Here is a 57,671-nt window from a genome sequence, read left to right as displayed (position 1 = left end):
AAACTATCCGGCAAGCCATCATTGTCTGAATCAGTACTGTTGATGTCTGTTCCAAACAGAGCTTCCTCAAGATTACTCAAACCATCACCATCAAGGTCTCCTTCGGCGTCTGAAGCATCATTAATATTCAGACCATTTTCTGTTTCGAAACTATCGGACATACCGTCGCCATCAGTATCGATACTGGTGGCCTCAACGATTGCGATGGATTGCTCGGACAGGGTGAAAAATACATTGTTTGCACAATTTAATTTAAAGCGTAAATTGCCAGTTTCGGAAGGCGCTGTAATCACAGCTACGCCGTCATTTTCAATGCTCTGTTCAATCGTACTAAACGAGACACCATTATCACTTGTGGCCTCAAGGTTAATGCTGTCACAACTGATAGGAGCATTCTGTGAGCCCCCCGTATTCCAATATAACAGTGATGGCCTGCCTGCCTCCCAGTCAGTGTTAGCATCGGGAGTGATCAGGCTGAACCCGCTACCAGATGTCACGGTAGTTACTACCATCGCATCCGTCGCCACACCACCATTACTGTCCCGCACAGTCAGGCGAAAGTTGAGGTCTCTTGAGGTAGTGGGATAGGTTTCCCCGATAGTTGTTGTGCCCGCCAATACATCGGACAGCTGCGGAAAGGTGCGGCTAGCATCCGTCTGTGGTGTGAAGGAACGAAATAGCGGACGATTACCATTATCCACCATAGTGTCCAGGCTGGAAGAAGAAGATCCTGTATCCAACTGTTCCCAGATATAAGTCAAGGTATCGCCATCCGGGTCGCTACCCGAACCCGTTAGTGTAAATGGCGTATTTGCCGGGATAGTGTAATCGCTACCGGCATCAACAAGCGGTTGGGTATTATCCAGGTTAGATGTAGTGCCACAGGTGCCACCGGAACCCGTATCAATGAAATCACGGATTTCCTCAATCGAACCAATGTGGAAAATGGCATCAGAAGCTTCTTGTATGTCTTGCCCAGAGCAAATATTGGCATATCCCATTATGGTACTGCCGCTACCTGGCTCCCATGCCGTGCTACTATTTCGGTTGCCACCACATGAACCAGCTGTGCCGTTAAAGGTATGATTTCCCCCAAATTGATGACCAATTTCATGGGCTACGTAATCGATATAGAAAGCATCATTAGTGGGAAAAGGGCTACCTGTAACACCTGATGCCTTGCCACTGGTACAGACGACTCCCAAACCCGCCAATCCACCTCCGGCGGTATTGACGATGTGGCCAATATCATAGTTTTCTGCACCTATTGCGCCATCAATTACATCACCGTTTAAATCAATGTCATCTGTATCGTTATTAAATGGGTCCGCTTCAGCGTCGGTAAAAATTAACGCATCATTGCCATCCACCAATTCAAATTGCACAGCCAGGTCTACCAGGTAAACCTGGTTAACTCTGTTTACCATGGCATTAACAGCTGCGAGACCAGTCTCCACCGTACCACCATGGAACTCCGTGTATTCAGCTGCAGCTGACACAGCTAACCTGTAGGTACGCAAGGTATCTCCTGTGGCATTCATAGCCCTCTGGAGTTCACTGTCCTCGTGCTCTCTTTTTCTCAGCTTAGAAAAGTCCTCTTTAAAACCTGCTTCCAGCAAAGGTTGCGCATTTTTTCGCAAGTAACTGATATACAGAGATTTCTGATTGGTTTGATAAGGATCTAAAAATGCCCAATCGCCCTTGTAACGATACATTCCATGAATGCCCTGGGGGCCATAACTAAATCGGCCAATTTGTTCACCTTTTGAATCTAACGCTTTGTAGGACTTTATACTCGGATATTTAGCCGCTAATCCCGCAGCCATAACACTATCTTCTTGCAGTGTTAGTTTCAGATTTTTACCATCCGGCGCAGGCACAGTAAGTTCAAACGACGCCGCAGCACGCATTAAGTACTTACGCATATCTTCATCCTGGAAGCGCAGATAACGCGCATCCGAGGCACGAGCATTGACCTTATCGTCTGTCACTTGCAATTTAGCGGTTGCATCTTGCCAAAACTGGCTGGCATGAGCTCCTGATACCGCCACTAAAGACGCCATACATAGCATTTTCAAAGCAAAGGTTTTCATAAAATCCATTCCGATATTGAGTAGTAAGAATAAGGATAGTTTAAATTCACAAAAACTCGGCCCGACGAGTATTTGAATCACTCAAAATTAGTCGTGGGCAATCCCCTCTGCAGAATTAAACGTTTGTTTTGAAGAAAGTATTCCCGACATGACAATTGCAAAAGTTATGGGAAGACTTAACAATACCCACCAAACTGATGTGTATGAAACTGTAGATGAACATAGCGATATTTGGTTCTGCCTTTAATCCGCCAACCCTTGGGCATCTGGATGCGATAGAATTTGTACTGCAACAAGACATAGATGAAGTGTGGCTGGTACCTTCATTCTCTCATGCTTTTGGCAAAGTCATGTTGGATTATGATGTGCGCACGGCCATGCTAAATTGCTTCGTAACTGATATTGCTGAAATGCCGGTAAAGATACAGGCGATTGAGCAAACCATTGCCACAGAGGGACGCCCGGTTTACACCTGGGATCTAATATCCCATTTACAAAATCAGCACCCGGAACATCAATTTAGTTTTGTTATCGGTCCGGATAATCAAGCCAACTGGCATAAGTTTTATAAAGCACAAGAGATTCAGGACCGTTGGCAGCTCTTGGTGGTGCCTGAACGCAAGCCCATGCGTTCTACCCTAGTAAGAGAAGCCTGCGAGCAAGGTAAGCCCATAACCGGAATGGTCACCTCTTCGGTAGAAGCATTTATCAAACAAAAAGGGCTCTACCGGACCGCGGATTAATCGAATAACTCTGACAACCCAGCAATCTGTTTGCATTTCTCATAAAGTGGGCTTAACTAAAAATAGCATCCAGCCTCACCGGAGTTGTCAACTTGCCAGTTATCAGGAACTTAATTCGACTAGTAGTAGCGTCGACTATACTGATTGGTAATGTATCTAAAGCTGAATTCCTGGTGGTAATGGAGCCTTCACCGCCCTTTCAATTTTTTGCGGATAATCAGGTTCGTGGCTCGGTTGCTTCTCACGTTCAGCAGGTTTTCCAGCAAGCGCAAATCCCCGCTCAGTTTGAAATCTTCCCTTGGACCCGTGCTGTCAGCCTGGCAAAGTCACAGAGCAACGTTTTTATCAGTGGTATAGCACGCACTCAGGAACGTGAAAAGCAATTTAAATGGATAGCTATCGTACAGTCCTTTGACTTTGCGCTGATCACTACTAACGAGCTGATTTATGCAGAAAACCTCGATGACGCCAGACAGTTCACCATTGCCGTTCAGCGCAATGACATTTCTCATATTTACCTCAAAGAGATGGGGTTTTCTGAGCAGGAAAACTTGTTCTTGACCAGTGATATCACTGAATCTTGGCGATTATTAAACAAACAAAAAGTGGATTTTTTGGTGGAGGATGTTGCCGTAATTGAAGATATGGCCCGTGACTATCTCACCAATGGTCAAACTGTTACACAAGTGGTGCCACTACCAGACCTGCATATCGACGCCTGGCTGGCTGCCAATCCAGCAATCAGTGATGAAGTTGTTGCCCGGTTAAAACAGGCTTTTATTCGCTAATTTGGCAGTGGTAATTTTTCATTTTGTAAATAAAACTTAACAATTGTGTTCGTTGTCAAAGCGTCGCCAACTATTGTTGAAGGCGCTAAATTTCTCTATTTTTGTGGCCCCAAATTGCCTGTCAGAACTATTATTGATAAGACGCCGCAGTAAAATACAACGGTGTTCCAGTTCTCAGCAGACGGTAACAGACACTAAGTTATTTCGAGGAACTTCCGGTGTATTCACAGCAACAAATTATTGATAGTTTGCCCTCTCATTTGCGCCCCTTTATCGCGCATCAGGATTACAACTTTTACACGCCTAGAGACCAGGCTGTATGGCGCTTTTTAATGCACCAACTGGTGGAAAACCTGAGCGAGTCAGCCCACCCAATCTATCTGGAAGGATTGCGCCGTACTGGCATCAATATCGAAGAAATTCCCAAAATTGAAGTAATGAATGACCACCTCAATGAAATTGGTTGGCGAGCAGCCGTGGTAGACGGTTTCATTCCACCAGCAATTTTTATCGAGTTTCTGGCCCACCGGGTACTGGTGGTAGCGGTGAATATACGCTCTTATGCTCACATGTTGTATACGCCTGCACCGGACATCATTCACGAGTCAGCAGGTCATGCGCCATTTATCATCGATATTGATTACGCTGAATACTTGCAACGCATGGGCGAACTTGGACGTCGTGTGATCACCAATAAAGGGGATATCGAGGTTTATGAGGCAATTCGTTCACTTTCCATCGTGAAGGAAAGCCCCAATGCCACTCAACAAGAAATTGACGCTGCGGAAGCTCACTTAAAAGACGCCATAGGACGCAAGAAAGAAGATCCGATTTCAGAAGCGGCCTTGATGTCCAGATTACAATGGTGGACCACTGAATACGGTCTGGTGGGCACAGTCGACGACTACAAAATCTTTGGTGCTGGTCTGCTTTCTTCACTGGGCGAAAGCTTAAACTGCCTTGACGATCAAAAAGTCAAAAAGCTGCCATTAACCTTACAAGCTATTGCCACCGATTACGATATTACTCGCGAGCAGCCACAACTGTTTGTTGCCCGCAGTTGCCGTCATCTCAGTCAGGTAGCTGAAGAATTCGCTCGCAATCTGGCCTGCAACAAGGGGGGTAAATATGGTCTGGACATGGCTATCGCCGCTGAAACGGTTAATACAGCCGTATACAACTCAGGTCTGGAAGTCAGTGGCTTGTTAACCCATGCCATGTACGACCCTATGGGCAACCCAACTTATATTAAGACCACTGGCCCTACCCAGTTATCCTATAACGAGCGTCAATTGAGTGGCCATGGTATTGAATATCACGAGCACGGCTTCGGCAGCCCGGTCGGCAAGTTAGTGGCCATTCCCAACTGTTTATCCACTTACCATATCGATGATCTTAGAGACTTAGGCATTGAGATGGGCAAACAGGTTACACTTAACTTTTTATCCGGCGTGAAGGTAGATGGTCTTTTGAAAAACATCACCCGCCGTGATGGTAAGAACCTGTTATTCACATTCGAAAATTGTACTGTTACTGATCTGGACGGCACTGTTTTGTTTGACCCAGAATGGGGCGTCTTCGATATGGCAGTAGGTTACAGAATCGATTCTGTTTATGGGGGGTCCGCGGATCCGGCTGAATATCCGCTGTATAACAATCCATCTGACACAGCAACGGTGGCTGGTGATTACGACGCAACCACACTGGAGCTGTTCTCCCTTTACGGTCAGACCCGTGGACTGAGAGAAAATCAGGCAACCAGCGCGGCACAAGTTGAAGATTTGATCCGCTCCTGTGAAAATAAGGTACAGGAAGAGTGGTTATTGATATTTGAATTGCTGGAGCTGGCCATTAAAACCAAAGCCGATTCTGCATTGGTTTCTGCTTTGGAAGCCAGACTGGAAAGTTTATTAGCCACTGAATCACAGGAAAATCAGATTCTGATCCGTTATGGAATCAACAGAATTGCAACACAAAAGGCAAGTTTATGAATAAAATCACCATCATCTCTGGCAGTCATCGCAAAGGCTCAGAAAGCCTGAAAATGTCCAAAGTTTTGCAGGCAAGATTAGAAGCGCACTCCAGTTGTGACAAGGCTGATATCATCGATCTGGCAGAGGTCAATTTGCCCTTCTGGAGCGAGTCTTATTCTGATTCAGAACAAGCATTAATCGACAAGGTTGGTGCGCAGTTGGAAGCATCAGATGGTTTTGTGGTTGTTAGCCCCGAATGGCACGGCATGGTAACTTCAGCGCTGAAGAATCTGTTCTTGTTGTATTCCAGCAATCAGTTTGGTCACAAGCCTGGTCTCATTGTGGCGGTTTCCGCCGGTGTTGGTGGTGCCTACCCCATCAATGAGCTACGTACCAGCAGCTACAAGAACAACCGTTTGTGTTACTTACCTGAGCATCTGATTGTGCGTCATGTGGGTAGCATATTTAACGGCAAAGATGACGATGATAAGAAAACCGAAGCCTACATCGATAAACGTGCCACCGCATGTGCAGGTATGCTTCTGGCTTATGCCGATGCTTTAAAAACAGCGCGGGAAATGATGCCGGATATGAGCGAATTTCCCAACGGCATGTAATGCCCTAAGAGCATAATTTCAAATCCATAAAAAAGCACCATCCGGTGCTTTTTTATTGCTTTTCAGAAAAATCAAAATGTACGGGGTGTGGGGCATTTTGCACTAAACGCTCTTTTTCTTTTTTGGACAAACGCTTAATTTGATATTCATATTTTGATGCCAGTGAACGCCCTTCCAGCGCCATGAACCAGGCCAGTTCAAAGGGTTTATTGCGCAAGTACTTGGCTCCAGTGCCCTTTCGGTGACTGGCCATTCTGGCTTCCAGATCATTGCTGATCCCGCAATAAAGCGCCTGAGTTTGCTTTACACGCAACAGATAAACAAACCACATTATCGTTTTAGCCACCACAAAAAGCCCGCCCCTGATAACCACAATAAAGCAAACCACCAAGCTGGCACAGGTTTATAACTCGTGCTTTGGATTTGCTCAATCGAACTCTTTTGCCCATTGTAATGATCAATAGCAGCGTGCAAGGCATGCGCTCTAACCTCTTCAAAGGCATGGGACTCGTAGACATAGATGGCCGCTTCAGCGAGGCTGTCAATATTATCGTCCATCAGTCTGAGCTGGTGCCAACCGCCATGAGTTGGCCAGAAATACCCACATTTTAATGTATCTCGGTGTGGCGTAGAGGTCATGGGGATTTTAAAGTGCTCTGTTCCCCCTTGCTCACCGGCATGCAAAATAGCGGTTTGCACCCTTGGCGCGGCACTTAAACTACACACTTTTATTCTCTGTCCGATATAGGCAACATTGTCAGGTGTTTGTGGTATGAACCGGGAGCGAGATGTTAGCGGTTTTGCCGCAGATAACAGTGTTTGCCAATACACCCCATAGTCAGTCTCTTGCTGTTGTCGATTCAAAACAAAGCTGTCTGGTATCAAGGTAATGACCACACTGCCCTTGCCAAAGTTTTGCTGTATTGCCACAGCGCGACCATCAGCATCGCGAAGTAAAGTTTTGCCGTCGGTCGTTTCAGTAAAGCGCATAGACCGTAAACTAACATCAGCATCAAATTGGTATTTATCCAGCACCAATGTCTGCATGCTTTTCTTTGGGACATCATAAGAATTAAGGGTTATGCCCAACTCCCTTAACAAAGTGGTATCTTGCAGACTATCATCTGCAATCAGAATCAAGCCGGTACCCGATTCAATCCCTTCTTGTAATCGGGTCAGCTCTTTTTGACTCAATCGGGTGAGTTTCCGTCCATCCATTACAATCACATCAGAGTTATCTCGCGCTAAAGACGTTGCTGACTTTTGTACAAGCGTTTTACCCTTACTGATATCGTATTCGGATATCACGCCCTGTTGCTGCGCTAACAACCATTTTTTTAAACCGTTAAATTCAGCATTTGGAGAAGAAGCCCATAATAAGGTCTGTTGCTCAATGCCTTTTTCCACGTAAAAGTGTAAATCAGCAACCGTCTGTTCATGTTCATCAATAATTTTGTACTGCACCGGGCCGGGGGCTTTGGCTATCAAGGTAAATTCAAAGGCCTCACCGGGTTTTAGCACCACAGCAGCAAGCGTTTCACCGGTAATATCTTGCAAGCGCAATTCAGCAAGGGGGGCTCCAGTAAAATGATACTCACCGGATATACTCACTCGCTGTCCATGTGTAACCTGTTTGTCCCAGCGAAGCTGACTGATACCAACCTCAGGTTTTGCTTGCATGGCTTTAATAGTATCGACGGATAGCCCGGCAAATCCCGCTTCAGGCAAATAAGTGCCATTGATATCTAAGCGTGCAATTTGTGGGTAGCGGCTGTGTAGCGCCTGTAAGGTCATCACACTTTCCAGCTCTGGAAAATCAGGGTGATAACCCAGTGTCAATTGCGGGCCTTTAGCCGTCGTGAGAGAGCTATCTGCGTCAGGTAAATGCACTGTTACCACCGGCTCTTTAGCAGCGCGATATTCGGGTTTTATTATCAACCCCACTAGCGCCAGCAGTACGATGCATGCCGCCGATACAGCAAGTGTATTATGTCGGGTTTTATATTTGTGCCGGCTTTGAAATATCTGCCTTAAACTCAATGCACTAATCGCTGTTGTTAATAGCAAAAGTAGCCATTGCCAGGAAGAAAGTTCAGGCAGGTTAATATAACTCATTAGATCTTCATGCACGTTTAACGCACCTCCCCTGTAGCTGCTCTGTCACGCAATTCATCAAGCAGGAACGGCTGGCCGTGTGTAAAGGCCTTTGGAACAGGAGCGGAGAGTAATTGCCAGACTTTTTGTTGCACTTTTTGTCGACAATCAAAACAGACCTCTGGTTGCCAGGATTGGTTGGCCAATAGGGTTTCCAGTTGTACCTGGGTTTGGATCAGAGCAGGTCGCTCTTCTACTTGATTAGATACCCAAACTCGCAGCTCATTGAGTTTTGCTATATCCCCAGCCCCCATACTCCCCCAACCGGAGGCTAATACTTGATAGCTATTTTGCAATAACTTTTGGCTGCTATCGTCTAAAACAAAATCCAGACTTTTCTCCGCACTGAGTATGTCATCCAACTCCCCGGTTAAGCGTTTATCTTCTGATACTGGTGGTGGCTCAAAGCCCAAGCGCTTCACGTAAATACGGTCAGCCTGACGAGCGAGTTTCAGATACTTCAGGGCCTCTTCTTCAAAGGGCAATGCGCGTTCCGGCTCTCCTAACATCAGATGCAGCTCTGCACTCCACATCTGCTCCACGGAACGTTTCATGTAGGCCTTGGGATTAAACTTCAAGACAGGCCCAATATCTGCCTCACCATGGTTGTGTCCAAACTGATTTATCAGTGCCATCCTGCCACTGAGATCCGTATCAGTATGGCTATTATCTCCGCCGTGATGGTCGTGGGCACTGCCGGGAATAAAGGGCTCTGGCGCATGGTGTTCACCTTGGTGATGTCCGTGTTCATCGGCATCATGTTCTTCCTCATCTCGCTCCTCGTCAGCGTGTTCATGCTCACCATCACTATGAGCATGCATTACCGCTCCCTCAAACTCATCCCCCAGGTATTGGCCATAGCGCTGTTTTAAATCCGACTGAGCGAGCCCCAGCTGCCTTGAGGTTTCATTAAACTCTGCCAGCTCCAGCTGTTTTTTGTCCTGGATCAGCTGTTTCGTCTCAATAATGATTTGACGCTGGCTTTTAAAGTATTCCAGCTCCAGGTCCATCACAATCCCTGCCGCAGTTACCTGCTCAACTTCTTCATCCAACCATTTAACAATAATGGTGGAAGACTTACCCTCTTGCGCAATGTCAGGCTTGTTATCCCATGCGACAACGGCAAGATATAGTTCATCTCCCGGCTCCATACCCAATTGGGTTAGATCCCAATCGAGATTGACGGTTTGCTCACGCGTGTTAGCAGTAAATTCGCTTAGTGGTCGTTCGATATCCCTGAATTTAACAGCCTCGCCTGTACCTCGAGCAAGGGACATGCGCACTTTGGCATCACTTAATGCAAAGTCATCGCGCATTTGCACCGTTAAATCCAATATAGGTGTGTGTTGCCTGGCGAAGCTCATGGAAGAGGCAGTATCTGTAGTAAAGCGCACATCAGGTTTTTGGTCCGCCTTAACTAAAATGCTGTAGAAACCCTGCTGAAAAATCTCATCCGCCAAACGCAAATGATAGCTCTGACTTTGCTGCACCTGGGTATTAAAGATAGCAATATTGCCTTGCCACTCAGGTACCAAAGACTCGCCCCCAGATAACCTTAAGGTCAACAGCGCTTCCGGGCGGTTAAAAGTCAGCCGCCACTCAATTTCAGCGCCTTGCCAAGATTCAATATTTAGACTTTGTACAGTGTCTATCGGCAACTGCATGTAATCGGGTGCGCGATTGACAACTTCAATACTCTCGAGAGCCAAGAGTACTTCAGACTTTTCCGGCTGCGCTGCGATATCAGAGGACTTTATTTGCGGTGACCACAACCACCCTGATAAAAACACGCTGAAAGAAAGGGAACCCATGACAAGGATGGGCTTGTAATTAAGCGGCGACAGGGATTTAGTGAAGTCCTTTTCAGATATGTCAACCAACTCCTGGGCGACCTTTTGCCGTTGCAATGCTTCCAGTTTACTGTCAGAACGGTCTTTTGCTAACAACTGGGCACTGTATTCCAGTTGTGGGAAGTGATGATTAAGATGTCTGGCCAGCGATACAGCTGTTACCCTTTTGAATGCCCCTGTAACTGCCATGCAAAGTAAAGAAATTGCACATAACAATGCCACTTCCAGCCAGGCAAAAGAAAAAGCTAAGAGCGAAAGCACGGGCCAGTATTTCAGCGCAACAAAAAAGGCGCATAAGGACAGCCAAAGTAAAAAGGCCTCTGCCCTCAATCGCCGCTGCACAATCGCCTGAAAGCGCTGCAAATTGCTCATTCAACCACAGCCTCTTGTGCAACTCTGGCAGCTAGCATTCGCTCCAAAAACCACAACAACATAAACAGCATTGACAGCGCCCAATGCCATTCACTGGTTCTACTGGCCAGCGGTTGTGAACTGTTAAGCTGTGCCGCCACTATTTCACCAGCGACAGCTCCTTGAACCCTGTTTTGATGCATCAGACTCACCATTGACAGTGCAAACCAAGGTTGCTGCAACCAAGACTCAAATTCAGCGACAATAGCAGCGTTGTATAGCAGATGCTGTACCCCATGCCAAAGCTCATGGGAGGTAAATGGACTGTTATCTGCTTGAAAGGCCGCTTCCGGCTCTTTTGAAAACACTGACTGATAATGGGTAAAAACCTGGCCGGCATGTTGCAAGCTGGCATAATGATGCTGCCCAAGTGGCTCACCACTCAAATTTATGATGGCAGTAAATTTTTCTTCGGTTTTCAGGGCCGAGTTGATATCGCGGATGCTTAGCGTTAAGTCTGGCAAGACCTTCAACTTCTCAGTCATTTGTTGTGCCAGCAACCGCGTATCCATTGAAAACAGTATTAACCACCGTGTTTGTGGACTGATTTGAGCAGCGTTTTCGGCAACATACCAAACGGTATGACCATCACTTGCAGGCAACTGCAGCGGTAAACTAGTAACATCATTCGCCAGGAACACAGACTTTGTGGCATTTTTTGGTAGTCCTGCCAAGGCTTCCGCCACAGTCTCAAAGCCTCCGCCAATAGCCATAACTTCTGCCCCCTGAGATTGTAGCCGTTCAAATTCTGCTTGCTGCAGCTCAGAGAAATTAGCCGGCCAGTCTTGAGGTACCAGCGCATAAGATGCGTTGCTAAGATTCATAGGAAGCGTCAACCTGGCTAACAATAACGCCAGCAACACAATCAATAGACAACGCAGCAACAATAACAACCAGTGTTTAATACGATAACTGGGTTGTTGCGTGGGTTTTACTTTTTCCAGGAATTGGATACTGCCCAACAATACGCGTTTGCCTTTGTCTGGGTTTAACAGGTGAATGATGACAGGAACCGCAAGCGCCAGTAAAAACAACAACCCCAAAGGTGCCAACAAGCTCATCTTCCATGCCTCGCTCGTTGTTGCAAAAATTGTGAAATGGCCTGACTAAAGTCTTCATCCACCGCGAGGCGTTGTAAATTGATAGCGCGTTGATCACAAAGTGTGGTTAATTCTTTCAGCCAGTTTTTTTGAGCCTGCAAAAAAATCGGTTTGGCAACTTTAGCGCTGACCTTTTTAAGCTGACCGGTTTCCAGATCTTCAAATTGTACAACGCCGCTAAAGTCAAAATCCCGCTCTTGTTGTGAATGCAGGTTAAAGAACAGCACATCATTTTTCTGGTGTTTCAGCTGAGAAAGGCAATCGACAATCTCGGTGTTTTTCTGATAGCCATCACTGATAAACACCACCATACAGGCTTTGCTCACCAAGCTATTCAAGTGCTTTTGCCAGTGGCTATGAGGAAAGCTCCCTCGCCCCTCTTTTTGTTGCAAACAGTTGAGCAAGCGATACCAATGAGAACGACCTGAACCCGTTGCAATCCTTTCCAGGCCCTTGTCACTCATCAGCGTTAAGGAAAAGGGATCCCCTTGTTTTTGAGCCAGATAGGCCAAGGCTCCAGTTAGGTATTGGCCATAGGCCAGTTTGCTCAACTCCACTTCACCATCGGGAACAAAACTCATGGAGGCACTGCAATCCAGTATAAAATGAATGGCGCGTTCACTCTCGCGCTCTGCTTCTCGCACGAAGTATTTGTCACTGCGCGCAAACAACTTCCAGTCTATTTTCGAAGCCTCATCGCCCTGTTGATAAACCTTATACTGGTTAAAATCCGTGCCTACGCCTTTGCGTACACTGGGATGATGACCACTGAGGTAGCACTCGGCTATAGTGCGAGAGATAAACTCAAGATCATCGTATTGCAGCAGCGCTAGCAGGGCTTCAGGTAACAAGATTCAGCTATCCATGTTATAAAAAAGACTGAGTTTTGAGACAGCCGGTCCACAGCTGAGCAATGATCATATCGGCGTTTTGCTGATCGGCTTCAGCGTGGAAATTCAATAAAATGCGGTGGCGTAATACCCCCGCAGCCACAGCCTGTAAATCATCCAGGGTAACGGCAAAACGCCCAGCAATCAGTGCTTTCGCTTTAGCACACAAAACCAGCGCCTGCCCCGCCCGAGGGCCAGCTCCCCAAATGACATACTTTTTAATCAACTCATTGGTACTTTCAACAGGCCGGGTATTCCGCACCAAGGTTACGGCAAATTCCAGCAGCTCAGGGGCAATCACCACTTCTTTTACAAGCTGTTGCAATTCGATAATTTGGTCAGAGTTTAACAGGGTATTGAGTTGTGCTGAGTAGTTACCCGTGGTTCGCTCTAACACTTGCAACTCTTCATTAGCACTGGGGTAATCCACCTTCACTAACATCAAAAAGCGATCAAGTTGGGCTTCTGGCAGCGGATAGGTGCCCGATTGCTCCACGGGGTTTTGAGTGGCCAAAACGAAGAATGGGTCTGGTAAGGGATAGCGTTTACCCGCATACGTCACCTGTTTCTCTTGCATGGCTTCTAATAAAGCGGCCTGCGTTTTTGGTGGTGTACGGTTGATTTCATCAGCCAATAAAAAGTGGGTAAACACTGGTCCTTTAATAAAATTAAATTCCCGTTTACCAGTGGCGTGAATTTCTTCTAATAATTCGGTCCCTACGATGTCACTGGGCATCAAATCCGGCGTAAACTGCAAACGGTGAAAACTCTGCTCCAGGGTTTCCGCCAGCGAAGAAGCCAGCAGTGTTTTAGCGAGGCCAGGTGCACCTTCCAGCAAACAATGACCCCGTGCCAGTAAACAGATCAAAACCTGCTCAATGACCTCTTTCTGGCCGACAATGCGTTTACCAATTTCCTCTACCACTAATTGCAGGCTTTCCAGCGCTTTATTTTCGAGCGCATTATTATTGTTCATGTTAATTGTTCCTTATGCGGTCAGTGCGTACATCACCACGTTGACGGCAAAGCGAGTGTTGTCCACCCGCAACCAGCGTTTATTGCGAAAATCGTAATCCCATTCACAGCCATAATCTTTGTTGCTATACAACACGGCTATTTTGCCGTTGATTACGATGGCTTTCAGATATTCATGCACCAGGTCGTCGCCCCAACCATTGAGTTCGTATGAGGTTCGAGGCGGGCCATCAAACTCAAAAAAACTGGAATACAAGGCATGATCATTGGGGATTTTTTGCAGCGCTTGCTCACCAAAAATATCCGCCATTTGTTGTTCAAAACTACGGGCAAACAGGCCATCAATATCGTGATTGCAGTCATCCACAAACACAAAGCCACCGCTTTTGACGTACTGCTCAAAGTTATTGCGCTCTTCCAAATTAAACTGCACCAGTTTATGGCCTGCCATGTAACAAAACGGGCTGTTAAGCATACGCGGGTCGGCAAGCGGTAATACCCGTTCAGTAAGATCTACCCGCAAGTGTGTATACTCAATCAAAGAGTTTAATATATTGGCTGGCGTACGCTCGTCTACGTCCCAATTGCCCGATTCGTAACTGAGTCGGGTAAAATAGAAATCGTAATCGTCAGCGAAACTCATACCGCTCAAAGCAGAAGCGGCCGGTATGGCCGCTAACTGTTGCAAAAAGCGTCGTCGCTTAAAGTGCATAATGCCCTTATACAGCGTCTGACAAGCTACTGAAGGTAAAGTCGCGGATCTTCATAGGCGGTATTAAACCACCATTGATACGTACGGGTTTACCCATGGCTTCGATGTTGTTCAACATGATGATGGGACTTTCGTTGAAGCGGAAGTTTTTCACCGGATATTTAATTTCGCCGTTCTCCACATAGAAAGTTCCGTCACGGGTTAAACCTGTGTACATCAGGGATTGTGGATCCAACTGGCGGATATACCACAAACGCGTCACTAAAATCCCTTTACGGGTGTTTTTGATCATCTCTTCCAGTGACTCATTGCCGCCTTCCATAATGATTTGCGTATTGCCACCAAAAATACCGCCGCCTGTGTAATGGGTAGGTTTGTACTGGGTACCCGTTTTCTGCGCCCAGTAACGTGAATTAGGCATGTTTTTCACTACCCCTTTCTCAATCCACATGGTTTTTTCGCAGGCATGTCCATCACCAGCAAATGGTGCGGTTGGCACTTCCGGATGTTGCGGATCGCTGTATAAGGTTACACGCTCGTCAAACATCTTTTCACCCAGTTTATTGAGTGGTCCATCTTCCTTTCGATCCTGCGGTTTAATACTCAAAAAGCTACGGCCTTCGTCGGCGCTGCGCTGATCCATGGAATTAAACATGTTAGTGATCAACTGCACGGTAGCAGCAGGCTCCAGGATCACGGTGTACTTACCAGGCTCCATTTCTTTAGCATCCACCGAGCCTTTGGCCTTTTTGATGGCAATGCTGGTAGCTGACTTGGTATCTAGTTTGGATGAATCGGTAAAATCACGCGTTACCCAGCCAGAACCTTTGCCGTCTTCGGTACGCAGTGTCGCGGTAAAGTCGATGTTGGTATTGGTATCATAGGCAAATAAACCTTTGTTGTTCATGATGGCGATGAAAGATTCGCTATCATTAATGAACCCCGATACCACCAGCTTGTCTTTTTTGGACAAAGAAATACTGTCGTTGGCCATGCTGGCGCGATTGTCAGGTGTAATGGCCGCCGTGGTGGCGGAATGACCATTCACTTTCTTGTATTTCTGTGCCTCTAAAACTGGCATATATTCTGGATTTTCCGGAGCCAGTTTAGCCAGTTCCTCGGAGCGACGAACCACCTTTTTTAACGATGCGTCATCAAATTCGTTAATGGTTGCCACGCCACTTTTCTTGCCAAAGGATGACTGTACTACCAATGTTACGTCACTGACTTCACCGGAAGTACTCACGGTATTTCTGGCATAACGGATGTTACCTTCCAGACTGCCAGACAAGTTGCATTCGCACTCATCGGCTTTGGAGAAGGACAGTACTTTGACCAATAATTCTTTTGCTTCTTTTTCGCTGATAATAGCCATTTTAATAAATTCCTCTTTTCCTGTTGCCAGTGCTTACACTTTACGCGCCGTATTAATAACGTTGACATTGTTGAAACGGGTGGTGGGACAGCCGTGGGATACAGCGCTCACCTGAGAGGGTTGACCTTTACCGTCGAAGAAAGAACCACCCAGGCGATAATCTGAAACGCCAGCCATTTGGGTACAGCTATTCCAGAACTCCTGAGTGTTAGATTGATAGGCAACATCTTCAATTTGGTCGGTGATCTTGCCATCTTTGATTTCATAAAACAGCTGACCGCCAAACTGGAAGTTGTAACGCTGCTGGTCGATGGAAAACGAACCACGGCCAGCGATATAAATACCATCTTCCACATCCTTGATAACGTCTTCCGCAGACATATCCTCTTTGTTAGGACGCAGTGAAACATTGGGCATGCGCTGAAATTGCACGTCAGCCCAGCTTTGGGAATAACAGCAACCGTGAGACTCTTTTTGATCTATCATGTGTACCTGGTCACGAGTTGCCTGGTAGTTAACCAGAATGCCGTCTTTCACCAGATCCCATTCTTTGGTTTTAACCCCTTCATCGTCATAACCCACATAACCTAATGAGCCGGGCTGAGTTTTATCAGCAAACAAATTGACGATGTCTGAGCCGTATTGGAACTTGCCTGAACGCCACTTATCCAGAGTAGCAAAACTGGTGCCCGCATAGTTGGCTTCATAGCCCAAGACCCTGTCTAGTTCTAGTGGGTGACCCACCGACTCATGAATGGTCAACATCAGGTGGGCAGGATCTAATACCAGGTCATATTTACCCGGCTCCACGGATTTCGCCTTAAGCTTGGCCTTAAGTTGTTTACCCGCCTCGGCAGCATCCTCCAACATGTCGTAGGAATTTTTGTAACCGATATTCGCACCTTGAATGCGAATTTTATCTTCTTCTTTTCCATCCAGGTATTCAAAGCCCATACCTACAGGGTTGCCCAGGCTGTTACGGGTTTTAAAGCCGCCCTCGCCTACAGCTGTGGCAAAAAACGGTGCCCACAAACGATGCACATCCTGATCGATGTAGGAGCCATCACTGGAAGCAAAATACTTTTGTTCATTTACAAGGAACAAAATGGAGGTGATGTAGTTGGCGCCGTTGGCCATAGCAGCATCGTTAACAGACAACAACAAGTCGACTTTGTCTTTGATGGGAATTTCAATGGCGTTTTTCTTAATAGGTGTTTGCCATGAGACTTCACCTACGCCTTTAACTGGTGCCAGTTTTACCGGCTCATCCTGGAATTTCGAGTTAGCTTTGGCCACGGCACAGGCTTGCTCGGCCGTTTTAGCGACTGAATCGGGATCCATTCTGGAACTGGCTGCAAATCCCCAGGTGCCGTTCACGATAACGCGAATTCCCACACCTGCTGATTCAGTGTTGACGATATTGTCCACGTTCTTCTCACGTGTCGTCACAAACTGATTTAAGTAGCGACCAATACGCACATCACAATAGCTGGCGCCTTTGGCTTTGGCAGCATTAAGTGCGATATCGGCAAGACGCTTTTTAAATTGCACGTCCATCGGTTTATCCAGCAGTTGCTCTTCGGCCACCACATTACCCATTACAGGTAACATCAGGGCGCCAGTACCCACACCGGCGATTTTTACAAATTCCCGTCTGTCCATCTCCAACCTCGTTGTCGTTAAGTGTTATTTTTTTAGTGTTTTTCTAGCAGTTTGCCAGACTGTCAGGATTACCCCTTGCCGTCAACTACACGCCTTTCAAACAGCAAAGGTTAATATTTTCAAAATGTTTCGGGCTGAAATGAACTGCGCCTGAACAAGCAAGGTAACGTTGTAATTTGTTACATTTTGCAGGCCGGAGTGCGATAAACCAGGTACATCAAGTACAGGCCGAGAATGCCGTCCACTAGCCCACAAAAAAGCGGCCACCAGTCAGGCATCCCCTGATTAATGAAGAGATTGTCATGGGACAGGTCGTATCCGGCATGCAACAAATAGCCTAAAGCAAGTGTCATCGTAGCCAAAATAGGCTTCACTCTCAAAGCCAATACGACAAGCAGAAAGAACAAGATGCTCCCCCCTGCTTCCTTTGCCAATACCGAAACATTCGGAACAAAAAGCGCAAAAGCGAAGTAGTACAAAGGAAACGTTGCCAACAACCAGGCGTAATAACGCATTTGTCGTTGGCCTCGCAAGCGCTTAAATCGCCAAATAACGAAGGCTGAAATAATCAAAGCCACCACAACAGCAATTATATTGGTGATCATATCTCACTCAATCCTTTCACTAAAACCACATGATACCCTATCAAAACAATACTCTAATGCCACAAATTAAAGGGTTTGCAACACCATACTTATTCTGGGTGCCCACATCATTAAACCTGCAGACACAACCCCAATCAGGGTGATCAGTGCACCAACAAACATAATGCTAGTTGCCCACCAGATGGGTTTGCTTTGCTTTTGTTTTTTGCTCCAGAAATACAGCTCTGCCAATGCCATAGGCAGCAAATAACACGCAAAAGACAGCATGATATCAGCAGGACCATCAAGGGTTGAATTGTTGCCATAGGGTCCTTGATTCACCATATACCAGCCCATCAGATAGAGGCGGAATGTCCAAACCGCATTCACCAATAAAAAACTGTGCACAGCCCAACGCAAATGTAAATCAAAGCGTTTATTAATGGCGTGCTTCCAGGCAAAAAATATAGCAACTGGGATCAGAATACCGTTTAATGTAATCCCCAGTGAGCCAATATCGCTTAACCTGAATCCTGCTCCCCATTGCAGATACAAACCGGTAAGTGCGCCGGAAATTCCCAAGGTGAAAAATATACGACCGTTGCAACGATGAAAAGCGCGATATTTATTGCGAATAGCTGGCACCAACTGGGTACATCCCAAAAGAGATAAATAAGCAGCTGGAACAACATGTAAAAAAGCAAAAGCGAGATCCACACCATCTGCTTTTTTAAAACTTTGCGCCGGGACAACGTCGCCAAGCTCAATACCAACAAATTGCGAGACGACATAAACCAGCAAGATGTAAAAGGCAAAGGCCCATTGTCCGGTTAGCGCAATAACAAACCAACTTTTAACACTAAAATCTAAAGCAGTTTTGGCTTTATTTGCGCTTTTAAATGCGGTTTGCATCTGTGTGTCTGATAGCTGTTGCGTTGAATTCATTTTCACTTACCCCTGTTCTGAATAGAGAGGTTATTTTGCTTTTTTGGAGAGGCAGTTCTCGCCGATTTTAAAATCTGGAGCACAAAACAAGACTTAATTTGTTGCAAACTGCCATTTGCCCGAAATTTAAGCTACCGTTATCATAGCCCCTTCGGAACAAGGGTATTACGGCATTATGGGTTCACTGACCATCATTCAGCTAATATTGCTAGGCATAACATTAAGTTTATTGCTGGCACAAACCACAGTTAAGCAAAAACAAACAATGCATTTACTATTTGCTCTGTTTTGTGGCTCTGTAGCCATGGCGACGGCGCAAAAACTGTCTGTGGGTGCGATTGGTAGTTATGGTTATTTGTTGGGCATGGGTGCTTGTGCTACCTGTAACGCCTATTGGTTACTAGCTCGCTCACTATTCCGAAAACAAAATGCACTGGCTGCGCATCACATCATTTTCGCGGTGGCACTTGGCTCGCTGATCATGCTTAAACAAGGCTATTTGTTTGCCGATGGTATCTGGCAGTTTAATAACGCCGTTGAGCCTTTTGCGGTGGGTATCTTAGGAGAGCTTACCCTGATGTTCTCATCCTGTGTTTTGCTGCTCACCATCTGGGAGGGTTTGAACGGCTTTCAGCAAGCCAATAAAACCGAAAAACGGCAGCGCATGTTATTCCTTTTTACTATTATTAGCGCAATCGTCATTTGCAAAACGGTGCTGTCTTCCGCCAGCTTCAGTGCCCAAACCAACCAGATAGTGGTGGCATGTGTCAGCATCTGGGTGATCTTAACCACACAAGGTCTGATTTATTGGATTCATCAATCTCGTAATAGAGCCAGCGAAGCCAACCATCAAGAAGACGAGCACTCTGCTAACCAACGGGTGCTTGATAAAATCGCGGTCCAGTTACAGGCCCTGGTTATCGATGAGCAACAATACTTAAAGTCCGGACTTAAAGTTGCCGATCTGGCCAGACAGCTTAATGTCTCGGAATATTTGGTTGGTAGAGCCATCAGAGCTAAATTTCCGGATAAAAATTTTAATCAATATATCAATCAATTACGCGTGGAGCATGCCAAAGAGTTGTTGCGAGCCACAGACAAACAACACTGGCCAGTGTTAGTTGTGGGCCTGGAAAGTGGCTTTGCTTCAGTAGGTCCTTTCAATCGTGCTTTCAAAACTCAAACTGGCTTAACCCCCAATCAATACCGACAACAAGGTGACGTTCAGGCTCCCCTGAAGTGTGGTTAAAGGAAAGCCAGTTTCACAACCCTTTCACGCCATAAAGCGCAAACTGGTGCCTCGAAAAAAACACAAAGAGGCATTCCATGTATTTAAAACCATCCAAACTGGTAGTGCTGGCACTGATATGCAGTGTGCAAAGTACCGCAGCACTTTCCAATACCACTGAGTTTAAAGACAGTTCACAGCATTCGGGTTTGCAACAAAGCGCTGAGTCGAGTCAGGATTTTAGCAACCCGGAGGTTCTAAAGCACACTGTTGAGCAAGCCATCACGCAGTTCAGTGCAAGCAATCGCGCTAACTGGAGTTACACTCTAAGTAAATATGAAGACGAAGAAGGCGATATTTCCAGTAGTATCGAGCAACACAATGCGCTGGCGGCAAAAGGACAACGTTGGACCTTGGTGCAAATTGATGGCGACAAGCCAAGTGCCAGAGAGCAAGAGCGTTATCAGAAGAAAAGAGCCAAAAAAGACAAACAAAAACAGGAACAGAGCTATTCGTTTCGTTTGGCAGAAATTATCAAGATGGAAACCTTACAACTCATCTCTGCCTCGCCTGAACAACTGCAAATGAGTTTTAAGGTAAATCTCAGCCAATTTGGAGAAGAGGCTTCCAGTAAGCTGCAAGGTATTTTGCATTACGATTTACCAGAAAATTTCATCGAAAGCATTGAGATCAGCAATACTGACAGCTTCTCCCCGATGTTTAGTGCCGATATTACCAGGCTGTTATTGGAAATGAACTTTATCAAAATCCACGATAGCGTTTTACCCGCCCAAAATCGTATGGTGCTGCAAGGAACCTGGGCATTTTTTACTGAAATCAACGAAGTATCAGAGGCTACTTACAGTAACTATGAGGTGCCAGAGGAATTGGCGAAGAACATAGCCCAAGGTATTAGTGATGAAGTTGTCACCTCAAGCCACAACTGATCAGGAAAACACCACGGTTACCGTGGTGCCTTTCTGGCTTTCGACCGCTAAGCTCCATCCCTGATGGTCACACAGCCGCTTGACGATAGATAGGCCAAAACCAAAACCGGTGCTTTGCGCGCCTTTTACCCCAACCTCCATGATCTTATCTGATATCTCGGCTTCAATACCCGGCCCTGAATCCTGAATATGTAAACTGCCCTTTTGCCACCAGAGTCGCACCATTCCCTTACTTGTATATTGAAAGGCATTGCTGAGCAAATTGTCCAACAACACTTTTAACATTTCTGGCGTGGCCAACACCTCGACAGCGCAGCTTTCACTCACCTCAACCTCTACGTCCTTCCCTTCTAACAAAAGGCAGTTGTCCAGGATTGCGGTTTCCAATAAGGGCATGAGTTTAACCTGCTGCTTAAGTGCGCTGTTGTGTTCATCTCTTGCCAAAACCAGCAATGCTTGTACGGTTTTTTGCATTTGTGTGGCCGCATCGTATATACGGTCTAATATCGCATTGTTGTGCTCGTCTTTTGTGTTTTTGCTGCGATACAATTCAACCGCGTTCTTAATTACCGCAAGCGGTGTGCGCAGCTCATGACTGGCGTCACGAGTAAAGCACCTTTCTCGCTCCAAAGCCTCACCGATTCGTCCTAGCGTGTGCTCCAGGGTGCTGGCTAATAAGCCCACTTCGTCATTGGGAAATTGGGCTGCGAATTTGTCGGGTATTTGCTCAGGAGCGACACCATCTACGAGTTGGGCCAACTCCTGCAGGGGTTTGGTGGTTTTGCGAGCCAACAACCAGGCAATAAAACAAGCGACAAGTGTCACAATTAAGGTGGCAATAACCAAGAATATAATCACACCATTTTTGATTTTTCGCACCTGAAGCTCTGCACTCACCTCCGCTAACAGGTAAACCCCCGGATAAGCTTCAAGTTCATAGGCGTGATAGTGTTTGCCCTGCTCACCATAAAACTCGCTGCGCTCGGGTTCTTGCAAAGCAATATCTCGGATATCATCGGGAAAGCTCTGTTTTGAGTAATGTAAAGACATGGTGCTGGCTCTGGGCTCAGGCCAACTGCCGGAAGCCTGGTATTCGGCTTCCAGATAACGTGCCTCACGGGCGATATTTTTCACAATAAAGCCGTCTTCCACCACGTAGAGGAACAGAAATGACAACATGCCAAAAAACAGTGACAGGGCCACCGTCATCAAACAAAACTGCACAACAATACGCTGACTTAAACTGCGGTATTTGGGCGTTTTTGATTTCATATCAGCTCTGTTCTTTATCATCGATATCCAGGGTAAAGCCAACGCCAAATACGGTTTTCAACAGCGGGGTCTCAAAGGGCTTGTCCATAACGTTACGCAATTGATAAATGTGAGAACGCAACGCATCGGATTCGGTAGGCTCATCCCCCCAGAGTTTATGGCTCAACTCGGTGCGACTTACCACTTGCGGAAACGCGTCCATCAAAATCGTTAAGATGCGATAGCCCATGCTACTCAAATTCAGTTCAGTACCCTCCCTGGTGACCGTTTTGCGTTTGCGATTGAGCTGCAATGGCCCAAGGTTAACGCAATCCTGAACATGCAGTTGATGACGTCGTGTTAATGCCAAACAGCGCACCTCCAGTTCTTCCAGTGAGAAGGGTTTAGTGAGGTAGTCATCCGTGCCACTGTGAAAGCCAGACACCTTGTCGTCAATACTGTCTCGTGCAGTAAGCATCAAAACAGGAATGTGACGCTCGGCATTGCTCCTGATTTGCTGACAAACATCCAGCCCGTCCATTCCAGGTAAGTTTAAGTCCAGAATGATCACGTCATAATAATTTTCCAGAGCCAACTGTAGCCCTTGATCCCCGGTTGCTGCAAAATCAAAGACGTAACCTTTTGCTTCCATATATTCGGCAATATTGGACGCAATAGACAGTTGGTCTTCCACTAACAAAATATGCATGGCCGGGGATGATGTCATGGGTTCCTTCACTTATTAACTGCTGGTTTTCAAATTGCTCAACATCTTTTCAGCGGGCTCAAAATCAGGGTGCTGAACCAGGATGGCATTCAATGTGGCAACCGCTTTTTCATGCTCACCCAGTTTATGTTGAGTTTCGGCTATCTGCATATCGAGTCTTGGATTGTTAATACTTTGCTGTGCAAATTGCATCAAAGCCAGAGCTTGCTGTAACTGCTGTTCCGATTGTGCGACATTGAGGTAATAATAACCATACATACCTGCAAGTGGAATATGATAGTACTCACTATCTGCAGCCATTCTATCTAATGCAGTAGTTTCTCCGGAGAGAAATGCAGCGATTTGCGCCATGGTTCGGTCATCGCGAAACGATACCGCATTGACCTTATTCACCCCAAGCGCCTTCACCATCTCCAGCGCTACATCGACAGTGGACGAAGGATTTTGACCAGTGATCAAACGCGCATCATTCGCCACATGACTCAGCATGATATCCGAAGATTGAAAACGACCACCGCGTTCTATCAACTTATCTTGTAACAAGAAATCAAATTCAGGCAGCCATTTTTTGCCAAATAACTGTTCCTCATGGTTGGTGAATCCGTTCACCGCTTTACCTGCTACCAGGTAACTTCCATCAGCAAGCTTTACATCCACCAGCGCAGCAGGACCGTGACAAACCGCAGCGACAACCCCCTGGCGCTGGTAAATATCAGCTATCAAAGATTGTAATTTTTGGTCTTTTGGCAAGTCGAACATGGCGCCTTTACCACCAACCACGAATACGCCATGGTAATTATCCACGTCAACAGAAGCGGTGGAGAGGGTATTTGCCAGCTTGGCCATAATGGCCTTGTCTGCCAGTACGCGAGCATTAAAGGTTTTCTCTGGATCGTATTTATCTGCCTGCAACGCACCGCCTTGGGGACTGGCGATATCCACCGCGATACCGTTTTCTTTGAATACCAGATAAGCTTTTGAAAATTCGTCAAATTCATAGCCCGGACGCTCTTTTTGACCTTGTTCATCCCCTATCTGACCATAGCCACTCAACACCATCAAAACCTGTTTTTGATTTTCTACGGCTGTGGCTAGCGTGTTTGTACTCAAGGTTAAACAACACAAAAGTAATCGAAAACTGTTTTTAAGTAGTCTCATTTCCACTCTCCTTTTATTTGAGAGTGCAAGATAATAAATAGGACGTGAAACAGATGTGAAAGCAGCTAGATCACATCCGGCAATCAACTACTGACGATTAAATTCAACCTTCATAACACCACCTTTGTAAAGCCCAAGATAGAGTGTATCTGCTGTCTGAGAGCGGTGCGCTGTCAAACTATATACCCCACCTAAAAGCTCGGCATCGTCATACTCAAATGACTGCCATGTCTGTCCTGAGTCTCGACTCACTTCCACAATCAGTGGCTGTGGGCTTTCATAATTCTTATCCCAGCCCGCAGTGTAAAAGGTTTCCTCGTTTTCAGAAAAAAGTGCGAAATCAAAATAAAAGCGATAGTTATCGTTAACGTGCAAGGGCAGCCAGTTTTCTCCAGCATCGTCGCTGTAGACGATGCCTCCTTCACCACTCACATAGACTCTGTCTTGGAATAATTCAGAAAACGCAAAGCCATAAACACTGCTGGGCACCGGCAGTACATCATCAATATTGGATACTTCAAACAATGACAAATCGGTCTCTGAGTAACGTCTCAATACCGGATTTTCGAATGCGCCTTGGCCTCCATACCAAACTATCTCGTCAGTTATATTTTTTGCCAGCAATGAAGTACCTCGGGCAAAACCGTTCCAACTGCCCACGAGTTTTTGCCAGGTCTGTCCCAAATCATCCGACACAGCCAAAGCATCATAACCACTCCCGTAGAGTTTTCCCTCTTGATAAAGTAATCTAAATGCGGGCTCAACACTCTCATCCTTTGGTTCTTCATTGTACGGGCTAAAACCTCCCGGTAACGCTACCCAAGTGGCCCCACCATCAATGCTCTCACTGATATGGTTACCGCCCCGGCTTTGGTAGCTCAGAATAAAATGAAGATCATCAACAATCGCAAGGTCATAGATATCCCAATCCGTACTGCTCAATAATTGCCATTGTTGCTGCTCATCCAAAAGATATAACCCCTGTTCAGTGGCCGCAATCAACTCTTCATTGTATAAAACTAATCTCTTTATGACGTGTTCGTTTAAGCCCAGATGAGTAAATTCAGGGGTTGGGTCAACAGGAGTCGGGTCAACAGGTAGGAGCTCTGTATTAACGCTTTTGTCACTTCCGCAAGCACTGAGCATAAGCGCTGCGCATAAAAGTGAGATAGTACCCTTCAGGCGGGCTCTTGGAAGATTTTGCTGAGCATTGGAAAATTGATATATAGAGCGCATTGTTTAAATTCCCTTTTAGTTTTTTTGTTGGGAGGGCTTCACATTCAAGGTAAATATTTTACACCAGATATGATAATAAAATCCAATGGCTCTAACTGTAAAAAAGTGTACAACATTGTATTCGGTGATTTCCGTATCACCTTTCCTAAGGTCTTTAACCTGGCCAAAAGTAGTTCTGTGGCGGTTTAATCCGACATTAATTCCCTGACAGAGCTGGATAAACTGCGTTTACTGGCCATCAGCCCAAGGCCCACTACAAAAGCAACCATGGCCATAAGAGTTAGCAGTAACCAACCTATATCTGGCTGCCAGGGCATTGAGAACTGCGACTGATAAATCAAACTTCCCGCAAGCCAGGTACCCAGTATTGCGCCGCAGGCCGCAATACTGCCCGTCACAACCCACTCAATTAATGTTAGTTTTAAACAGGTATCGCGGGCAAAACCAAAGCTCAGTATCACCCCATTTTTCTTGCGCTCGTCGGCTTCCAGGGCATGAATGGTGGCCAGAATAACAATGGCAGACAACAGCAATATCAGTGAGGCGAAGGTAGCGACCACTTGTGTCACCATCTTTAAAATTGAATCAAAGCGCTCAGTCAATTCCTGCAGGGAAACCATGCGTAACGAAGGGTGTAATTGCCACAATTCAGATAACTGTTCGAACTGCGCCTGCTGAAGCTCCAGGCTGGCCATGTGGTATTGCGGTGCGGCAATATGAGCCAAGGCGGTCTCAGGCATCTGTACCCAAAAGGTAATGGAGCCGGCTCCGGGTTTAAAAGCGTGACTGGCCACAATGGTAAAATCATAAGCGTTGTCAGCGACGACTAAGCGTAAACGATCGCCGATATTTAAACCTAAGTCAGTCAGCACTTCATCTTCTACCGAAACCTGTTGCCAATTAGCGCTATCAGCTGACCACCACTGCCCTGCCACAATCCGATTGTTCTCGGGTATAGACCCGGTCCAGTGCAAACGGATAGATTGTTTTAACACCGCCAGGCTTTCACTGGGTGTTTGGGTAAACTCGTCGAGATCCAGGCCATTAATTTCAATGAGCTTGGCATGCAGGTATGGCTTGTTTTGTCGAACCTGAATGTTTTGCGCTTGCGCCCACTGCAACACATCCTGCATCTGCGCTTCACTCGCTTGCGACACCAACAAATTGCCATCATGCTGGCGTTGATAGGATGACAAGCTGCTGCCGAAATCACGCAATAACATCAAAGTAAATAACAACAGAAACGCACACAAACCGACACCTAAAATCTGGGTACATTTACTCAGCAAGCGCTGTTTCATCATATAAAGGGCAAACGGCATCAAACCTGAGACATTTCGGGTCAAAGCTTCTCCCGAGGTAAGCAACAACCAGCTTAGCGCTAAAATCAACACAATACTCACCGCCATACTGCCCAGTACCATGAAGGTTAAGAGCATATTGTCGGAATAATAAATTGCCACTGCAGATAATACCAACAGCGCGCAAAGCCATATGGTGCCTTGATGTAGCCTTTTAGTTTTGTTATGGATCAGGTTCATAATGGCGGACTGTTTCAAGGCCAACCAGACAGGCAGCTGAAACACCAAGAATACTGCCGTCACAGCAATAAGGCTGGTGAACGACAACATGATATTCAGCTGCCATTGCAATTGCGGAAAGGTCTCGTTTAACAGATTAATAGCCAGCCAATGACACAAGGTAGACAGCAATAGCACCATCGGAAAAATCGCCAAACATTGCAGGCCCCACTTCAACATCGATATCCCCAAAGACATGGCGCGATTTGCTCCAAAACTTTGGCATACCGCACTGAAAAACAGCTCCTTGCGCATTTGCACACGGGTTAGCTGTTGCATGGCAATAGCCGCCATGAAAAACAAAATAATGGAGGCCAGGCCAATAAAGTTTTCCGTGCGTTTCCAGAATAGCGCCAGCGGATGCGCCCCCTGCTTATGGTGCACACCGGCAGCTGGTATAGCCGATTTTTGCCAGGCCAAAATGGCGTCTATCTGGGATTTATCGGCCGCCACGAGATAGCGATGTTCAATAATATCAACAGCAAAGCCCATGGCGTTAAAATCCATTGGGTTAACCATGGCCCGCATCTGCACATTATGCCCCTCCATTAACCTGTCGGGTTCGTGAACCAATATCTGAGTTACCTGCAGTACTTTGTTGGCAATGCGAATCCGGTCTCCGATTTTCACAGCCAAACCCGCCAACAAGCGGGAATCCAGCCAGATTTCGCCCTGTTTCGGGACACCACTATGAGCATAAACTTTTGATTTTAAATCATCAGCCAACAAAAGCTCACCTTGCAGTGGATAACCTTGAGCAGCTGTTTTAAGCTTAACGCTTTGCCACTGATTGTTATGGGTGAGCGTGGTAGACAAACTCCGGGTTAATACTATCTGTTGTGACATTGCCGTCAGACTTTGTAATTCATCGGCATTTAGCTCCCGCCTTTCCTGCAACACCAGATCTGCGCCCAACAGATTATTGAGATTATCTGCCAGAAAACCCTGAATGGAGTTACTCACCAGGCTCAGGGTGACGATTAATGTCATCAATAACACCTGAATCAAACGCATAAACTTTTGCTGATTTTGACGCTTTTCCTCGCGATAAACCTGCCACGCGAGACTTGCTACCTGACTAAGCATAGTGTCTCTCCCCCTGCTGGCTGGTTTTGTTCTGGCTTTCCTTATGCAGGTTTTGCTCCCCAGGACTTTTCACAACCTCAGGTGATTGCCACTCAATGGGTTTGACAGACAAGATCAGACTGAATTCAGCCTGCGCTGCTAATGCTTCGCTGTGGGTAACGATCACCAAACCAGCACCGTTTTCACTGCAGCTTGATAACAATAACTGACTGATGTCGGCGGCAGACTCTGGATCCAGGTTGCCGGTGGGTTCATCGGCAAAAATAAACTCGGGATTGAACACCAACGCTCTGGCAATGGCGACTCTCTGCTGTTCACCGCCGCTCAGTTGTGCGGGTTTATGCTGCATCCGATCTGCAAGGCCAACCTTTTCTAGCCAATGCTGGGCTTTTTCCAAAGCACCTTTATGACCTCGCAGTTTTAAGGGCAAGGCCACATTATTGAGCGCATTTAGCTCCGGTAACAAATGGAACTGCTGAAAGATAAAGCCAATTTTGTCGCGGATTTGAGGCAAAGGAATGGGACCATTTTCGCCGTGATACTCACAATTGCCTGTTGTGGGCTCACACAGTCCCGACATTAAGGTCAACAAACTGGATTTACCCGAACCCGATGGGCCCGTGATAGCGTATGAGTGGCCTTTCAGGATACTCAAATCAACATCACTAAATAGTGTGATTTTTTTATCGTTACTTAAAAAAGATTGACTAACATTAGTTAATTCAATGCGATTAGACAGGATTTTTGCAACAGACATAATGGCTACTCCATGGTGAAGATAGCAGCAACATTAACAAGCAGTCTGTGAAACGGATGTGAAAGACAGTATCAGTTGCGCGCCAAAGTATGGCGTGCAACTGGAAATAAGATTAATGGCCTTTTAGTGCAGTAATAAGCGTAGTGGCATGTTCTTGCAAATCATGCCCAAGGTGAGTGAGATAACCGCCATCGGCTTGGGTAATAATGCCTTTTTGAAACAAGCGGCCCGCCGCATCCACCATAGCCGGGTCGGCGTCATGATGAATTTTCAGTCCCTGATCCAGGCTCTGGTTTGGAAATTTGAGCAACAACTCCAGTTCGTCTTTCATTTCAGGTGTTATTTGATTCATTCACACTCTCATTGGCTTTTGTAGGGTTCAAATTCAGTGTAGTGCAAATTGCTATTGAAACGCCACAAAAAATATACATTACCGGACAGCTAAGCAAAGAAAAATAAAGATAATACTGGATTGAGAAGATTAACTACCCACTACAAAAAATAACAATTTGATTACGATTTTTTGACATTTCTAAAACCTGCTACACGCGTCAAGCTTTCCTGGCCCTACACAGAAAAGAATGTTATGAAAATCCGAGTTTTATTATTGACAACTTTAGTTTGTATCACTTCCTCCTCGCTAAGTGCGACATCACTTAAAATTCCGGGTTCGTCCAGTGTATCGACCCTACCCACTGAACTATTGCACGAAGTGGTAGAACGTTCAGATAGATATACAAGGGTGGAATACGTTTATGGCGATCAAGGCGATGCCTCCTTTTCCAGGACTCAAGAAGATGTCAATCAAGGCAAGTTAGACTTAATGTGGACGGCCACGTCGAAGACTTACGAAGAACAGTTTACTGCGGTGTATTTTCCCATATACAAAGGCAGTCTGGGGATCAGAATTGGCATCATCAAGCAAGAAAATCGTCATTTATTCGAAAATATCAGGACTGAGTCAGAGTTAAAATCGTTAACTGCCTGTCAGGGCAAGCTCTGGGCAGATACGCCGATTTTGCAAGCCAACGGCGTTGATGTTGCAGCAAGTCACAAGTATTTCAACTTATTTCCTATGTTGGAGGGTGAGCGCTGCCATTACTTTCCCAGGGCTTTTTTCGAGCCTTGGGGCGAGATTGAAAGAGAGAAAGAATACAAGCTGATTGTCGATGAGCATATGCTTATCCGCTACAAACTGGCTAATTTGTTTTTCGTTAAAAAAGGCAATCACGAATTGGCGCAACACCTTTACCAAATCCTTCTAGAAATGCATGGCGATGGCCAGTTTGAGGCTATGTTTAAAGCCGATCCAGACGTACAACGCGGCTTGTCTTATGCAAAACTTAGCAATCGCAGAGTGTTTGAATTTAACAACCCTTACATTACTGAAGAAGTCCGCAACATCCCAGAAGAACTTTGGTTAGATCTGGAAGACAGAACCCTGTCTGTTGCGAACTAGTGCTTCGCCCCCTCATATTTCAATGGAGTATACTTATGCATGACAAACAACAACTGGCGCAAGAGTTCTGGCAACAGGGCTATCTGGTAATTGAGAACTTCTTTGATGAAGATTTGATGATGGCGATGCAAAACGAAATTCTATTGCATTTTGGCCAGTCTCCTGAGTTTCAACACAATGATGAGTTCATTCAAAAATCCGCCACCGAAGTGATCCCTTGGTTTCCACAGCGAGAGGGCAATACCACCTTTGACAACGTGGAATACAACAACGAGTTTCGACAACTGACCAGTGCCATCTTGGGTGAATGGCAATCTCAATACTCTATGGTCATGTTTTCCAAAGGAGGCACCAAAGGGCAAGCCTGGCATCAGGATTGTCCTCCTGAGAACAAAGAACAATTCAATTTAAATCGCCTGGTGTACACCATGGATATCAACGATGATATTGGCGGTCAGGTGGTAATTCGCCCCGGTACACATAAGCAAGGCCCTCTAACAACCGGCCCTGTGGATGAAGACTTCTCCGATCAACTGGTACTCAATCCTAAACGTGGCACCCTGGTATTACTTCATGGCCATTGTTGGCATCGCATTACCCCAATAAAAGGCAACTATCGCGTCTCTACCAACTACCGCTGTGCACCCAGTGGTGTACCAGAGGACATCACCGACATCTGCGTGTACCGCAATATGCGCTACCAATTCTCTAGCAATCTGGTGTTGGAAGAGCGCGTTTAATGGCTGCTCCAGTATGACTTTACTGGAGCTGCAACTTTTAGCTCTTGTTTCAATTCCAATTATCTGTTCAAGCCATTAATTAACTTGCTTCTAAGCTTGCGGGCCAGGCCAGGCGAAAGCTTACTAAGAATACCCAATGCGGCTTCCGGAATATGTGATAGCTTATTTTCTTCATCAGAAAAAATGTAATACTCAAAAATGCTCCGCCAGGCCTTACGTTTTTCTGGAGACAAATCCCTGATGCTTAACAAAGCATGCTCCAGGGCATCAAAAGGGTGTGTCGAATAAGGCTTGGCATCAGTCCACCAATAGTTAACCAATACGTTCAGCGGACCCGTAGACTCTACATGATGCCACCAAAGTCCAGGAAGATACAACGCATCTCCCGGTTCAAGATCAGCCACAAATGCATGTTCAAGCGCCGTTTTAAACTTTGGAAATCGTTGCAAATCCGGGTTGTGAAAATCAACCAGACTGAGAGATTGGCCGGCAGGTGTAAAATCTAAAGGGCCGACATATAGATTTTCTATTTGTTCAGTGGGAAAAAGCGTAAATCGACGTTTGCCGCTAACAACACAAGCAATATTGTCAGGAATATCATAGTGAGCAGCGATACGAGAGCGATTTCCCAACCAAATTTTTGCCGCAATTGACTCATCCAGCAAAGAAAGTCGGTTGGCTTTTTCAAATCCGGGAAGACATTGTTTGATATAAGTAGAACCCAAATAAGAGAACAGCTCTGGATGTTCAGTATTGGTATTGAGTAATGTCTGCAGTAACACATCTAAACGACTCTCGTGCTGTTTGTAATTAAAACCATTGAGGTCATCGTTATAGAAGTAACGCCCCTGCGTTTCTGCATTGGCAGTAAATGCGAAAACAGGGGTATTGTGATAAAAACCCAAAAGATAATTTACCAGCTCTTGAGGCCCTCTTTTTGCCGCAGAAACTGAAGGCCAATCAGAAACTAAACCTTTTAATATAACCGGTTTTTGGGCTGGAAAAATATCCTCATAGAATTCTTCCTTAGAGACATTTTCTCTAATCGCTACAAAGTTAGTCACGCTCAAATCATGAATCCAATTTTTTGTTCATGCGGGCCACCAAACCAGTTAACTGGGAGAGCGAGGCCAATTGCAAAAACACACACTCCAGCAAACCAACAGAATGAAAACTTGCCAATTGCTCTGCGCTGAGTTGATTTACTTTTTCCTGGTTGAGCGTATATAAGCCCTCCGTTTTCAGGCTTTCTCCATTGTTTAGTTTTACGTTAAGTTGTAAAGGTTCAATCAGATCGTTCTCAGCGAGTATTTTCGTATACTGAAAAGTCTGTTGACCGCCTTTCATCAGTTCAGACAATATGCCATTGATCTTCTGTAAATACGGAGTTTGACCACCAAATTCCTGAAACAAGGCTTCGCCTTCAAACTCATTAACTCTGGGGTTTTGCTCGTTAATACAAACCACTTGTTCTTGCTGCTGAGGATTGTTTGGATTGGTCTTCAATCCGATCGAGAAAGGCTGTCTTTGAACATGCAGCGGGACATAGTTTGCGTCCCAGCCAGTTTCGTCTAAAAACACATTCTCATTGGTCTTCAGCCCTAATAAAGCACTAAATACAAACTGTCCCGATTGAGGATCTTTCGTCAAAACTATTGGATAGTTAGCGGCTACTGGCCGGAACTCTGCGGGAATAATAGGAACAAACCCAATATTCTCACCAAATTTTGCTCCGTGCCCCATGTTTATTTTTACATTCAGGTGCGTTTCTACATCTAACATGACAGGGTCAGTCATTGCGATACCTCTATAATTTTTGCAATCCAAATTGTTGGATTTTGTTTAATAGCGCTCGATTGGATGGCATGGCACCTATCAAAGCTTCTGCTCTTGATCTGTTTTCCTGATACAAGCGCTCAGATTTTTCTTTGACCGAGACTGGAATTTGATTACTTTCTATTTGGGTTTTGAAACCCATTCCATACAACACGTATTGGTAACTAGCGGCCGGGAAGACTTCATCTTTTTGTACAAAATCATCATGCCATGGAACGTGAAAACGCCACAGTTCAAGTAACTCTTGTAAGGATTCGGGGATTCCCTTTGGATCTCGATTTTCTGTCCAGAATGGATTATCGGTTCGCTTGCTAAGTACATAATGGAGTTTAAGGAAGTCGATGATCCTGTCCCAACGATACAAAAACTTATCGTTAAATCTCTTGGCAACAATACTCATTGTTTTCTGATTTACCGGCAATTGTTCTGCGATCATGGTGGCAGACAACTCCACCAGCACAATAGCCGATGCTTCTAGTGGCTCCAGAAACCCTGCCGCCAATCCCACAGCGACACAGTTTTTATGCCAAAACTTCTCCCGATGACCGGGATTAATATCAATTTTTCTTACACTGAGTTCGTCTGCTTTTTTGTAGTCTTTGCGAATATAGTTTCTCAATTGTTGTTCTGCGCAATGCTCATCTGTATGGCTACTTGAAAAAACATGACCAACTCCACGGCGCGATTGCAAACCTATATCCCATATCCAACCAGCTTGCTGCGCAGTTGAGATAGTGTGAGAGGCTATAGGTGCTGTGGGTTCCTGATACGGCACTTGAATCGCCAACGCTTTGTCTATGAACAAGATGTCTTTACAGGATTTAAAAGGGATAGCAAAGTGCTGCCCCAACAATCGTGAGCGGAAACCACTGCAATCTACGAATAAATCCCCTTCTAATAAACCGTGATTTTGAGTAACCAGTCCAAGGATATCGCCGTCTTCGCGACTATTAACTTCAATCACATCGTCCAGGAGATGTTGAACCCCCAATTTCTGAACACAGTGTTTTTGCAAAAATTGGGAAAATTTACCCGCATCCAGGTGATAGGCATAGTTTTCAACAGCTGCATATTCAGGTGTAGTGATTTGCTTTGGCGCCAGATTTTTCTCACAAAGAAAATCTTGCGCACAAACAAACTCAGAAAATGCTTGATTTGCTTCACTTTGCAACCAATACGGCGCGGGATTAACAGCGACAAAACCGTGTGGCAGAACCAGTGGATGATAATAGGCATCCGACGCTTCACCTGTAACCCACTGTGCAAACTTTGCTCCTTGTTTGAAAGATGCATCGCATTCTCGTAAAAAATCGGACTCTGAAACCCCCATCTTTTGCAACGTATTGCGCATCGTAGGCCAGGTCCCTTCACCGACGCCAACAATGGGTACGTTTGGCGACTCTATAAGCGTTACGGAAATACTATCGAGGTTTTTGCAATCGTGTTTGGCTGCAATAATGCCCGCGGTTAACCAACCAGCAGTCCCACCACCAAGCACCACAATTCTCTTTATCCGATCTGTCATTACATTACCTCAGGCGCTGATTTTTGCGTTGCACTAAGGCACCCAACTGAACCAGGGAGGCAATCGCATAATGAATTTCACTGAGCAAGCCAGCTTGATGTAAATCCACTACTGAATCTGCAGGCAATCTGGCCAATTTAGTCTCACTAATGGTGCATAACCCGCGCAATTGACAATCACTACCATCAACAAAACTCAATGTCAGGTTTAACGGTTCTATCAAGTCGTATTGGGTCAATTTAGCGATCAGTTCGCTCGCGATTTGCGCCCCTTGAACAACATGAGTAATCACCTTTTGCATTTGCTGTAAATACTCAGCAGGACGTCCTGAATCAAATAACACTTCACCACATTCCAGACTCAATTTCGGACTAGCCTCGTCAATGCAAAGCACCGCTTTGTGAGGAGTCCCGTCTTCATTTGTGGCAAATTTGAAACCAAATGGTTGCCTTTGAATATTTAACGGCACAGCGTCACCATCCCACCCTCTGTCGGTCAAAAATAAGTTTTCTCCCGGTTCAAATCCCAGTAAGGCTGCAAACAAAAACTTACCGGTATTTTGATCCTTCGTTAAAACAATAGGGCAACGATGAAACAGCTTGCGGAACTCGTTGGGAAATACGTCGACTATATGAAGATTATCCCCTGCCTTAGCGGAGTACTCTTTTTTTACCTTTAGCGACTTATGCAATTCGGGGTTTAACTCTTTGTAGTTCTTCATCTTTCCAATATAGCCTGGTTTATAGTTCTAATATTTTTGCAACCCGAACTGCTTGATTTTATTCAACAGTTCCCGGTTCCCGGGTAAGTTGTTGCGACAATGCTGCAGCAGTTGCCGGTTTGCCCTCACCGATTCATTTACCGCATTCATATACCCACCAGAATACGCGTAATCTGGTAAGTGAGTTTTGAATCCCATTCCATATAGCACATACTGATAACCTGCTGCGGGAAACACCTCTTCCGCATGAGAAAACTCATTGTGTTCAGGTACCCTGTATTTCCACATTTCCAATGCCTGCCTCAGGCTATCAGGAATAGTTTTGCTGTCCCGATTTGCCTGCCAAAAAGGTTCGTTTCTCTTGCTTAGAACATAATGGAGTTTCAGAAAATCGATGATACGCTGCCAATGGTAAGTCATTTGGCGATTAAAGTTATTCGCCTCATACTCCATACACAGCGGATTTCGAGGTAATCGCTCACTGAGTAATTTCGCTGAATATTCAACTAATGCCAGTGCAGATGCCTCCAGGGGCTCCAGAAACCCCGCAGATAAACCTATTGCAACGCAGTTTTTGACCCAAAAAGTCTGACGGTGGCCTGCGTTTATTGCTATTTTTCTGACCGATAAAGATTCTGGATTACCATGCTTCTCACCAATGTAACTCATCAGTTGAGAGTAAGCCTCATCTTCAGACATGTAATGGCTGCAGTAAACATGTCCTACCCCTCTTCGCGATTGCAGTCCGATGTCCCATAGCCAACCCGCTGGTTGCGCAGTGGACAAGGTGGGAGACATTATCTCTTCGCTTTCATTTTGATATGGCACTTGTACCGCCAAAGCAGAATCAATAAACAAAACATCCTGCTTAGAAAGGAATGGCACATTGAAATGCTCTCCTAACAACAGTGATTTAAATCCAGTACAATCCACAAACAAGTCCGCATGAAGCTCCCCAGCCTTTTCACAGACCAGGGATTTAATATTGCCATTTTCATGCTTGTTAACCGCAATGACATCACCTAACCGGTGCGTAACTCCAAGCGTTTCCACACAATGCTTACGCAGGAAATGGCCAAACTTCCCCGCATCCAGGTGATAGGCATAGTTGACGATATCGCTGTATTCAGGGGTGGTAATTTGCTTTGGCGCCTGGTGCGCTTCGGAAATCTGTTCCTGGTGACACACAAAATTAGAAAAGGAGCATTCAGAAGAGTGCTTCAACCAACCTGGCACCATACTTCTGTCAAAATATCCTTGGGGAGGCGTAAAAGGTTGATAAAAGAAATCATTTGCATTGCCGGTTCGCCATCCCTGAAACTTAGTACCTTGCTTAAATGAAACGTCGCATTGACGAATAAACTCAGTTTCCGAAACGCCTATCTTTTGTAGAGTGCTGCGCATGGTTGGCCAGGTACCTTCCCCCACGCCAATGGTTTTGACGTTTGGAGATTCGAGTAAAATAACGCTTACTCCACCTTTACCTTCTGATTTATGTTTCGCGGCGATCATGCCAGCTGTCAACCAACCAGCGGAACCACCACCAACAATCGCTATGGTATTAATTTGTTGGGTCACTACACTACTTCTTTCTGTCTTCAGTTATGATTCCACAATACTAAAATCCGGAATTTTGTTCTCTAATTTAAGATGTTAACAGCTGTATTTTTACATTCGATTATGATTAAAAAAAAGGCGTTAACCTCCGATTGAATGAAGCGACAGGCCGCTTTAGAAAGCGGCCTTCTTATTTCACAATGAATTGCAGAACGGTCTGTTAGAACGATCCGCGAACACCAACGGCGTAGCGTGGCCCGTATTGGAACGCTTTAACAAGCTGGTTTTCCCAACGACCGTGCTGACGCTGCGATTCACCAGTAATATTCAAGCCCTCAACAAATACCGTAAAGTTTTCGTTGATGTCATAACTCACATTGGCGTCAAATTGACCAAATGCTTCGGTAAATACAGGCTCATTGGCAATTCTCAACTGATCAGTGCCAGCCAGAAAATCATCACGCCAGTTATAGGCAATACGCGCCTGAAGTCCGTCTTTATCGTAAAATGCGACCAGGTTGGCCGAATCACTCAATCCGGGAAGGGCGAATACGAAGTCAGGGTTCTCTACATCAAACTCGACATCGCTGCTCACAAATGTCGCATTTGCTTGAACACCAAAGCCAGAGTCATCGAAAAGGTGTTGCAACGCTAATTCCCAACCACTGAATGTGCCAGTCTCGTTATTGTTAGGGAACGTCACTTCAAAGATTGCAAGGGGATCACCCAATTCTGCCGAACCTAAAATCGGCCCTGTGCGTCCTGCTGCGGCTTCATTTGCCTGCATTTGTCCATACAACTGGGCTAAGTCACCCGGATTACCACCTGCAGCTAGCAGATCTGCAGCAGCCTGCGCCGCACGCGGACCTGATGCCGGATCAAGCACGCCGCCGAAAGTTTGATTAGCTGTGGAGTTGGTAATAAAGTTGTCAACTATCTTGCGGAAGTAACCAACCGCCGCATAACTACCCTCGTCATAATAATATTCGAAGGAAATATCGAAGTTTTGCGCGGTAAAGGGTTTCAATGCAGAGTTACCTCGCGAAGCGTCCAAATTACCGATTGCCTTCAAGTTATTGGGAGTAAAGGTTTCTCTCATGTCGTCCAGGAAGGGACGAGTAATGGTTTTGCTGTAGGAGAAACGAGCAATCATATCTTCCGCAACTTCCATGCTTAAATCCAGGCTGGGCAAGAAGATGTCATAACCACTTTCTACGTTGGTATAGGTGTTATCTCCGGAATTCAAAATACTCATCTGATTCCCATTATCCCAACGCAGTGTTGTATAATCAGGTAATAAGCTGGATGCAGTTACATCAGTCGATTCGTAGCGCACACCGGTGAGCAAATCAACTTGCATACCATTAAATTCAGTGCTGAAGTCGAACTGAACATACAATGAAGTTGTTTCCTCTTCAATGGTATGGTCTTGGCGAATATCAGTATCAAAAAACGTTAACAAGTAGTTATCGGTAACCGTATTACCGTATGCCGGATGGGTCTGACCGCGTAACGGATCATAAAAAGATTCAAGTTGCGCAATATGCGCCGCAACATCATATCGATACATAAATGGTGGTAATGATTCAGTACCACTGAAATCTGACAGTAATCCATCAATAGGTACCAACTGCCAATCGCTGGTGTCTATCTGGCCCGATGATTGAACCGGGAAATCAGCGTAATATCCTGTAGAACGTTGCGATTGCCAGCGCTGCGTATTGGTTTTGTAATCGGTGCGAGCTAAACCAAAACGAACCTTCTCCAAGGCTCCGGACTCTTCATTGGTCCATTCCCCATCGAACTTAAATTCATCAACATCTGTTTTTTGATGTGTGGCATTTTGCGCGACAAACAATGAGCCTATATTAGCTTGGTCGTAAACACTCCCGGTAATATTGCTGGCATCAATAGACATACCCGGCAAATCTAAGCCATTGGCATAATCCATGGTAACCCCGCTCACACCAGGTACACCGGTGATAACAAACACCTCGTTTGGAGCGCCGTTTTGTACATCGGGTTGTGCTTCTGATGATGAGCTATGGGCATCAAATTCAAAGCTTAAACTATCTGAAGCGTGCCATTTGATATTCAGGCCAATGGAATCATTTTCAGTTTCGATATGGTCCATATAGCCGAAGAAATCTACATTGCTGGCAATCTGAGTGAAATTGGTCAGTGTGCCGTTTGAATCAACAGTACCAGAAATAGAGTTTCCACCGTTAAACCAAACACCTAACTGGTTTCGCTCAATTTCATCCTCATAGGTTGAAATGGTGTAATCTAGCGTCGCCTCAACATCATCAGAAGGCGCAAATTGCAGTACCAGCTGTCCATTTACGCGCTGGCGCTGGTGATCTGAAATGTCAACGTTGTAATTCTGAGGAGTCCAAACAGGATGAGAACTGTCACCACCTACTGCAGAAAAATCAACATTGGCTGGGTCAGCGTAGTTTTGCAACCAACCATCAGTAGCACTGATTTCTTCACGACTATCACGCTCCTGGATAGAGCCGGTAATTAATACACCAAATTTGTCATCTGCGAATGTGGTACTAAACAACCCCGCAATTTCAGGTGTCACCGAGTCGCCAAAATCACTATCAACAGTTGAGTCATGAATAGCTTTTGCGCTGAAGGAAATCTTTGTTTCATCGTAGTTAAAAGGTCTGGCTGTTGTAATATTGATAGTCGAACCAATACTGCCACCGGCCATATTGGCCTTAGCAGTTTTGTACACTTCAACACCACTGACAGACTCAGATGCAATTTCTGCAAAATTGAACGCCCTTGTACTGATGACGTTTCTACTGGTTGAAGCAGAGGGCATTTGGCGCCCATTTAGCGTGACCATATTAAACTCAGGACCGAATCCACGAACAGTAACTTGATTCCCTTCATTATTAGTTCTGTCGATGGAAACCCCGGTAATGCGCTGCAAAGACTCAGCCAGGTTGGTATCTGGAAACTTACCAATGTCTTCGGCGGAGATCGCGTCTACCACACCATCAGAAGTACGCTTAATATCTACCGATTTAATCAAACTGCCTCGGATACCGCGCACTTCAATAACTTCTGTAGAATCATTCGAAGCGCTCTCCTGCGCCGAAACTGCGTGAGTGTTAGCCAAACCAAATGCCGTAGCGACGGATAGTGCTACCATACCCGGTCTGAAATTCTTTTGTATCTTCATCTAAATGTTCTCCTCCCGCTTATCCTGTACTTTCAGCTGTAGGTCTTCAACTAAAGGAAGCACGGAACCTGAATAAAAATTAAGTGTGTTCGTTAACATCGATTTTAAAATTGTGTTAAGGGTTTAACCCCCGATGTTGTGCCGTTGTAAACCAATTGTTAACGACTACACGGTAACGCGGTCAGAGAACAGGATCGATTACGATATTTTTTGCTGGATTATGTTTTTTAACAATAAGCTAAGCGACTGTATTTGTTGGCTTAAAAGCTTTTTTCGTAACGCAAAAAACAATGTTGATTATTTTTTATCAGGTATAAAAAACGCCAGTAGGAACCGGCGTTTCTTCATCTAAGCACTAGAGACTACAGCCTTTAAAAAGACCTCAGAATAGTTTCAATGTCCCGCTGGAATGCTAAGCTATCGTCAAAGCTAACCACGTCAGATTCCACCTTTCCTGCGAGAATGGCATCCACTGTATGCTGAGTTTGAAACTCAAACCCTGTCCCCTTGCGCTTATCGTCAAAGGTTTCGATGCAATCGTCCAAACGATACAACTGCGCTGTACTTGCTCGCCAAAAATCTGGAATAGCCACATAACCCTCGGTACCGATAACATAAGCCCAGTTGGGCAATTTTGCTTCGAAACTAGAGCCTAGTCTGGTGATATGTTTGCCATAATCAATCATCACCTGAATGGTTTTATCTGCCCCGTTTTCAGCCCGCTTACCTAACACTTGCCACGCCTTCGGCTGCTCGCGATTAAACAAGCGATTGAAAGCCACGGGGTAAATCCCCATTTCAAAGGTGCAGCCCCCTGCCAGCTCTGCATTCCATTCGCGTTTGTCAGGGCCGTACTCAATGGGATAACCAAAGTCAGCCTGAATCTGTTTAATTTCACCAATTCGCCCATCTCTAATCCATTTTTGAGCTTGTTGAATAGCGGGTAAAAACCAGGTCCACATGGCCTCCATCAAGAACAGACCTTTGTCTTTGGCTAACTGCGTGAGTATTTCACATTGCTCTGGTGATACCACAAAGGGCTTTTCGCAAAGCACATGCTTACCAGCCATCAAAGCACGCTGAGTTTGTTCAAAGTGCAAGGTATGAGGCGTAGAAATGTAAACAACATCAATATCGGGATCATTAAACAGCGCATCATAGCCCTCGTAGGCCTTTTCAATACCCTGCTCTTGAGCAAAAGCCTGAGCATTCGCCATTTTTCTTGCTGCGACAGCGGTGATAACTGAATTACTCACCAGAGGCATGTCCTGTACGAACGTGCGAGTTATTCTCCCGGCCCCCACTAATCCCCAGCGCACTTTTTTATCACTCATTATTTAGTTCCCAGTTCTAATTCAAGTTGTTCCAGACTTTTACCTTTAGTTTCAGGAAATAGCCTTAATACCAAGACTAAGCCCAGCACGGCGAAGCCTCCGTAGATAAAAAAGGTGATGGCTGCGCCTAAGTTTTGCAATTCCCATGGAAACAAAAACTGCACGCCGAAACTTACCATGCTGTTGATGACTCCTACAAAGGAGACCGCAATACCACGAATGTGATTGGGGAAAATCTCAGAAAACATCACCCACATCACAGGCCCCAGAGAGATTGCGAAAGAGGCTACAAACCCCAAAATACCAGTGAGGATGATAGTGGCATTGAGATCAGCTGAAATTTGCAATACATCACTTTGAATTTTGTTGTAGTTCTCATTGCCTATTTTAGCTATCACGGCCTTTTTAAATGCTACGTCAGAATCGAACTGCTCATTATCTAGTTCATTTAAGGACGACAATTCCAGGTCGGGATACTGCGTCTGTAATTGTACCACTTGTGCTTTATCAAGTTGGTATGTGGCTTTGGCAAAGCCATAGCCTATCAGTGACATGCTTAATGCTACCCCCGCCAGCCCAATGACCAATAGCGGCTTACGGCCAATTTTATCGATCAGCAGCATCGCGATAACCGTGAAAATAATATTGATAATGCCCACCCAGATCGCTTGAGCAAAGGCAGCATTGGTACCGACCCCACTTTGTTCAAAAATTGTCGGAGCATAGAAGTATACGGCATTAATGCCCGTGATCTGCTGAGCAACGCCAATGATAATGCCCAGCAACAATGCAAAACGCATCTTATTGCCGAATAAAAACTTCAGCCGCGGTAACAGAGGTTGTTTACCCGATGTACCATTATCGTGCTCCGCTCCTTCTGAGCGCATTGCCTGCAACACGGGGGCACATTCTTGCTCGCTGTCCGAGTTGACAAATTTCAGTCTGAACAAGGCTTTACGGGCCTCTGAGAACTTGCCTTTTAACATCAACCAACGTGGGCTTTTAGGAATTGTGAATAACAGCACAAACCACAATATTGCAGGAACCGCTTCAATACCAAGCATCCAGCGCCAGGTATCCTGATTGATACTGGTTAACAGCCAACTTGATGAATCAGCTTGTGCCATTTGCAAAAAGTAATAGTTAGAAAAATAGGCCACTGAAAAACCCAACATAATGTTGAGCTGATTGATGGAAACCATTTTTCCCCGATCTTTGGCGCTGCTGATTTCGGCGATATACATAGGTGCAATCATCAGAGAGCTAAATGCCAGTCCACCAACAAATCGGGCAAATACCAACATGCTATAAGTAGGCGCAAGTGCAGAAAATACGGCCGATATGGAATATAAAAATGCGATGATAATCAGAAGGTTGCGACGCCCTATTGCATCACAAATGATCCCGGCAGTCAGAGTGGCAATAATGGCACCTAAGGTAGGCGCACTTACAACCAAGCCCTGTTGTACTGGCGTCAAATTGAACTCATTAACAATAAAGTTCAATGTGCCAGAAATCACAGAAGCATCAAATCCGAAGACAAAGCCCCCCAGCGAAACGATGAGGGTATACATCAAGACTGGAGAAGGTTTCATAACAATTCTCTACTCAAGCGCCATACTGCAAGATTAATAATCACTGGTTTGTATCCACAGCGCTTCGTTATTTACCTCTTCTAACCATTTGGCTTTAATGAAAGGATGGCCTTGTACGCGGCTGTCTCCCCAATTCCCTTCAGGGCATTTAGGGTCCGGCGGACTGGTGTCTGGCGCACAGTACCAGCGCGACTGGCTTTCCCAATGGGTGTTAATATAAGCAACCGCTCGTATCACGTCGCGATTGTCATAAATAAAGTCAAAAAAGCGTTGATACCAGTCTTGCCAGATAAGCTCAGCTGAATGTGGCGTTTGGGTATTCAAAGCAATAAAACTTTTGGTCTGCTTTTCAGTGCGATAGGACTGTGGTGCCGCTTCTGAAATCATCAAAGGTTTCTGTTTTTCACGAGCAAAATCGACATACAGTTGCTGTGCCGCATTCGGATGAATGGTGAGCTCGAAGTTAAAACGACTGTCATCGCGATAAAATGACGAAATGCTGATCCAGTCAACAACATCATCCCCCGGATACCATTTGGCAATGTGATTTGGGTCGTTGTGATCATACAGGTGAGTTCTGTCGCCAGCAAATTGCGGTGCTGGCCAAGCCGCAGACTGCCAAACCATGGCAACATTGTCAGCTGCACTCATTGCCTTCGCAATATGACGAAAAGCTTGCTTATGAGTCTCTGGCTCGTAACAATTCCACATACCGTCAAATTCATAGCCTGCTCTTAACAGTACCTTGCGTGGTGCGATGGATTTTAAATAATCCACCAATGTAGCCAAGGATTTATCGTATTTACCCGCGGCGATATTGGCACTGTGATCCACATCGTTACAATCATCAAAGGCAAGCCCGATGGCTAATGCTGCCCCCGGTGCCGCATTTAACGTTTCGATGAAGTTCACATCACCGGAATTCCAGTTACCAGTGGAAAACACACCGCTAAGGGTCTTGTCAGGATCTTCGGATTTTAGCATGGTATAAAGCGTCACCCCCTCCAGATTATCCTCAGGAACAGCGTTCTGATAATCAGCAATAGTTTCGCTATCTTGCCCGATAATCATAAGGGTCTTACCCTCAGGCGGAGTAAATTTCCCAGACACAAAGTCTTTTTTGGTTGGTAGAGATTTCCCGTAACAACCGGAGGTCATCAACGTCAACGCGGCAAACAAAATAGTTAAATAGCGATTAAAGAAACACTTCATCATACTTACTCTTTAAATTTCATCTTTGTGTTTTAACCTAGTGTGAAAAGACGATCCAGTAGCAATTCGCAGATAATAAAAAATGGTTATAGTATTGATTAATATGATAATTGAGGGGCGGCGCTAAATTACTCAGTCTTCCATCATCAATACACCTTGATAGAGATATTTAATCATTATGACAGCCATAAACAACCCCATATTACCGGGTTTTCACCCAGATCCATCCATACTCAGAGTGGAAGACGATTACTACATTGCCACCTCCACGTTTGAATGGTATCCAGGGGTGTGTATTTACCACTCAAAAGACCTGGCCAATTGGGAACTGGTGGCACAACCACTCAACCGTCTCTCGCAACTCGACATGCGCGGTAATCCTGATTCATGCGGCGTGTGGGCGCCTTGTTTAAGCTACAAAGACGGGCTTTTTTACCTGGCTTTTACCGACGTAAAACGCTTTGCTGGAGACTTTAAGGATACCCATAATTATCTTATCACCAGCGACAATATCGCGGGCACATGGTCAGATCCCATCTATCTTAATTCCAGTGGCTTTGACCCATCATTTTTTCATGATGACGATGGTAAAACCTACTATCTGAATATGCACTGGAATCACTTACCCACATCTGGTCGAAATAACTTTTCACCCGCCAAATACTTTGGCGGTATGTTAATGCAAGAGTACGACCACAGCACACAAACGCTATTGGGCGAGCCCAAAATGATTTACCCGGGTTCCAGCATTGGGCTGTCAGAGGGACCACATTTATACAAGCGCAATGGCTACTACTACATCGTGGTAGCAGAAGGTGGCACTGGCATTCACCACGCTTCGACTTTTGCCCGCGCAGACAATATCTGGGGGCCTTATGAGACTGACCCACAAGGACCATTGGTAACCAGTCACTATGCACCAGAAACCTCCCTCAAGCGCGCAGGCCATGGCGACCTGGTAGAATCCGCTACTGGCGAGAGTTACTTTGTGCATTTGTGCAGTCGCCCCCTGCCCTATCGCGGACGCTCAGTGATGGGCCGCGAGACAGCTATACAACCCGTAGAGTGGACCGAAGATGGCTGGCCGCGCCTGTTAAGTGGCCGCAACTCACCCGCCGAATTTGTTGAAGTTCATCACCAAACGGAAGTTAACAGCAATCGCAATCAACGCGTTGAATTCAATGGCGAAAAATTACCATTGAACTTGCAATCGCTGCGCTATCCTTTACCTGAGAGCGTGGCTAACCAAAACGCGCGCGAAGGCTATTTACGCTTAACTGGCAGAGAATCATTAGGTTCCTGGTTTGAGCAGTCATTACTGGCAAGGCGGCAACAAAGTTTCTGCTTCAGTGCGCAAACTCAGGTGGACTTTAGCCCTAAATCCAGTCAACACATGGCGGGACTGGTGTGCTATTACAACAGCAAGAAATACTTTTATCTGCACATAACCCACGATGCCAATCTGGGCCGGGTATTAGATGTTTCCATGTGCGCTAACAATTGGCACTGCCAATATCCGATGCCAGACCCGATAGCACTACCTGCTGATGGCGAAGTAACACTCAAAGCGCAAGTGACCTATGACAAGCTCGTGTTTAGCTACTGCATCAACAGTGATTGGGTTACTTTACCGCTGGAGTTGGATTACAGCGTGTTGTGTGATGAAGTCGGTGATGGCGGCGCAGATGCCAATTTTACCGGCGCATTTGTGGGGATTTGCTGCCAGGATCTGGTGAACCAAACCCAATTCGCTGACTTTGCCTGGTTTGATTATCGGGAACAGTAATTCCCTCCAGAACAGGCCTGCTATCAGGCCTGTTTTATTACCCAATAATATCCTCGACTTTATCCTAAACAAGTAAAGCTTTAGCAAGAAAGGACACATTTGTCCTGAAGAATTAGGGGCAAAAAAAAGCCTGTCAAATGACAGGCTCTTAAAGCGCGACACACACAGCACTTTAATTAGAGTTTATGGGTACAAAATCCCATTCACCTGGTTTTCCAGCAGCTCCTGTTGGCCACTCTGATGAGATGGTGCTAAACCTTTGTCAGCCACTAGCTCACGCAAAGATTCGATAGACTGATTACCTGCGAGGATTTGCTTACCTAAATCGGCACTCCAACCGGCATAGCGAGTGGAGACAGCCTTGCCCAGGAAATCGTTTTCAATCATGGCCGCGGCTTTTTTCAGCGCGATGGCAATGGTATCCATGGCACCAATGTGACCGTAAAACAGATCATTAGGATCGGTACTTTGACGACGCAATTTGGTATCGAACATCATGCCACCAGTGGTAAAGCCACCAGATTTCAGAATTTCGTACATGATGAGCGTCATCTCTTCTACACTATTCGGGTATTGGTCGGTATCCCATCCCAATTGCGGATCACCACGGTTGGCGTCGATACTACCAAACAGTCCCAGTGAAAATGCAGTGGCAATTTCATGCTGGAAGGAATGCCCTGCCAGCGTAGCGTGATTCGCTTCAATGTTCACTTTGAATTCTTTTTCCAGCCCGAACTGTTTCAAAAACCCGTATACCGTTGCCGTATCGTAATCATACTGGTGCTTTGTGGGCTCTTGCGGTTTAGGCTCAATGAGTAAGGTACCTTTAAAGCCGATCTTTTCTTTGTGCTCTACCACCATTTGCATGAAACGGCCCAGTTGCTCACGCTCCTGGCGAAGGTCGGTGTTTAACAAGGTTTCATAGCCTTCACGGCCTCCCCACAATACATAGTTTGCGCCGCCTAAACGATGGGTTGCTTCCATTGCGTTACATACCTGACCTGCAGCATAGGCGAAAACTTCCGGATCGGGGTTAGATGCCGCACCCGCAGCGTAACGGGGGTTACTGAATACATTAGCCGTGCCCCACAATAACTTTAATCCTGTTTCTTCTTGCTTTTGGGCCAGGACATCGGTCATTTGTGCAAAGTTACTTTGATACTCGGCAAAACTATTTCCTTCCGGGCTAACATCGATGTCGTGAAAGGTGTAATACTCCACACCGAGCTTTTTAAAGAATTCAAAAGCAACGTCAGCTTTTTCTTTGGCACGTTGCATGGCGTCACCGGGTTGTAACCAAGGACGACCGAATGTAGCCTGGCCAAAGACATCGGCGCCGTCCCAACAAAAGTTATGCCAGTAACATGCCGCAAAACGCAGATGTTCGGCCATGGTTTTACCCAGTACCACTTCATCAGCTTTGTAATGCTTAAATGCAAGTGGATTGCTGCTCTGGGCACCTTCATACTGGATGGCGTCCACTTTATCAAAATATTGCGACATGACTTTTCCTCTTTTCGATTCGCCTTTTTCGTTCTCGCATAATGGAAGTAAAGTTTTGCTGTCACAATTATGATTTTTGCAATACACCATTATCTTTTTGAGCCTTAGATTTCGTTCCTTGGGTTAACTAGAACACATCTTTTAATCTCTGATACAAAACCTGAAAGCGTTGGTAACGCTGTGCGTAAACATGGCTTTTAGCTTCATCTGGTGAATGGATTTGCAAGAGCGGTGGTACGGGTGCCACTTCACTCAAAATGGTATCCGACTGATGTCCGAGCAACGCCAATCGGGCCGCCCCCAATGCCGGCCCCACTTCACCACCGGCACGACATTCCAGCGGCACTGCCAGCACATCCGCCAGCATTTGACGCCAATAACCACTTTTACTGCCGCCACCAATCAACGTTATGTGTTCTGGTTTTCCAGACGCTCCGTGCAGCACTTCGGCACCATCTTTGAGAGCAAAGCTCACTCCTTCCATCACAGCGTGTAACAGGTGAATCTGATCAGTTTCATGAGTTAATCCAAAAAACACACCTTTTGCTTGCGGGTCGTTGTGCGGTGTGCGCTCGCCAGACAGGTAGGGTAAAAATATCGGTGTTTGTTGAAGATCAATTTCGGCTTTATCTAACTCCGCTAGCAACGACTGCAGCGGCGCTTTTGCTATCGAATCGGCATACCACTGCAAACAACTGGCGGCACTCAAAACCACTGACATTAAATGCCACTTTTGGGGCAAAGCGTGACAAAAACTGTGTAAAGCGGAATCGGCATCACTTTGAAACGATTCGCTCACCGCAAAGTACACACCAGAGGTACCCAGCGATAGCATTGCCTGGCCGCTTTCAACAACCCCAACCCCAATGGCTCCAGCGGCATTGTCACCAGCACCCGCGACCACAGGTACTTGTCTCATCCCCCAACAGCTTGCAATATCGCCCTTCAGCTCTCCGGTGATTTCTGTACCTTCGTACAATGTCGGCATGTGCTCCGCGTTCAAGCCGCAAACATCCAGCATTGTCTCGCTCCAGTCACGCTTAGCCACATCTAGCCAGGCAGTGCCAGCGGCATCCGACATATCGGATGCATAATTGCCACATAAGCGAAAGCGTAGATAATCCTTGGGTAGTATTACTTTGCTGATCCGTGAGAAATGCTCAGGTTCATTTTGCTTCAACCACAATGCTTTAGGAGCGGTAAAACCGGGCATGACAATATTGCCGGTTATCTCTCTGGCATTGCTCACTTCTCGCTCGATTTGCTCACACTGCGCTGCACAACGCCCGTCATTCCACAAAATGGCGGGGCGAATAACGTCACCCTGTTGGTCTAAAAATGTCGCCCCATGCATTTGCCCCGACAATCCAATCGCTTCAACACGAGACAAGTCGCTGGCTGTAGCCAGTTGCTGCATACAATCTTGTAAAGCAGCCCACCAATCTTCTGGGTTTTGCTCCGACCAAAGAGGTTGCGGGCGAGATACGCTAAGCTCACTGCTCACCGTATTAACGATATTGCCATCAGCAGACATCAATATTACTTTGATGCCTGAAGTTCCTAAATCTATTCCAATATACATTGAGTCCTGACCATTTCTTGTTGAGTAACTGCTTGTTTTCATAGTGACGATGGAGAATAATTGCAGCAATTACGAAATTTCATAAAACGATTGTTAATTATTTGTAAAGAATTACTGCAATTCCCAACTAGAATGCAGCTTCGAAGCAAATATTAAAAAACATAATTAAGAGAAAACGTAATTGCTTCAATGTAACTTGAAGTAGACTGGCAGTAAGGCGAGGTAGATATGTTTGATACCAGACACAGTATTACATTGTTATTCAACGCAAATAAAGTATACGACCGTCAGGTCATTGAGGGGATTGGTCATTATCTGCAGTCCTCAAAGGTGGACTGGGATATCTATCTGGAAGAAGATTTTTTATGCCGTTTGGAGAATATTCAAGATTGGGCAGGTGATGGCATTATTGCCGATTTTGATGATATTGAAATCCAAAAAGCGCTGGAAAACAGCGATATGCCGGTTGTCGGAGTTGGCGGTTCATATCAAAGCCCGGAAGATTATCCGTCTGCGCCCTATATCGCAACAGACAACAACGCCATCGTGCGTGCCGCGTTTGAGCATTTACGCCACCGCGGCTTAGAGCGATTCGCTTTTTATGGTTTACCTCATGATGAGCATCACCGCTGGGCCAGAGAGCGAGAGCTGGCAATTAAACAAATAACCAAAGAAGAAGGTTATGACTGCCAATGTTATCGCGGCCACACTACCCACCCGGAAACCTGGCAATATTCGATGAATCGATTAACCGACTGGATACAGAGCCTTCCGACTCCCATAGGTATTGTGGCAGTAACAGACTCCCGCGCCAGACACGTTTTACAGGCTTGTGATCACCTGGGTATTGAGGTGCCGGACCGCATCTCAGTTATCGGTATCGACGATGATGATATTGCCCGTCACCTAAGCCGTATTAGCTTAAGTTCCGTGACCCAGGGCTGTTTTGAAATGGGCTACCGTGCCGCCAAATTACTACACAAACGACTCAACAACATCGATGTAAAAGGCAAAAAGATTATGGTGCCACCTGTAGGTGTCGCCTGTCGCCAATCAACCGACTTTAAATCGTTGAAAGACGCCCACGTCATTCAGGCCATGCACTTTATCCGCCAATACGCCACCAAGGGTATTAAAGTAGAACAGGTCACTGACTATGTGGGTATTTCCCGTTCCAACCTGGAAAATCGTTTTCAGGCAGAGCGTGGCCACAGTATTCATACCGAAATCCACAATGAAAAACTCACTCGCGCCTGCAAGATGTTGGAAGAAACTAGTGTCGCGCCTGCGGAAATAGCCAATATCTGCGGTTATCCTTCATTGCAATATATGTATGCGGTATTCAAGAAACACTTTAATCAAACCCCAAAAAGCTATCGCGAGTCAGTCGTTAATAGTCAAAAACGGGTAGTCAATTTTTAGCATCCCCTTGATAGCAGCGCACGACACGAGCATGTTTGCCTATGAAATAAACATACTCGTTTCGATGCTCAGTTTTTTGCAGTAGCCAGAGACGTGACGGCAAACTCGTATTTAACCGGCTCATTTTGTTGAGTACGTTTTAGCAACCACAAAGCCGGTAATGTGGTGGCGATAAATATAACTGAAGAAAAGACGAGATATAGTGTGATAGATACCGGCTCCTCGACATAGTCAACGATAAAAGTGCTGTTCAGGCTTCCCGCGGCATTAATCAAGGCGTGCAATAACACCGCAGGCCAAACCGTGCGACTAAAAGCGACAATGCCTGCAAATGAAATGCCCAAGAATGTGGCGTAAAGCACCTGCATAATTACCGCCATACTCCAGCCATTGAGTAGATTTAATAAATGTAATGCCCCAAAGATTAATGCTTGTGCAATGGCCGCTTTAAGTAAGCCATTGCTTTTATTTGCCCATGCTCTTGCGAGGATAAAAAACACCAAAGCACGCATCATGATTTCTTCAAATACCCCTGCTGCGAGATGATCCAGCACCCACATTGGCAGCTGAGCGATTGCTATCGACAATTCCGACCAGCGCACAATTGAAAAATTTAAAACCATCACCGCCAGCAACGGCAATGAAGCCAAAAACCACTGCTTGTGCCAGTTGCGTCTTGGGTTACTGACGCCCGACGCCTTTAATCCTCCCAGACGCCACAGGAATACAATCATCAAAACTGCAATGGAATACCGGGTAAAAATACTGATGCTTCCGCCAGGGATATCAGCCATGAAATTGGATATCAGCAGCGCGCCGAGCTGGGCAGACAGTACAAATACCAGCACCAAGATTAGAGACAAAAAAACGGGATAAGACATTGAAAGTCGATTGATTAGTTGCATAGTTACTCTCTGTTTCAGTTATTTTTTACCAGCCTGAAGCAAAGTGACGACCACGGACACAATAAAAATCTATAAATTCAAAACCTTTACTATGTCATTGTTTTTATTAAATTTATTAAGATGTCAATAAACATTGATAGAATTTTATAGAAGGTAAGTATACCCAAACCACCTCAAGATGCCTGCTTCAGAGCTATTACAGCGCTTTCAGTACAAGGCGCACTTGAGAAGGAATGTCGGCTACCTTTCAAACAAGTGCAACACAGTAATGAAAGCGCTGTGAAGCTCCCGAAGGGCGGGACCTAAAAGCATTTATGCTGCGTTAAATTGTATCGACGTGAGAACAACCATGCCTTCTCCAATTTGCCTTGCCTAAATCCTTTTATTCTCCCGCTGAAGTCGAGTATCTTGAGGTAGTTTGGGTATTACCATTAATCAGTTACACTAACCCCGGTTTCAATACATAAAGACTTAATATTTGGTGAGCCAGATTTTTTTAACTGCCAATTATCGGGTAGATCCGGTTGCCGGCACGGTTATCGATCCAGAAGGACAAGAGTGTAAGATCCGCCCTCGTACCTTCCAGTTGCTCCAGCTGTTACTTTCAAAACCGCAACAGAATATCAGCAAGCAGGACATCATGACGCAGGTGTGGTCTGATGTTGTCGTTGGAGAGCATGTTGTATTCCAATCAATCAAAGAAATACGGCAGGTGTTTGAGCCACATGAGGTAATTAAAACCGTTCCTAAACAAGGCTATACCTGGATTCACGAAGTAGAGTCATGTGCATCTGAGCATAACCAACCAGAACAACCTACCCCCAGAGCCTCATCGAATAAGCCCCTGCTGTTGCTTTTAGTCGGGATTTGTTTTGCTCTGTTACTTGCTCTGACGTGGGTTATCAAACAACCTGAACACCCTGTGTCCGGCTCTATTGTAATATTACCTGTCCACAATAAAGTCAACGATGCGGATCATCGCTGGGTGTCACTTGGCGCTATGGACCAACTCATTCAGAGGTTAAATTCCGAACAAGACAGTGGTGTGCTACATACCGATTATGTCCTGGAGGTTATGGCACGGGCCAACTTGCCATTGCAGCACTATCGCTCAGACGATATCGGTGCACTTTTCACCGTATCCGGTGCTAGTTTAGTGGTGGAAATGACACTCACAGGCGTGCCACAAGACTATAAATTGCTTTATACATTGCATCGTCAACCTGGCAGTAATAAAGGTGTGGTATTCGCCAAAACAGTGCCACAAGCAATAGCGCAACTGGCCAATATCGTGGCACAACAAAGCGGAATCGGTGTTAATCCACTACCGCTAGATTATCTGTCTGGATTTTCTAATGAGTTGATAGCCAATGCCCTGCTGGCGCATGAGAAAAACGATACTCCAGGCACCATTAAATTGCTTGAGGCAGCGGTGGCCAATCAACCCGACAACCTCACAGCAAAACGTCTGCTTGTGGAAGCACTTATCAAACAAGGCGAAATAGCCCAAGCAGATGCGGTATTAACCGAGGCGTTTATTCAATTAAACAAGCAGGAAAACCCAAGTCGCGAAGAGGTTCGCATCACGTTTTTTGCCGCTATCAACGCGCTGCAAACGCTAAATGTTGAAGCTGGCGAAGCGCTGCTGACAAAGGCGGAAGCCTTAGCCACGCAGTTAAATGAGTGGCTTTACTTAGGTTACATCGCAGAAGCTCGCGGCAAGGTTGCCCAACATCAGGGGCAATATCAAAGAGCTGAGCAGCTTTTTCAGCAAGCCATAGGTTACCATCAGGTGCTTCATTGCCCCTACGGTGAAAGCAACGGTTATTTAAATTTGTCGATACTGGCGGATGAGCAAGGGCTTGAGAAAAAAGCGCAAGCGCTCCTGAACAAAGCCCTCACTAAAACCAGACAGCATCAACTTATCCAAGTTGAAAAGCGTGTACAGGACTGGCAACGGCAACTTGCAGCAAAATAATTAACGAAGTTAGAAGAGCCCTGATTGCAGGAGTGAGTGATTAATCAGATTTCAATGTCGAACTGAAGTGCAGTATTTAACGCCTATTACGTTTTCTGTGATACCGCTGATTATTTTTGAATCCCACCCAGGCACCAACGAGTATTGCCACACCAATTGGCCAGCGATGAGAACAAAACGTGCAATCTGGATTGTGTAATTCGATATAGGCTGAAATGCCGATTGCAATGAATGCGAAAAAACCAGCCATTAATACTGCGCTGAATATTCCTGTAATCAATTCAGTTTTGATAGTTCTACTCCTGGCGACTAGTTTTAAATTATACAAAGCACTCTGAGACTATGGTACTGATGACAAGCGAGCAATACCCCTATTTGCTTCTTCCACTTCTGCTAGCGTTTTTTTTATATCTTGCCTACAAGTATAAATTAAACCGTGGAAAACAACTTTCTGGCTTTGCAAAACATCATAACTTTCAGATGTTGAACATTGAGAATATCTCGTTCGAAGCGCAATCATTAGAGGAATATAACCAATACACACAAAAAAAGTTAGGTGAGATGGTCGCTCAAGACTTTGATCCTGAATGGCTAAAAACATCGGGATATTTTGAATCAATTCATCTTGAGTCAGTATTAACTCGTCACGAGAAACATCAGCAAATTTCCCTCCTGGAAGTTCACGCGACATTCGATTATAAGGGCGAACGGCCGGATATTAGACCAGAGCATCGATTTGGTAGTTGGGATGGCAATATACTGCTGCTTCGATGTCATCAGAGAAAATTCGAAAAGACTTCAATATCACTTGGGGATTGGAGGCTCTTTTTTTACCAAGACCGTGTATTGATATTCAGGTACGACAACCTCAAGCTAAAAGCTTTGTGGTCACCAGGGAAGCTAAAGGTCCTCATAGATGAGGCACTTTCCCTCGCTGAAAGTTATTATGGGGAAGCTTCCGCCCCCCAATGACAAAACACATCAATTTATTATCCGGTACAGGGAAACGACTTTTCCAATGCTCTTACCGCAATCGCTCGTTTCATCAATTTAATATTGAGTGGATGATTTTGATCAATATAATCAATGATTGCCGTGGCCAACTCTCTCTTTGTTATGCTCTTGGGTAAACAAAACCCTTTGCTAACCTTATGAAACAATTGATAATAAGTCCTAACGGCCAGCATTCCGCCGAGATAATTATGACATGCATTAGCCGCTACAAAGTCTTTACTTTTATCCTCATCGGCTTTTAAGAATTCCCCACATTCTTGATACAACACAGCCGCTTTTTCTTCTTCAGCAAAAGCACTGCTGGTAACAATAAAGAACAAGAAAGTGAGCAAGATGGATGTTTTATTTGCTATGAACATAGGGTCATTCAACGTTTTAATCTAGTTACTATTATCTTAGCTCAACAAAAACTAGCAGTATTAAAACTTTTATACTTGTTGGGGGGCCGGGAGAAATTTACCTCAAATGCAGCTACTCACAGCATCAAGTCAGCCACCGGGAAAGCGCCTTGTGTAGCGTTTCCAGGTTAAAAGGTTTGCTGATGTAATCGTTCATCCCCACGGCAAAGCACTTGTCTTTATCGCCATCCATAGCGTGGGCTGTCATAGCAATAACGGGAATTTCCCGATACTTTTCTCCTGCCTCGCCAGCACGGATCCGTTTGGTTGCCTCATAACCGTCCATGACTGGCATCTGGCAATCCATCAGAATATGGGTGTAAGGTGTTTCAGCCATTGCCAACAGCATGTCCAACGCTTCAGCGCCATTGAGTGCGGTATCGCAAGATAAATTTAGTTCTTTGAGTTGCTCAGTTGCGATGGTTTGGTTTATCTCGTTGTCTTCTACCAATAACAGCTTATTGCTTTTCCAGTTGCGCGGCAGAGCAGTTTCTGTGTGCAGTGAAGTATTTGGCAGTGTGGAGGGCGTTAGCATATTCAACAATGCCTTTTGCAGCACAGGCGATAAGGCTGGCTTAGTTAAGAATCGTTCAAAATCACCGCTCACAGCCCTTTTAGCCAGCTCGGGATCAGAGTTTGACGACAACATCAATAATTTAATATGGCGCATATCCTCACGCGCCTTAATAGCTTTACCCAATTGCTCGCCATTCATTTGTGGCATTTGCATATCTAAAATCGCCAGTTCAAGCACTTGTTTGTGCTGTTGTAGCAATTGCATGGCAGCCTTGGCTGAATCTGCCAATAATACCTTTAGCCCCCAGAGTTCGAGCTGATGCAATAATATTTCCCGATTTGTGGCGTTATCATCCACCACCAAAATGTGTTTTCCTTGTAACTGTGATATGTCAGCTAAAACAGCTTGTTCACTCGCGTTTTGGGATGATTGCTCCACCGGAATGGCGATGCTAAAGCAGCTTCCCTCACCGGGTGTACTGCTGACATCGATGCTGCCATTTAATAATTCACACAAGTTTTTAGAAATGGACAGGCCCAACCCCGTGCCCCCGTAGGTGCGTGTAGTGGACGTATCGGCTTGTTGAAACGAGGTAAACATATCTTGTAATTTTGAGGCTTCAATGCCGATGCCCGTATCTTTGATGCTGCAGTTGAAAAACAACTGCCCGTCTCTGCATTCCGTAGAGGCTGAAACCAATACTTCACCTTGCGTAGTGAACTTGATGGCATTGCCCACCAGGTTAATGAGGATTTGACGTAACCGTGTGGGATCTGAAATCACATCATTAACTTGCACCTCAGTAGAGTCCACCAAAAACTCAAGGTCTTTCTCTTGTGCCAGGCCAGACATAAAACCGGCCACTTCCTCCAGTAGCTGATTGAGGCTGCAATCCACTTTTTCGATTTGCAATTTACCCGCTTCAATTTTAGAAAAGTCCAAAATATCGTTGATAATAGACAGCAAACTGGTACCGGATTTATAGGCCAGCTCTAGTTTGCTTCGCTGCTCAGCATTTAAATCCGAATGGCCAAGAATCTCCAGCATACCCAAGATGCCATTCATAGGCGTTCTGATCTCATGGCTCATGTTGGCTAAAAACTCACTTTTGGCCATGCTGGCCTGCAGCGCTTCTTCAGCCAAAGACTTTGCCGATTGCTCTGCCGTAATCAACCGGTGTTCGAATTGGCGTAACGCCATATAGGCCAGAGAAAGATAAAACACGGCATTCATAATATTGCCCACCAGATAACCTATGGACAGGTACCAATCAACATTAATGGCGATGGGAAACGACAACCAATGCACAGCGTAAAGCAACAACAAGAAAGGTAAAAACTTAAGTGCCGCATCAAACCATTCAGGTATATGTTGTTTAATGTAGTGACTCATGAACAGCAAACACAGTGCCTGGCTGAGGCCAAACCAGGCTGCGTAAGCAGTAGGGTTACCCAACACATGGTTAAGCAGAACAATACCTGCAACAGCAATGATGCAGAAAATTTTAAGGGCGCGCACAATGCCGGGTTTGGCCGTGCCAGTGAATAAATAAAACAACCCTAAAATTAAAAAGAACTTTTCAGCTACAAGCAGCACACCATACACTGTTTGCACAACACTTGATGGCAGCCAATCGGAAAAGATATACAAATCAATGCGCGCCAAAAGAATAAGTACACTGGCAAAAAACCAATATCTGGCCTGCATCTGTGATTTAGACAGGCGTACCACCCATAAAAACAATGCGGCTAACAGCGCATACGCGGTAATGCCAACAACATTGATGGCGTCGAATGTCACCATAGTGCCAACCACGCTGAAGGAATATAGCTTTGATTATCTGATTTGTTTAAAAACAAAGCACGCTCTATTTGGTAAGGAGTTAAAGATATGCTGTAGTCTGTTGGCTGTGCTTTCATTCAAATTTGGCAGTGTTCAAAAACGTTATTTTTATTGTCGAAGATAATGATGTGAGACAGCCGGAGACATACACATGAATCCGGCTATCGCATCACCACATCTTTCCCAACTTTAGTGCTAACGGGAAAAATTTACCAGCAGATTACGGCTAAGTGATGACAGTAGAATCTGATTTATTGCCTCCTTTCTCCTGCGCTCGTGCGCCCCTGTTATCCGCTACTCCTCCTCAGGTGCCGTAAACCTGGCTTCTTCAAGAATCTCATTGATAGACATGCGGCTGAGCTCAATGATGTTTTTGTTGCCTTTAAGCAGTGCGGTATAAATAATGTACCGACCCGTTTTATAACCAATCGCCCCTCGCCCATCGGGATGAAAGCCAGAAACCCAATGCATGTAATTTGCATCTTTGGGCAAGGCCAGCGTGCTAATCAGGACAGCCATCATAACTGTACTTCAGTACAGTTTCCAAACTCATCATATAGTGCAAAATAGAAGCTCAATTTATCTAGCTCAGGAAGAGTTCACATGCCAAAAGCCCGGAAGGCACAAATCAGTATTGAAGATACCCCCTATTATCACTGTGTTTCCCGCTGTGTGCGGCGAGCTTTCTTGTGTGGGGAGGATAAACA

Annotated in this window: 46 protein-coding genes and 1 pseudogene (1 of these 47 running past the window's edge); 13 read left to right on the top strand and 34 right to left on the bottom strand. The window is 45.5% G+C overall.

Features of this window, described 5'->3' with window-relative positions:
• On the bottom strand, positions 1–2,093 hold the 5' portion of the coding sequence (locus ACXAGP_RS20220; RefSeq protein WP_475263502.1) for a reprolysin-like metallopeptidase. It extends 1,909 nt beyond the left edge of the window; only the first 2,093 of its 4,002 coding nucleotides appear in the window; its start codon is at positions 2,091–2,093; its stop codon lies beyond the left edge, outside the window.
• A gap of 215 nt (positions 2,094–2,308) precedes the next feature.
• Between ACXAGP_RS20220 and ACXAGP_RS20215 the strand changes: the two genes are divergently transcribed.
• The 4 genes from ACXAGP_RS20215 (at position 2,309) to ACXAGP_RS20200 (ending at position 6,214) form a co-directional block, all read left to right on the top strand.
• A complete protein-coding gene (locus ACXAGP_RS20215) occupies positions 2,309–2,836 on the top strand; it encodes a nicotinate-nicotinamide nucleotide adenylyltransferase (RefSeq protein WP_475263500.1) in 528 nt (175 codons plus the stop codon).
• Between the two features lie 92 nt (positions 2,837–2,928).
• On the top strand, positions 2,929–3,624 hold the full coding sequence (locus ACXAGP_RS20210; protein WP_475263498.1) for a substrate-binding periplasmic protein: 696 nt from the start codon (positions 2,929–2,931) through the stop codon (positions 3,622–3,624).
• A 218-nt stretch (positions 3,625–3,842) separates the two neighbouring features.
• Positions 3,843–5,615, top strand: a complete 1,773-nt coding sequence (locus ACXAGP_RS20205) for an aromatic amino acid hydroxylase (protein WP_475263497.1) — start codon at positions 3,843–3,845, stop codon at positions 5,613–5,615.
• The gene (locus ACXAGP_RS20200; protein ID WP_475263495.1) at positions 5,612–6,214 is read left to right on the top strand and encodes an NADPH-dependent FMN reductase; all 603 of its coding nucleotides are present in this window, start codon (positions 5,612–5,614) and stop codon (positions 6,212–6,214) included. The genes ACXAGP_RS20205 and ACXAGP_RS20200 overlap by 4 nt, the downstream gene beginning before the upstream one ends.
• Positions 6,215–6,266: 52 nt before the next feature.
• On the opposite strand, the gene ACXAGP_RS20195 is transcribed toward ACXAGP_RS20200, so the two are convergent.
• From ACXAGP_RS20195 to ACXAGP_RS20145, 11 genes are all read right to left on the bottom strand, one after another.
• A complete protein-coding gene (locus ACXAGP_RS20195) occupies positions 6,267–6,560 on the bottom strand; it encodes a GIY-YIG nuclease family protein (RefSeq protein WP_475263493.1) in 294 nt (97 codons plus the stop codon).
• Positions 6,545–8,329 carry a DUF7408 domain-containing protein gene (locus ACXAGP_RS20190; protein WP_475263491.1) on the bottom strand — a complete coding sequence of 595 codons (1,785 nt, stop codon included), beginning with the start codon at positions 8,327–8,329 and terminating at the stop codon, positions 6,545–6,547. The genes ACXAGP_RS20195 and ACXAGP_RS20190 overlap by 16 nt, the downstream gene beginning before the upstream one ends.
• A gap of 17 nt (positions 8,330–8,346) precedes the next feature.
• Positions 8,347–10,590 carry a hypothetical protein gene (locus tag ACXAGP_RS20185; RefSeq protein WP_475263489.1) on the bottom strand — a complete coding sequence of 748 codons (2,244 nt, stop codon included), beginning with the start codon at positions 10,588–10,590 and terminating at the stop codon, positions 8,347–8,349.
• Entirely contained in the window at positions 10,587–11,690 is a 1,104-nt protein-coding gene (locus tag ACXAGP_RS20180; protein ID WP_475263487.1) for a BatA domain-containing protein, read from the bottom strand. The genes ACXAGP_RS20185 and ACXAGP_RS20180 overlap by 4 nt, the downstream gene beginning before the upstream one ends.
• Positions 11,687–12,580 (bottom strand): DUF58 domain-containing protein, encoded by an 894-nt coding sequence (locus ACXAGP_RS20175; protein WP_475263485.1) that lies wholly within the window; start codon positions 12,578–12,580, stop codon positions 11,687–11,689. The genes ACXAGP_RS20180 and ACXAGP_RS20175 overlap by 4 nt, the downstream gene beginning before the upstream one ends.
• A gap of 16 nt (positions 12,581–12,596) precedes the next feature.
• Positions 12,597–13,595, bottom strand: coding sequence for an AAA family ATPase (locus ACXAGP_RS20170; RefSeq protein ID WP_475263483.1), 999 nt, complete (start codon positions 13,593–13,595; stop codon positions 12,597–12,599).
• A 12-nt stretch (positions 13,596–13,607) separates the two neighbouring features.
• The gene (locus ACXAGP_RS20165) at positions 13,608–14,306 is read right to left on the bottom strand and encodes a DUF4159 domain-containing protein (RefSeq protein ID WP_475263481.1); all 699 of its coding nucleotides are present in this window, start codon (positions 14,304–14,306) and stop codon (positions 13,608–13,610) included.
• A gap of 7 nt (positions 14,307–14,313) precedes the next feature.
• Complete coding sequence (locus ACXAGP_RS20160) at positions 14,314–15,681, bottom strand: TldD/PmbA family protein (protein WP_475263479.1); 1,368 nt, start codon at positions 15,679–15,681, stop codon at positions 14,314–14,316.
• A gap of 33 nt (positions 15,682–15,714) precedes the next feature.
• Complete coding sequence (locus ACXAGP_RS20155; RefSeq protein WP_475263477.1) at positions 15,715–17,343, bottom strand: TldD/PmbA family protein; 1,629 nt, start codon at positions 17,341–17,343, stop codon at positions 15,715–15,717.
• 179 nt (positions 17,344–17,522) lie between these two features.
• Positions 17,523–17,948 (bottom strand): hypothetical protein, encoded by a 426-nt coding sequence (locus ACXAGP_RS20150; protein ID WP_475263475.1) that lies wholly within the window; start codon positions 17,946–17,948, stop codon positions 17,523–17,525.
• A 66-nt stretch (positions 17,949–18,014) separates the two neighbouring features.
• Entirely contained in the window at positions 18,015–18,872 is an 858-nt protein-coding gene (locus tag ACXAGP_RS20145) for a DUF2306 domain-containing protein (protein ID WP_475263474.1), read from the bottom strand.
• Between the two features lie 175 nt (positions 18,873–19,047).
• On the opposite strand from ACXAGP_RS20145, the gene ACXAGP_RS20140 reads away from it, so the two are divergent.
• Both ACXAGP_RS20140 and ACXAGP_RS20135 read left to right on the top strand, forming a co-directional pair.
• Entirely contained in the window at positions 19,048–20,121 is a 1,074-nt protein-coding gene (locus ACXAGP_RS20140) for a helix-turn-helix domain-containing protein (protein WP_475263472.1), read from the top strand.
• 77 nt (positions 20,122–20,198) lie between these two features.
• Entirely contained in the window at positions 20,199–21,047 is an 849-nt protein-coding gene (locus tag ACXAGP_RS20135; protein ID WP_475263470.1) for a hypothetical protein, read from the top strand.
• On the opposite strand, the gene ACXAGP_RS20130 is transcribed toward ACXAGP_RS20135, so the two are convergent.
• The 7 genes from ACXAGP_RS20130 to ACXAGP_RS20100 all read right to left on the bottom strand — a co-directional run bounded on the left by ACXAGP_RS20130 (position 21,048) and on the right by ACXAGP_RS20100 (position 29,194).
• Positions 21,048–22,319 carry a sensor histidine kinase gene (locus tag ACXAGP_RS20130; protein WP_475263469.1) on the bottom strand — a complete coding sequence of 424 codons (1,272 nt, stop codon included), beginning with the start codon at positions 22,317–22,319 and terminating at the stop codon, positions 21,048–21,050. It abuts the gene before it with no gap.
• A 1-nt stretch (position 22,320) separates the two neighbouring features.
• On the bottom strand, positions 22,321–23,025 hold the full coding sequence (locus ACXAGP_RS20125; protein WP_475263467.1) for a response regulator transcription factor: 705 nt from the start codon (positions 23,023–23,025) through the stop codon (positions 22,321–22,323).
• A 15-nt stretch (positions 23,026–23,040) separates the two neighbouring features.
• On the bottom strand, positions 23,041–24,183 hold the full coding sequence (locus ACXAGP_RS20120) for a DJ-1/PfpI family protein (RefSeq protein ID WP_475263465.1): 1,143 nt from the start codon (positions 24,181–24,183) through the stop codon (positions 23,041–23,043).
• Between the two features lie 87 nt (positions 24,184–24,270).
• The gene (locus ACXAGP_RS20115) at positions 24,271–25,419 is read right to left on the bottom strand and encodes a beta propeller repeat protein (RefSeq protein WP_475263464.1); all 1,149 of its coding nucleotides are present in this window, start codon (positions 25,417–25,419) and stop codon (positions 24,271–24,273) included.
• 185 nt (positions 25,420–25,604) lie between these two features.
• The gene (locus ACXAGP_RS20110; RefSeq protein ID WP_475263463.1) at positions 25,605–28,085 is read right to left on the bottom strand and encodes an ABC transporter permease; all 2,481 of its coding nucleotides are present in this window, start codon (positions 28,083–28,085) and stop codon (positions 25,605–25,607) included.
• A complete protein-coding gene (locus ACXAGP_RS20105) occupies positions 28,078–28,842 on the bottom strand; it encodes an ABC transporter ATP-binding protein (RefSeq protein ID WP_475263462.1) in 765 nt (254 codons plus the stop codon). Before ACXAGP_RS20105 ends, ACXAGP_RS20110 begins: the two co-directional genes overlap by 8 nt.
• A gap of 112 nt (positions 28,843–28,954) precedes the next feature.
• Complete coding sequence (locus ACXAGP_RS20100; RefSeq protein ID WP_475263461.1) at positions 28,955–29,194, bottom strand: TIGR02647 family protein; 240 nt, start codon at positions 29,192–29,194, stop codon at positions 28,955–28,957.
• Positions 29,195–29,428: 234 nt separating this feature from the next.
• Between ACXAGP_RS20100 and ACXAGP_RS20095 the strand changes: the two genes are divergently transcribed.
• Together ACXAGP_RS20095 and ACXAGP_RS20090 are read left to right on the top strand one after the other, a co-directional pair.
• The gene (locus ACXAGP_RS20095; protein WP_475263460.1) at positions 29,429–30,301 is read left to right on the top strand and encodes a hypothetical protein; all 873 of its coding nucleotides are present in this window, start codon (positions 29,429–29,431) and stop codon (positions 30,299–30,301) included.
• A gap of 35 nt (positions 30,302–30,336) precedes the next feature.
• Complete coding sequence (locus ACXAGP_RS20090; RefSeq protein ID WP_475263459.1) at positions 30,337–31,041, top strand: phytanoyl-CoA dioxygenase family protein; 705 nt, start codon at positions 30,337–30,339, stop codon at positions 31,039–31,041.
• Between the two features lie 59 nt (positions 31,042–31,100).
• On the opposite strand, the gene ACXAGP_RS20085 is transcribed toward ACXAGP_RS20090, so the two are convergent.
• The 9 genes from ACXAGP_RS20085 to ACXAGP_RS20045 form a co-directional block, all read right to left on the bottom strand.
• Positions 31,101–32,105 (bottom strand): cupin-like domain-containing protein, encoded by a 1,005-nt coding sequence (locus ACXAGP_RS20085; protein WP_475263458.1) that lies wholly within the window; start codon positions 32,103–32,105, stop codon positions 31,101–31,103.
• A gap of 7 nt (positions 32,106–32,112) precedes the next feature.
• The gene (locus ACXAGP_RS20080) at positions 32,113–32,838 is read right to left on the bottom strand and encodes a SapC family protein (protein ID WP_475263457.1); all 726 of its coding nucleotides are present in this window, start codon (positions 32,836–32,838) and stop codon (positions 32,113–32,115) included.
• Between the two features lie 10 nt (positions 32,839–32,848).
• Positions 32,849–34,402 (bottom strand): tryptophan halogenase family protein, encoded by a 1,554-nt coding sequence (locus ACXAGP_RS20075; protein WP_475263456.1) that lies wholly within the window; start codon positions 34,400–34,402, stop codon positions 32,849–32,851.
• 4 nt (positions 34,403–34,406) lie between these two features.
• Entirely contained in the window at positions 34,407–35,123 is a 717-nt protein-coding gene (locus ACXAGP_RS20070) for a SapC family protein (protein WP_475263454.1), read from the bottom strand.
• Between the two features lie 27 nt (positions 35,124–35,150).
• Positions 35,151–36,701, bottom strand: a complete 1,551-nt coding sequence (locus ACXAGP_RS20065; RefSeq protein WP_475263452.1) for a tryptophan halogenase family protein — start codon at positions 36,699–36,701, stop codon at positions 35,151–35,153.
• A 199-nt stretch (positions 36,702–36,900) separates the two neighbouring features.
• On the bottom strand, positions 36,901–39,876 hold the full coding sequence (locus ACXAGP_RS20060) for a TonB-dependent receptor (RefSeq protein WP_475263451.1): 2,976 nt from the start codon (positions 39,874–39,876) through the stop codon (positions 36,901–36,903).
• A 371-nt stretch (positions 39,877–40,247) separates the two neighbouring features.
• Positions 40,248–41,210: a Gfo/Idh/MocA family protein gene (locus ACXAGP_RS20055; RefSeq protein WP_475263450.1), complete on the bottom strand. Its 963-nt coding sequence runs from the start codon at positions 41,208–41,210 to the stop codon at positions 40,248–40,250.
• Entirely contained in the window at positions 41,210–42,805 is a 1,596-nt protein-coding gene (locus tag ACXAGP_RS20050; RefSeq protein WP_475263449.1) for a sugar porter family MFS transporter, read from the bottom strand. The genes ACXAGP_RS20055 and ACXAGP_RS20050 overlap by 1 nt, the downstream gene beginning before the upstream one ends.
• A 33-nt stretch (positions 42,806–42,838) precedes the next feature.
• The gene (locus ACXAGP_RS20045) at positions 42,839–44,020 is read right to left on the bottom strand and encodes a glycoside hydrolase family 26 protein (protein WP_475263448.1); all 1,182 of its coding nucleotides are present in this window, start codon (positions 44,018–44,020) and stop codon (positions 42,839–42,841) included.
• A 175-nt stretch (positions 44,021–44,195) separates the two neighbouring features.
• Between ACXAGP_RS20045 and ACXAGP_RS20040 the strand changes: the two genes are divergently transcribed.
• Complete coding sequence (locus tag ACXAGP_RS20040) at positions 44,196–45,803, top strand: glycoside hydrolase family 43 protein (protein WP_475263447.1); 1,608 nt, start codon at positions 44,196–44,198, stop codon at positions 45,801–45,803.
• Positions 45,804–45,986: 183 nt separating this feature from the next.
• Here ACXAGP_RS20040 and xylA read toward each other — a convergent pair whose 3' ends face one another.
• Both xylA and xylB read right to left on the bottom strand, forming a co-directional pair.
• On the bottom strand, positions 45,987–47,306 hold the full coding sequence (gene xylA, locus ACXAGP_RS20035) for a xylose isomerase (RefSeq protein WP_475263446.1): 1,320 nt from the start codon (positions 47,304–47,306) through the stop codon (positions 45,987–45,989).
• Positions 47,307–47,433: 127 nt separating this feature from the next.
• Entirely contained in the window at positions 47,434–48,888 is a 1,455-nt protein-coding gene (xylB, locus tag ACXAGP_RS20030) for a xylulokinase (protein WP_475263444.1), read from the bottom strand.
• A gap of 228 nt (positions 48,889–49,116) precedes the next feature.
• Between xylB and ACXAGP_RS20025 the strand changes: the two genes are divergently transcribed.
• The gene (locus ACXAGP_RS20025) at positions 49,117–50,310 is read left to right on the top strand and encodes a XylR family transcriptional regulator (protein ID WP_475263443.1); all 1,194 of its coding nucleotides are present in this window, start codon (positions 49,117–49,119) and stop codon (positions 50,308–50,310) included.
• A 68-nt stretch (positions 50,311–50,378) separates the two neighbouring features.
• Here ACXAGP_RS20025 and ACXAGP_RS20020 read toward each other — a convergent pair whose 3' ends face one another.
• Positions 50,379–51,215, bottom strand: coding sequence for a lysostaphin resistance A-like protein (locus tag ACXAGP_RS20020; RefSeq protein ID WP_475263442.1), 837 nt, complete (start codon positions 51,213–51,215; stop codon positions 50,379–50,381).
• 481 nt (positions 51,216–51,696) lie between these two features.
• Here ACXAGP_RS20020 and ACXAGP_RS20015 point away from each other — a divergent pair, with 481 nt between their 5' ends.
• Both ACXAGP_RS20015 and ACXAGP_RS20010 read left to right on the top strand, forming a co-directional pair.
• On the top strand, positions 51,697–53,193 hold the full coding sequence (locus ACXAGP_RS20015) for a winged helix-turn-helix domain-containing protein (protein ID WP_475263441.1): 1,497 nt from the start codon (positions 51,697–51,699) through the stop codon (positions 53,191–53,193).
• Between the two features lie 351 nt (positions 53,194–53,544).
• A complete protein-coding gene (locus ACXAGP_RS20010; RefSeq protein WP_475263439.1) occupies positions 53,545–54,165 on the top strand; it encodes a hypothetical protein in 621 nt (206 codons plus the stop codon).
• Positions 54,166–54,182: 17 nt separating this feature from the next.
• On the opposite strand, the gene ACXAGP_RS20005 is transcribed toward ACXAGP_RS20010, so the two are convergent.
• From ACXAGP_RS20005 to ACXAGP_RS19995, 3 genes are all read right to left on the bottom strand, one after another.
• Positions 54,183–54,578 carry a Rap1a/Tai family immunity protein gene (locus tag ACXAGP_RS20005; RefSeq protein WP_475263438.1) on the bottom strand — a complete coding sequence of 132 codons (396 nt, stop codon included), beginning with the start codon at positions 54,576–54,578 and terminating at the stop codon, positions 54,183–54,185.
• 112 nt (positions 54,579–54,690) lie between these two features.
• Entirely contained in the window at positions 54,691–56,925 is a 2,235-nt protein-coding gene (locus tag ACXAGP_RS20000; protein ID WP_475263437.1) for a response regulator, read from the bottom strand.
• 333 nt (positions 56,926–57,258) lie between these two features.
• Positions 57,259–57,486, bottom strand: a complete 228-nt coding sequence (locus ACXAGP_RS19995) for a hypothetical protein (RefSeq protein ID WP_475263436.1) — start codon at positions 57,484–57,486, stop codon at positions 57,259–57,261.
• Positions 57,487–57,567: 81 nt separating this feature from the next.
• Here ACXAGP_RS19995 and ACXAGP_RS19990 point away from each other — a divergent pair.
• A pseudogene (locus ACXAGP_RS19990) lies at positions 57,568–57,671 on the top strand (transposase); the annotation flags it as partial.

This window comes from Planctobacterium sp. AWM4_229 (assembly GCF_056160305.1).
The sequence above is the reverse complement of the archived record's forward strand: the minus strand, read 5'-3'. Positions and strand labels throughout refer to the sequence as shown.

What these genes read in the sequence shown, in the direction of transcription:
- ACXAGP_RS20020 (WP_475263442.1), bottom strand. Translation starts at nt 51,215, where the DNA reads ATGCAACTAATCAATCGACTTTCAATGTCTTATCCCGTTTTTTTGTCT.
- ACXAGP_RS20110 (WP_475263463.1), bottom strand. Translation starts at nt 28,085, where the DNA reads ATGCTTAGTCAGGTAGCAAGTCTCGCGTGGCAGGTTTATCGCGAGGAA.
- xylA (WP_475263446.1), bottom strand. Translation starts at nt 47,306, where the DNA reads ATGTCGCAATATTTTGATAAAGTGGACGCCATCCAGTATGAAGGTGCC.
- ACXAGP_RS20170 (WP_475263483.1), bottom strand. Translation starts at nt 13,595, where the DNA reads ATGAACAATAATAATGCGCTCGAAAATAAAGCGCTGGAAAGCCTGCAA.
- ACXAGP_RS20130 (WP_475263469.1), bottom strand. Translation starts at nt 22,319, where the DNA reads ATGAAATCAAAAACGCCCAAATACCGCAGTTTAAGTCAGCGTATTGTT.
- ACXAGP_RS20145 (WP_475263474.1), bottom strand. Translation starts at nt 18,872, where the DNA reads ATGAATTCAACGCAACAGCTATCAGACACACAGATGCAAACCGCATTT.
- ACXAGP_RS20025 (WP_475263443.1), top strand. Translation starts at nt 49,117, where the DNA reads ATGTTTGATACCAGACACAGTATTACATTGTTATTCAACGCAAATAAA.
- ACXAGP_RS20095 (WP_475263460.1), top strand. Translation starts at nt 29,429, where the DNA reads ATGAAAATCCGAGTTTTATTATTGACAACTTTAGTTTGTATCACTTCC.
- xylB (WP_475263444.1), bottom strand. Translation starts at nt 48,888, where the DNA reads ATGTATATTGGAATAGATTTAGGAACTTCAGGCATCAAAGTAATATTG.
- ACXAGP_RS19995 (WP_475263436.1), bottom strand. Translation starts at nt 57,486, where the DNA reads ATGATGGCTGTCCTGATTAGCACGCTGGCCTTGCCCAAAGATGCAAAT.
- ACXAGP_RS20215 (WP_475263500.1), top strand. Translation starts at nt 2,309, where the DNA reads ATGAACATAGCGATATTTGGTTCTGCCTTTAATCCGCCAACCCTTGGG.
- ACXAGP_RS20090 (WP_475263459.1), top strand. Translation starts at nt 30,337, where the DNA reads ATGCATGACAAACAACAACTGGCGCAAGAGTTCTGGCAACAGGGCTAT.
- ACXAGP_RS20075 (WP_475263456.1), bottom strand. Translation starts at nt 34,402, where the DNA reads ATGACAGATCGGATAAAGAGAATTGTGGTGCTTGGTGGTGGGACTGCT.
- ACXAGP_RS20100 (WP_475263461.1), bottom strand. Translation starts at nt 29,194, where the DNA reads ATGAATCAAATAACACCTGAAATGAAAGACGAACTGGAGTTGTTGCTC.
- ACXAGP_RS20050 (WP_475263449.1), bottom strand. Translation starts at nt 42,805, where the DNA reads ATGAAACCTTCTCCAGTCTTGATGTATACCCTCATCGTTTCGCTGGGG.
- ACXAGP_RS20140 (WP_475263472.1), top strand. Translation starts at nt 19,048, where the DNA reads ATGGGTTCACTGACCATCATTCAGCTAATATTGCTAGGCATAACATTA.
- ACXAGP_RS20115 (WP_475263464.1), bottom strand. Translation starts at nt 25,419, where the DNA reads ATGCGCTCTATATATCAATTTTCCAATGCTCAGCAAAATCTTCCAAGA.
- ACXAGP_RS20185 (WP_475263489.1), bottom strand. Translation starts at nt 10,590, where the DNA reads ATGAGCAATTTGCAGCGCTTTCAGGCGATTGTGCAGCGGCGATTGAGG.
- ACXAGP_RS20055 (WP_475263450.1), bottom strand. Translation starts at nt 41,210, where the DNA reads ATGAGTGATAAAAAAGTGCGCTGGGGATTAGTGGGGGCCGGGAGAATA.
- ACXAGP_RS20010 (WP_475263439.1), top strand. Translation starts at nt 53,545, where the DNA reads ATGACAAGCGAGCAATACCCCTATTTGCTTCTTCCACTTCTGCTAGCG.
- ACXAGP_RS20155 (WP_475263477.1), bottom strand. Translation starts at nt 17,343, where the DNA reads ATGGACAGACGGGAATTTGTAAAAATCGCCGGTGTGGGTACTGGCGCC.
- ACXAGP_RS20080 (WP_475263457.1), bottom strand. Translation starts at nt 32,838, where the DNA reads ATGACTGACCCTGTCATGTTAGATGTAGAAACGCACCTGAATGTAAAA.
- ACXAGP_RS20040 (WP_475263447.1), top strand. Translation starts at nt 44,196, where the DNA reads ATGACAGCCATAAACAACCCCATATTACCGGGTTTTCACCCAGATCCA.
- ACXAGP_RS20200 (WP_475263495.1), top strand. Translation starts at nt 5,612, where the DNA reads ATGAATAAAATCACCATCATCTCTGGCAGTCATCGCAAAGGCTCAGAA.
- ACXAGP_RS20135 (WP_475263470.1), top strand. Translation starts at nt 20,199, where the DNA reads ATGTATTTAAAACCATCCAAACTGGTAGTGCTGGCACTGATATGCAGT.
- ACXAGP_RS20070 (WP_475263454.1), bottom strand. Translation starts at nt 35,123, where the DNA reads ATGAAGAACTACAAAGAGTTAAACCCCGAATTGCATAAGTCGCTAAAG.
- ACXAGP_RS20045 (WP_475263448.1), bottom strand. Translation starts at nt 44,020, where the DNA reads ATGATGAAGTGTTTCTTTAATCGCTATTTAACTATTTTGTTTGCCGCG.
- ACXAGP_RS20190 (WP_475263491.1), bottom strand. Translation starts at nt 8,329, where the DNA reads ATGAGTTATATTAACCTGCCTGAACTTTCTTCCTGGCAATGGCTACTT.
- ACXAGP_RS20105 (WP_475263462.1), bottom strand. Translation starts at nt 28,842, where the DNA reads ATGTCTGTTGCAAAAATCCTGTCTAATCGCATTGAATTAACTAATGTT.
- ACXAGP_RS20125 (WP_475263467.1), bottom strand. Translation starts at nt 23,025, where the DNA reads ATGACATCATCCCCGGCCATGCATATTTTGTTAGTGGAAGACCAACTG.
- ACXAGP_RS20160 (WP_475263479.1), bottom strand. Translation starts at nt 15,681, where the DNA reads ATGGCTATTATCAGCGAAAAAGAAGCAAAAGAATTATTGGTCAAAGTA.
- ACXAGP_RS20060 (WP_475263451.1), bottom strand. Translation starts at nt 39,876, where the DNA reads ATGAAGATACAAAAGAATTTCAGACCGGGTATGGTAGCACTATCCGTC.
- ACXAGP_RS20165 (WP_475263481.1), bottom strand. Translation starts at nt 14,306, where the DNA reads ATGCACTTTAAGCGACGACGCTTTTTGCAACAGTTAGCGGCCATACCG.
- ACXAGP_RS20150 (WP_475263475.1), bottom strand. Translation starts at nt 17,948, where the DNA reads ATGATCACCAATATAATTGCTGTTGTGGTGGCTTTGATTATTTCAGCC.
- ACXAGP_RS20180 (WP_475263487.1), bottom strand. Translation starts at nt 11,690, where the DNA reads ATGAGCTTGTTGGCACCTTTGGGGTTGTTGTTTTTACTGGCGCTTGCG.
- ACXAGP_RS20120 (WP_475263465.1), bottom strand. Translation starts at nt 24,183, where the DNA reads ATGAGACTACTTAAAAACAGTTTTCGATTACTTTTGTGTTGTTTAACC.
- ACXAGP_RS20000 (WP_475263437.1), bottom strand. Translation starts at nt 56,925, where the DNA reads ATGGTGACATTCGACGCCATCAATGTTGTTGGCATTACCGCGTATGCG.